Origin of the sequence: Aminobacter sp. SR38 (assembly GCF_014843375.1) — a bacterium.
GTDB classification, from domain to species: Bacteria; Pseudomonadota; Alphaproteobacteria; order Rhizobiales; family Rhizobiaceae; genus Aminobacter; species Aminobacter ciceronei.
Genome location: NZ_CP062117.1, coordinates 57,672 through 115,342, shown reverse-complemented (window position 1 = coordinate 115,342; position 57,671 = coordinate 57,672). Strand labels below are relative to the sequence as shown.

The 57,671-nt window shown below is 59.5% G+C and carries 49 protein-coding genes and 5 pseudogenes (2 of these 54 cut by a window edge); 27 read left to right on the top strand and 27 right to left on the bottom strand.

The features are described 5' to 3' along the window. A pseudogene (locus IG197_RS32775) lies at window positions 1-157 on the top strand (IS5/IS1182 family transposase) (its annotated part extends 29 nt beyond the left edge of the window); the annotation flags it as partial. 136 nt (window positions 158-293) lie between these two features. Here the strand turns inward: IG197_RS32775 and hemE are convergent. The 4 genes from hemE to IG197_RS32755 all read right to left on the bottom strand — a co-directional run bounded on the left by hemE (window position 294) and on the right by IG197_RS32755 (window position 5,711). After that, a complete protein-coding gene (hemE, locus tag IG197_RS32770) occupies window positions 294-1,355 on the bottom strand; it encodes a uroporphyrinogen decarboxylase (RefSeq protein ID WP_192321251.1) in 1,062 nt (353 codons plus the stop codon). A gap of 27 nt (window positions 1,356-1,382) precedes the next feature. Then, window positions 1,383-2,819, bottom strand: a complete 1,437-nt coding sequence (locus tag IG197_RS32765; protein WP_192321250.1) for a methyl-accepting chemotaxis protein — start codon at window positions 2,817-2,819, stop codon at window positions 1,383-1,385. Window positions 2,820-3,137: 318 nt separating this feature from the next. Continuing rightward, the gene (locus IG197_RS32760) at window positions 3,138-4,490 is read right to left on the bottom strand and encodes an aspartate aminotransferase family protein (RefSeq protein ID WP_192321248.1); all 1,353 of its coding nucleotides are present in this window, start codon (window positions 4,488-4,490) and stop codon (window positions 3,138-3,140) included. Between the two features lie 180 nt (window positions 4,491-4,670). Then, a complete protein-coding gene (locus IG197_RS32755) occupies window positions 4,671-5,711 on the bottom strand; it encodes a zinc-dependent alcohol dehydrogenase family protein (protein WP_192321246.1) in 1,041 nt (346 codons plus the stop codon). 741 nt (window positions 5,712-6,452) lie between these two features. Between IG197_RS32755 and IG197_RS32750 the strand changes: the two genes are divergently transcribed. Further along, window positions 6,453-6,998: a helix-turn-helix domain-containing protein gene (locus tag IG197_RS32750; protein WP_192321244.1), complete on the top strand. Its 546-nt coding sequence runs from the start codon at window positions 6,453-6,455 to the stop codon at window positions 6,996-6,998. A 106-nt stretch (window positions 6,999-7,104) separates the two neighbouring features. Here the strand turns inward: IG197_RS32750 and IG197_RS32745 are convergent, their stop codons facing one another. Both IG197_RS32745 and IG197_RS32740 read right to left on the bottom strand, forming a co-directional pair. Next, window positions 7,105-7,887 (bottom strand): N-formylglutamate amidohydrolase, encoded by a 783-nt coding sequence (locus tag IG197_RS32745; protein WP_192321242.1) that lies wholly within the window; start codon window positions 7,885-7,887, stop codon window positions 7,105-7,107. Then, a complete protein-coding gene (locus IG197_RS32740) occupies window positions 7,884-9,266 on the bottom strand; it encodes an aldehyde dehydrogenase family protein (protein ID WP_192321240.1) in 1,383 nt (460 codons plus the stop codon). The genes IG197_RS32745 and IG197_RS32740 overlap by 4 nt, the downstream gene beginning before the upstream one ends. Before the next feature lie 155 nt (window positions 9,267-9,421). Here IG197_RS32740 and IG197_RS32735 point away from each other — a divergent pair, with 155 nt between their 5' ends. The 4 genes from IG197_RS32735 (at window position 9,422) to pyc (ending at window position 16,508) form a co-directional block, all read left to right on the top strand. Then, window positions 9,422-10,174 (top strand): SDR family NAD(P)-dependent oxidoreductase, encoded by a 753-nt coding sequence (locus IG197_RS32735; RefSeq protein WP_192321238.1) that lies wholly within the window; start codon window positions 9,422-9,424, stop codon window positions 10,172-10,174. A 103-nt stretch (window positions 10,175-10,277) separates the two neighbouring features. Continuing rightward, a complete protein-coding gene (locus tag IG197_RS32730; RefSeq protein ID WP_192321236.1) occupies window positions 10,278-11,783 on the top strand; it encodes an aldehyde dehydrogenase in 1,506 nt (501 codons plus the stop codon). 38 nt (window positions 11,784-11,821) lie between these two features. Continuing rightward, window positions 11,822-12,661, top strand: coding sequence for a type 1 glutamine amidotransferase (locus IG197_RS32725; RefSeq protein ID WP_192321234.1), 840 nt, complete (start codon window positions 11,822-11,824; stop codon window positions 12,659-12,661). 388 nt (window positions 12,662-13,049) lie between these two features. After that, on the top strand, window positions 13,050-16,508 hold the full coding sequence (gene pyc, locus IG197_RS32720) for a pyruvate carboxylase (protein WP_192321232.1): 3,459 nt from the start codon (window positions 13,050-13,052) through the stop codon (window positions 16,506-16,508). Between the two features lie 418 nt (window positions 16,509-16,926). Here pyc and IG197_RS32715 read toward each other — a convergent pair whose 3' ends face one another. Beyond that, window positions 16,927-17,391 (bottom strand): Lrp/AsnC family transcriptional regulator, encoded by a 465-nt coding sequence (locus IG197_RS32715; RefSeq protein ID WP_192321230.1) that lies wholly within the window; start codon window positions 17,389-17,391, stop codon window positions 16,927-16,929. A 122-nt stretch (window positions 17,392-17,513) separates the two neighbouring features. Here IG197_RS32715 and alr point away from each other — a divergent pair, with 122 nt between their 5' ends. The 3 genes from alr to IG197_RS32700 are packed head-to-tail and all read left to right on the top strand — an operon-like array spanning window position 17,514 to window position 20,345. After that, window positions 17,514-18,647 (top strand): alanine racemase, encoded by a 1,134-nt coding sequence (gene alr / locus IG197_RS32710; protein ID WP_192321228.1) that lies wholly within the window; start codon window positions 17,514-17,516, stop codon window positions 18,645-18,647. 27 nt (window positions 18,648-18,674) lie between these two features. Further along, complete coding sequence (locus IG197_RS32705; protein WP_192321226.1) at window positions 18,675-19,925, top strand: D-amino acid dehydrogenase; 1,251 nt, start codon at window positions 18,675-18,677, stop codon at window positions 19,923-19,925. Between the two features lie 39 nt (window positions 19,926-19,964). Next, a complete protein-coding gene (locus IG197_RS32700) occupies window positions 19,965-20,345 on the top strand; it encodes a RidA family protein (RefSeq protein WP_192321225.1) in 381 nt (126 codons plus the stop codon). A 153-nt stretch (window positions 20,346-20,498) separates the two neighbouring features. Here IG197_RS32700 and IG197_RS36440 read toward each other — a convergent pair. Both IG197_RS36440 and IG197_RS32685 read right to left on the bottom strand, forming a co-directional pair. Continuing rightward, window positions 20,499-20,974, bottom strand: a pseudogene (locus IG197_RS36440) (FAD-linked oxidase C-terminal domain-containing protein). A 5-nt stretch (window positions 20,975-20,979) separates the two neighbouring features. Then, on the bottom strand, window positions 20,980-21,276 hold the full coding sequence (locus IG197_RS32685; protein WP_192321219.1) for a hypothetical protein: 297 nt from the start codon (window positions 21,274-21,276) through the stop codon (window positions 20,980-20,982). Here IG197_RS32685 and IG197_RS37005 point away from each other — a divergent pair. Further along, window positions 21,275-21,364: pseudogene (locus tag IG197_RS37005) on the top strand (IS3 family transposase); the annotation flags it as partial. The gene IG197_RS32685 and the pseudogene IG197_RS37005 sit on opposite strands and share 2 nt — an antisense overlap. Here the strand turns inward: IG197_RS37005 and IG197_RS32680 are convergent. From IG197_RS32680 to traI, 12 genes are read right to left on the bottom strand one after another with little or no spacing between them, the layout of a single operon-like run. Continuing rightward, window positions 21,356-21,655: a transposase gene (locus IG197_RS32680; protein WP_246765511.1), complete on the bottom strand. Its 300-nt coding sequence runs from the start codon at window positions 21,653-21,655 to the stop codon at window positions 21,356-21,358. The pseudogene IG197_RS37005 and the gene IG197_RS32680 overlap by 9 nt on opposite strands. A 49-nt stretch (window positions 21,656-21,704) precedes the next feature. Then, complete coding sequence (gene trbI, locus IG197_RS32675) at window positions 21,705-23,015, bottom strand: IncP-type conjugal transfer protein TrbI (RefSeq protein WP_192321215.1); 1,311 nt, start codon at window positions 23,013-23,015, stop codon at window positions 21,705-21,707. Between the two features lie 12 nt (window positions 23,016-23,027). Further along, complete coding sequence (gene trbH, locus IG197_RS32670; protein WP_192321213.1) at window positions 23,028-23,489, bottom strand: conjugal transfer protein TrbH; 462 nt, start codon at window positions 23,487-23,489, stop codon at window positions 23,028-23,030. After that, entirely contained in the window at window positions 23,489-24,328 is an 840-nt protein-coding gene (gene trbG, locus IG197_RS32665) for a P-type conjugative transfer protein TrbG (protein WP_192321290.1), read from the bottom strand. Before trbG ends, trbH begins: the two co-directional genes overlap by 1 nt. 19 nt (window positions 24,329-24,347) lie before the next feature. Continuing rightward, window positions 24,348-25,010 carry a conjugal transfer protein TrbF gene (locus IG197_RS32660; RefSeq protein ID WP_192321211.1) on the bottom strand — a complete coding sequence of 221 codons (663 nt, stop codon included), beginning with the start codon at window positions 25,008-25,010 and terminating at the stop codon, window positions 24,348-24,350. 18 nt (window positions 25,011-25,028) lie between these two features. Then, a complete protein-coding gene (gene trbL, locus IG197_RS32655; RefSeq protein ID WP_192321209.1) occupies window positions 25,029-26,219 on the bottom strand; it encodes a P-type conjugative transfer protein TrbL in 1,191 nt (396 codons plus the stop codon). Continuing rightward, entirely contained in the window at window positions 26,213-26,449 is a 237-nt protein-coding gene (gene trbK / locus IG197_RS32650) for an entry exclusion protein TrbK (RefSeq protein ID WP_192321207.1), read from the bottom strand. The genes trbL and trbK overlap by 7 nt, the downstream gene beginning before the upstream one ends. After that, the gene (trbJ, locus tag IG197_RS36435; protein ID WP_246765510.1) at window positions 26,446-28,560 is read right to left on the bottom strand and encodes a P-type conjugative transfer protein TrbJ; all 2,115 of its coding nucleotides are present in this window, start codon (window positions 28,558-28,560) and stop codon (window positions 26,446-26,448) included. The genes trbK and trbJ overlap by 4 nt, the downstream gene beginning before the upstream one ends. A gap of 10 nt (window positions 28,561-28,570) precedes the next feature. Further along, window positions 28,571-28,870 carry a conjugal transfer protein TrbD gene (locus IG197_RS32635; protein ID WP_192321205.1) on the bottom strand — a complete coding sequence of 100 codons (300 nt, stop codon included), beginning with the start codon at window positions 28,868-28,870 and terminating at the stop codon, window positions 28,571-28,573. Then, window positions 28,863-29,270 carry a conjugal transfer pilin TrbC gene (gene trbC, locus IG197_RS32630; RefSeq protein ID WP_192321203.1) on the bottom strand — a complete coding sequence of 136 codons (408 nt, stop codon included), beginning with the start codon at window positions 29,268-29,270 and terminating at the stop codon, window positions 28,863-28,865. The genes IG197_RS32635 and trbC overlap by 8 nt, the downstream gene beginning before the upstream one ends. Beyond that, window positions 29,260-30,231: a P-type conjugative transfer ATPase TrbB gene (gene trbB, locus IG197_RS32625; RefSeq protein WP_192321201.1), complete on the bottom strand. Its 972-nt coding sequence runs from the start codon at window positions 30,229-30,231 to the stop codon at window positions 29,260-29,262. Before trbB ends, trbC begins: the two co-directional genes overlap by 11 nt. After that, complete coding sequence (gene traI, locus IG197_RS32620) at window positions 30,228-30,860, bottom strand: acyl-homoserine-lactone synthase TraI (RefSeq protein ID WP_192321199.1); 633 nt, start codon at window positions 30,858-30,860, stop codon at window positions 30,228-30,230. The genes trbB and traI overlap by 4 nt, the downstream gene beginning before the upstream one ends. A 360-nt stretch (window positions 30,861-31,220) precedes the next feature. On the opposite strand from traI, the gene repA reads away from it, so the two are divergent. From repA to repC, 3 genes are all read left to right on the top strand, one after another. Beyond that, window positions 31,221-32,432, top strand: a complete 1,212-nt coding sequence (gene repA / locus IG197_RS32615) for a plasmid partitioning protein RepA (protein WP_192321198.1) — start codon at window positions 31,221-31,223, stop codon at window positions 32,430-32,432. Continuing rightward, window positions 32,429-33,430: a plasmid partitioning protein RepB gene (repB, locus tag IG197_RS32610; protein WP_192321196.1), complete on the top strand. Its 1,002-nt coding sequence runs from the start codon at window positions 32,429-32,431 to the stop codon at window positions 33,428-33,430. The genes repA and repB overlap by 4 nt, the downstream gene beginning before the upstream one ends. Window positions 33,431-33,661: 231 nt before the next feature. Further along, complete coding sequence (repC, locus tag IG197_RS32605) at window positions 33,662-34,996, top strand: plasmid replication protein RepC (protein ID WP_192321194.1); 1,335 nt, start codon at window positions 33,662-33,664, stop codon at window positions 34,994-34,996. A gap of 11 nt (window positions 34,997-35,007) precedes the next feature. Here the strand turns inward: repC and IG197_RS32600 are convergent, their stop codons facing one another. Further along, window positions 35,008-35,934 (bottom strand): recombinase family protein, encoded by a 927-nt coding sequence (locus IG197_RS32600; protein WP_192321193.1) that lies wholly within the window; start codon window positions 35,932-35,934, stop codon window positions 35,008-35,010. Between the two features lie 152 nt (window positions 35,935-36,086). Between IG197_RS32600 and IG197_RS32595 the strand changes: the two genes are divergently transcribed. Together IG197_RS32595 and IG197_RS32590 are read left to right on the top strand one after the other, a co-directional pair. Next, window positions 36,087-36,452 (top strand): type II toxin-antitoxin system RelE/ParE family toxin, encoded by a 366-nt coding sequence (locus tag IG197_RS32595; RefSeq protein WP_192321191.1) that lies wholly within the window; start codon window positions 36,087-36,089, stop codon window positions 36,450-36,452. Then, window positions 36,445-36,771 (top strand): helix-turn-helix transcriptional regulator, encoded by a 327-nt coding sequence (locus IG197_RS32590; RefSeq protein ID WP_192321189.1) that lies wholly within the window; start codon window positions 36,445-36,447, stop codon window positions 36,769-36,771. The genes IG197_RS32595 and IG197_RS32590 overlap by 8 nt, the downstream gene beginning before the upstream one ends. A 27-nt stretch (window positions 36,772-36,798) precedes the next feature. Here the strand turns inward: IG197_RS32590 and IG197_RS32585 are convergent, their stop codons facing one another. Continuing rightward, window positions 36,799-37,824 carry a site-specific integrase gene (locus IG197_RS32585; protein ID WP_371746617.1) on the bottom strand — a complete coding sequence of 342 codons (1,026 nt, stop codon included), beginning with the start codon at window positions 37,822-37,824 and terminating at the stop codon, window positions 36,799-36,801. Between the two features lie 237 nt (window positions 37,825-38,061). Here IG197_RS32585 and IG197_RS32580 point away from each other — a divergent pair, with 237 nt between their 5' ends. The 5 genes from IG197_RS32580 (at window position 38,062) to IG197_RS32560 (ending at window position 43,641) form a co-directional block, all read left to right on the top strand. Next, window positions 38,062-39,660: a Mu transposase C-terminal domain-containing protein gene (locus tag IG197_RS32580; protein ID WP_192321185.1), complete on the top strand. Its 1,599-nt coding sequence runs from the start codon at window positions 38,062-38,064 to the stop codon at window positions 39,658-39,660. Beyond that, a complete protein-coding gene (locus IG197_RS32575; protein WP_192321184.1) occupies window positions 39,657-40,535 on the top strand; it encodes a TniB family NTP-binding protein in 879 nt (292 codons plus the stop codon). Before IG197_RS32580 ends, IG197_RS32575 begins: the two co-directional genes overlap by 4 nt. A 3-nt stretch (window positions 40,536-40,538) precedes the next feature. Next, window positions 40,539-41,441 (top strand): TniQ family protein, encoded by a 903-nt coding sequence (locus IG197_RS32570; protein WP_192321183.1) that lies wholly within the window; start codon window positions 40,539-40,541, stop codon window positions 41,439-41,441. Window positions 41,442-41,998: 557 nt separating this feature from the next. After that, window positions 41,999-42,952, top strand: coding sequence for a DUF1403 family protein (locus tag IG197_RS32565; RefSeq protein ID WP_192321181.1), 954 nt, complete (start codon window positions 41,999-42,001; stop codon window positions 42,950-42,952). A 2-nt stretch (window positions 42,953-42,954) separates the two neighbouring features. Then, a complete protein-coding gene (locus tag IG197_RS32560; protein ID WP_192321179.1) occupies window positions 42,955-43,641 on the top strand; it encodes an SMC-Scp complex subunit ScpB in 687 nt (228 codons plus the stop codon). 96 nt (window positions 43,642-43,737) lie between these two features. Here the strand turns inward: IG197_RS32560 and IG197_RS32555 are convergent, their stop codons facing one another. Continuing rightward, complete coding sequence (locus tag IG197_RS32555) at window positions 43,738-43,995, bottom strand: hypothetical protein (protein ID WP_192321177.1); 258 nt, start codon at window positions 43,993-43,995, stop codon at window positions 43,738-43,740. Window positions 43,996-44,217: 222 nt separating this feature from the next. Here IG197_RS32555 and IG197_RS32550 point away from each other — a divergent pair. After that, window positions 44,218-47,097, top strand: a pseudogene (locus tag IG197_RS32550) (Tn3 family transposase); the annotation flags it as partial. 254 nt (window positions 47,098-47,351) lie between these two features. Here IG197_RS32550 and IG197_RS32545 read toward each other — a convergent pair. From IG197_RS32545 to IG197_RS32535, 3 genes and pseudogenes are all read right to left on the bottom strand, one after another. After that, a complete protein-coding gene (locus IG197_RS32545) occupies window positions 47,352-48,374 on the bottom strand; it encodes an IS110 family transposase (protein ID WP_192321175.1) in 1,023 nt (340 codons plus the stop codon). 242 nt (window positions 48,375-48,616) lie between these two features. Beyond that, window positions 48,617-49,078: pseudogene (locus IG197_RS32540) on the bottom strand (phage exclusion protein Lit family protein); the annotation flags it as partial. Between the two features lie 95 nt (window positions 49,079-49,173). Then, entirely contained in the window at window positions 49,174-50,034 is an 861-nt protein-coding gene (locus tag IG197_RS32535; RefSeq protein ID WP_192321171.1) for a hypothetical protein, read from the bottom strand. A gap of 142 nt (window positions 50,035-50,176) precedes the next feature. Between IG197_RS32535 and IG197_RS32530 the strand changes: the two genes are divergently transcribed. From IG197_RS32530 to IG197_RS36430, 6 genes are all read left to right on the top strand, one after another. Further along, on the top strand, window positions 50,177-50,767 hold the full coding sequence (locus IG197_RS32530) for a DUF6088 family protein (RefSeq protein ID WP_192321169.1): 591 nt from the start codon (window positions 50,177-50,179) through the stop codon (window positions 50,765-50,767). After that, the gene (locus IG197_RS32525) at window positions 50,760-51,797 is read left to right on the top strand and encodes a nucleotidyl transferase AbiEii/AbiGii toxin family protein (RefSeq protein WP_192321167.1); all 1,038 of its coding nucleotides are present in this window, start codon (window positions 50,760-50,762) and stop codon (window positions 51,795-51,797) included. The genes IG197_RS32530 and IG197_RS32525 overlap by 8 nt, the downstream gene beginning before the upstream one ends. A gap of 59 nt (window positions 51,798-51,856) precedes the next feature. After that, a complete protein-coding gene (locus IG197_RS32520) occupies window positions 51,857-52,702 on the top strand; it encodes a restriction endonuclease (protein WP_246765508.1) in 846 nt (281 codons plus the stop codon). Window positions 52,703-52,720: 18 nt separating this feature from the next. Next, window positions 52,721-53,500: a Hachiman antiphage defense system protein HamA gene (locus tag IG197_RS32515; RefSeq protein WP_192321166.1), complete on the top strand. Its 780-nt coding sequence runs from the start codon at window positions 52,721-52,723 to the stop codon at window positions 53,498-53,500. Further along, a complete protein-coding gene (locus IG197_RS32510; RefSeq protein ID WP_192321164.1) occupies window positions 53,484-57,002 on the top strand; it encodes a DEAD/DEAH box helicase in 3,519 nt (1,172 codons plus the stop codon). The genes IG197_RS32515 and IG197_RS32510 overlap by 17 nt, the downstream gene beginning before the upstream one ends. 608 nt (window positions 57,003-57,610) lie before the next feature. Continuing rightward, window positions 57,611-57,671: the beginning of a hypothetical protein gene (locus tag IG197_RS36430; protein ID WP_246765507.1), read on the top strand. 476 nt of this gene lie beyond the right edge of the window; 61 of the gene's 537 nt are visible here — the first part of the coding sequence; the start codon lies at window positions 57,611-57,613; its stop codon lies off the right edge, out of view.

Sequence of the window (57,671 nt, the reverse complement as noted above, 5' to 3'; positions counted from 1 at the left end):
GGCCGAACGAGGGGCTTGGGCCAACATCCCGCCGAAAGCCAACCGCAAGGGAAGCGTCTCATTCTCAGACTGGGTCTACAGGCAACGCAATCTCGTGGAACGGTTCTTCAACAGGATCAAACACTTCCGAGGCATCGCCACCCGTCACGACAAAAACCAACACTCAATCCCATCGAGATGGCGTTTTCCAAGCTCAAGACACTCCTGCGAAAACAGAAGGCAAGAACCTATAATGACCTCTGGAAAGCCGTCGGAAAAGTCTGCGATCTCTTCACACAAGAGGAATGCTGGAACTATTTCAAACACGTAGGATGCGCTGCAGGGTAAGGGCCCGACGCTCTAATTATATGAATCAACTCGGTAACATGATCCGGCGACGTCTCCGGATGAATTCCGTGGCCAAGGTTGAAGATGAAGGGCCCATTTCCCAGTCCTTCGAGCAGATGTTGCGCGGCATCCCTAAGCGCGTAACCGCCTACCAAAAGGCGCAGGGGGTCTAAATTGCCCTGAACAGGGCCTTGCTTCTGCAACTCAGCGATGAAGGATAGCGGCTGGGTCCAATCTACCCCGAGACAATCCGCACCAGTGCGATCCCGGACATCTCGAAGCTTCACGCCTGCACCTCTTATGAACACTATGATCCTCGCTTGTGGCCTTTGTGACTTCACCAAGTAAATCATCCGTGCGATCGGCGCGATGGAAAACTGATCGAAATCCTCTTCACCGAGAACATCGGCCCACGATTCAAAAATCTGCAGTACGTCGGCACCTGCGTCAAACTGCCGAATCAGATAATCGGCAGAGACATCCGCGAGCAGGGACAAAAGCCGATTGAACGACTTGCGGTGTGCGTGCGCAAACTTTCGCGCGGGCAAATGATCGGCAGTCCCCTGACCCGCCACCATGTAAGTTGCGACGGTCCAAGGTGCACCACAGAAGCCAATCAAAGTCTTATCGTCGCCAAGATCTCTTCGGGCTAACCGGATTGCCTCGAATACTGGCATCAAGTGTTCGCTTATGCCTCCCACATTAAGCGCGGCTATCCGATCGCAATCGACAGGTGTCAGTGTGGGTCCACGGCTCTCAGAAAATTTCACCCCGCAACCCAAAGAGTCAGGAATCACTAGAATGTCCGAGAACAAGATTGCAGCATCGAGATTATATCTGCGCACAGGCTGAAGCGTGACCTCAGCAGCCAGTCTGGGCGTATAACAGAGGTCAAGAAATGACCCCACTGAGGCTCGTATTTCCCGATATTCAGGAAGATGCCGGCCTGCTTGGCGCATAAGCCACACAGGAGGCGGCCATTTCCGATTACCGTCGACAACACTTAAGACTTTCTTTTCCGAATCCATTTCCGGGTACTTCCTGATAAGCGAACGCTATGCCACGCGAGCGCGACCACGGTACGCCTGAGCAAGCCTGAACTTTGCGATGAGTTCGGAGAGTGCGTCTGCGCGCTCCCGAAGACCAAAGGCAGCAGCTGAAGTCTGCTCCACCATCGCCGCATTCTGCTGCGTAAAATGATCGATCTGAAGCACCGCGGAATTGACTTCGCTCAGGCCGTTTGATTGCTCGCGTCCGGACGTGACAATTTCGTTGATCAGCTGGTTGATCGCAGTAACTTCTGCAACGATCTGGCTGAGCACCTCGCTGGTGCTGTTCATCAATTGAACTCCATGGTCAACACGAGTAGAGCTCACATTGATGAGAGCTCGGATTTCTTTGGCGGCAGACGCGGAACGCTGTGCCAAGGCGCGCACTTCCGACGCAACCACAGCGAAACCCTTTCCGGCATCTCCCGCCCGGGCAGCCTCGACACCTGCGTTCAATGCCAGCAGATTCGTTTGAAACGCAATTTCATCAATGACGGTGACGATTTGGGTGATCTGCTGTGAGCTTTGAGCGATGTCGTCAATCGCACTCTCGGCTTGCTGCACGATACTCTCGGAGCGTTCGGCGTCCGCGTTCGCCTGAGCAGCGACATCCTTGACCTTCAGCGCGTTGTCCAGCGAGCGCCGGGCTCCCGCAGTTATGGCGTCCAGCGCGGCGGAAGCTTCTTTCAACGACGCCGCCTCGCTTTCCGTCCTTCGCGCCAGATCTTGCACAGCAGCAGCGATATCATCGGTTCCCGACAGAATATCATTCGATGTCGCGCTGATATGCGTCATGGCTTGCAGCAGGGTTGCCACCGCCGCGTTGAAGTCACGTTTCGCATCCTCGGTCTTGGTAGGAACGTCATCAGCAATCTGGTAGGCTAGGTTCCTCTCTGCCAATTCCTTCAATGCAGTGCGGAGTATTTGCATCGAGATGCGATCATTCTCTGTATCCTCAGCACGTTTCTGATCAAACACGGCTCGCTCCGCATCAGCTTGCTGCACAAGCTCGGCAAAGAAATGGTACATTGCGACCGAGACATCCACGAACACTGATCGCATAAGGCTGTGAATGAATTCGTTTCGTTTCGCTCGGGGCTTCCAGCGACATTCATCCACCAGCGCTATCATCAACTCGGCCGCGTATGTGGAGTAGGTTGGCGACAGAAATTGCGGATAGTCGATTTCACGGGCGACAGCCGAGGCTATCTCGGCCTGGGCCTGGAAATACTCCGGCGAAAAAGTGCCGGAGACTATGTTCCTGAAGACGAGTTGTTCCTTTCTGAGCACCTCGTCGTCGAGACCTTGAAAATTCGGCATGGTAACAGCGTATGTGGCCGTCAACACGTCTCTGAGGCGCGGCTCAAGCAGTGAAAGAACGATAGTCCCGGTTTTTTGCTGTTCCGCGGTCCATGGTGTGATCTGATCCTCGATCTTTTTCAACGTCTGCCCCCCGGTCAAACACCGCTCAAACTGCGGCCACTTTTGTCGTGGAAAAATAATCTCTATGCCTTCTTAATATAACGTGTATCAAATTTAGAAACGTTTCGCACCATACGAAACATGGCGCATAACCAAAAATCTTACAGACGACCTGGTGACGCATGCAGGCTGGCAAATGCCGAGCACTCAGCCCGAACGGAAGTCGATTGCGAAGGCCAATTTCTGCTGCCGATTGCAGCCGGGGAAGGTAAGCGCGACATCCCCTCCCCGCTGCCGTGAGAACAGCAAACTTCACCAAACGGTCGTTCCACTCGGCTGCTAGCCCCGAGCTTCCGACACGCGCTTTTGCTCGCCATCCAGCACCTTCTCCATCTCGATCAGAGCTTTCTCGAGCCGAACGAGAATTTCCTTCACTTCGTCCGCCGCGATCGTCAAAGGCGGAGTAAGGAGGATAGAGTTATTGAGAGGTGCCACGCCGGCCGGATAGACGATGAGGCCCAATGTGCGGCATAACTCCGTGAACCTCGCGGATACCATAAAATCCGTGCTCGGAGGCTCGAGAGTGTCGCGATCCAGTACGAACTCGAAACCCCACAGAAGGCCCCGTCCTCTGACATCGATCATATGCCTGAATCTCTGCGACAAAGTTCGAAGGCCTGCGCTGAGTTCGTCCCCCCTTTGTCGAACATTGTCGAGAACGTCATTCGATTGCATGTAGTCGAGAACCGCAAGGCAGGTCGCCGCGCTCAAAGGGTTTCCGGAGAAGGTGTGCCCAAAAGGTGCATGACCGCTCCCCTGGCGAATGGATTCCACGAGCCCCTCCCTCATCAGCACGGCGGCCATCGGAGTGTAGCCAGCGCTCAATCCCTTGCCGACGAGGAGTATGTCGGGAACCACGTCGAGCCATTGAGATGCGAACCAGTCTCCCGTCCGTCCCATCCCGGAGATCACTTCATCGAGAATGAGGAGAACATCGTACTTGTCGCAGATTTCGCGGACACGCCTGAAATAGCCCTCTGGTGGCATAAGAGCACCGCCAGCAGCCCCCACGATCGGCTCTGCTATGACGGCCGCGACAGTGTCAGGATCAGCCTCCAAAATGGCGTTTTCCCAGGCATCGGCGCATTGGCGATGATATTGCTCGATGCTAAGTCCCTTCGGCCGGCGCAATGTGTAAACTGGCGGCACAACTGGGAAGGGATGAAGGAGAGGTCCGTAATCCTTTCGGCGAACATCATGGCCGGACATCGACAAGGCCCCCATCGTCATACCGTGATAGCTGCGCTGGCGGCCGAGAATCTTGGTTTTCGAAGGCCTCCCCCGCTCCTTCCATATATGCAGTGCGACACGTATGGCATGCTCCGACGACTCCGATCCACTGTTGAGGAAGAATGCATAGTTCAGGTCTCCCGGTGCAAGCTCGGTGAGGCGCGTGGCAAGCTCCTCAGCGGGCAAGCTGGTAAACTGTGTGCGGTAGGTGAACGCGACCTTTCGGAGCTGGGCGTCGATAGCGGATGCGATTTCCGGAACGCCATGCCCTATGTTGGCTGTCATTGCACCGGATGCGGCATCCAGATAGCTGCGTCCTTCGGTGTCGAACAGCCAGACACCCTTCCCGTGGTCCACGACAGGATATACAGCACCAAGGCTCTGCTTTATCAACGCCGACATCAAGTTTCTCCTCATCCATTTTACGCGCCCGACCCGGCCAGAGCCGTCGAGATTGTTCCTTGAGCGAGATCGGCCTGCTCACCGATCGCGATCCAATTGCATAGCCACTCATATCCTTCGTGAGATCGAGGCGAGGCGCCCGTTGCCGAGGTAAGTGGATGATTCCCGACCAGCGTGGCGCTAGAACCTGTCGATGATCACCGCGCCAACGTCCTGGGAGCTATCGAGGCGCGGAAGAGCATTCGCAGCCTCTTCCAGGCTGATCGTTCGACCGATCAGTTTGTCCGGGTGCAGCTTGCCGGTCGTGATCATTGCCAGCATGTCGGCGTACCTGAACGGCTGCAGACCGTAGCTACCAATGATCTCAAGCTCACGCAAAACCACACGTCCCATTGGGATTGGAGGTAGCGCCTGATCACCTGCAAGCAGCCCTATCTGAACGTGCTTGCCGCGCTTGGTCAGGCATGCGATCGAGTTTCGGCAGGTCGTCATGCTTCCGAGCGCATCAACCGAGACATTCGCACCGCCTCCCGTCACATCTACAATTGCGCCGGGAACGTCAGGGGTTGTCCGGCCATTTATGACGACTTCCGCTCCGAGTGCGGTGGCAAGCTGCAGCTTTTCATCGGTGATATCGACTGCGATGACACGGGCGCCAAGGGCGTTTGCAATCATGATCGCCGAAAGGCCGACTCCACCACATCCGTGAATGGCGACCCACTGCCCGGGCGCCACGCGAGCCTGATGGGCAATCGCCCGAAAAGCCGTCGCAAAGCGGCAGCCGAGACCCGCCGCAGTCGCAAAGTCGATCGATTCCGGCAAAGCAACCAGATTGGCGTCAGCGTGATCGATGGCAACACATTCAGCAAACGAACCCCAATGCCTGAAGCCTGGCTGGAATTGATCGTCACAGAGTTGATGATTGCCCGAGGAGCATTGCGCGCAGGTGCCGCAGACTCCCATGAACGGCATCGTGACGCGATCCCCCGCCTTCCAATTCCGCACCCCTCGCCCGACTTCCCTGATCACGCCTGCGAATTCGTGGCCCGGCACGTGTGGCAGGTTGATATCGTCGTCATGTCCAACCCACCCATGCCAATCGCTCCGACACAGGCCAGTCGCCTTGACATCGATGACAACGCCCAGCTCGGCTGGGATAGGATCCGGAACCGTTTTGACAACGATTTCACCTTTGAACTTCTCATATACCGCAGCACGCATCTCTCACTCCCAGCAGTTCCAACTCAGGTTCATTCATCGCACCAGCCCGCTTTCCGAACGGCTGCGGTCCGCAACAAGTATGGCGCCTCACCGACGCTATGTTTTGGTCGCCACCATTACGAGCCATTTGAGCTTCCGTAACACGGCGTTTCTTATAAGGAAACATGTGTTACAAACAATCACATGACGAAATCAACGAGATGGGGGCCCTAGACACTAGCTTTCGAAGCAAAGGTTCGGCCTAACGCCGATAAGCGGAAAGGTTGGCGACCACGACCGGTTGGCCACTCCTCCACAGTTCCAGGCGCAAGGAATACGGCTCGTATCCGCTACACTCCTGGCGCGTGGTGTGTCTCTGGTTGTTTCAGGTGGCGCGGAGAGCTTATCTATCAAAAAAAGCACACAAAATTGCGAGAGCTTAGCGAGTTGTTGCGCGACTGTTTCCAATGATGTAAACATGTTTCGGAGGAAGCAAAAGGATAACGCCATCAGCAACACGGAGGCCGCAAAACAAAATCGGCTCCGAGAGATGTTGAAAGGATATCGAGGAAACGGAGGACGAGTGCTTTGGGATGGGGCTCTTGTCCAGAACCCGCAAGGATTACAATGACTCTCCTTCAATCGAGAAACAGATCGCTGTCTTCAGCCCAATCCGCACCTGGCTTGGCAAAACTTGCACCGCCTCCGGTTCCCGCAGGTACCGCGCAGTCGAAAATCGTGGCGACTTGGGGAGGCGACAAAATGAATGTCGAGAACGCCATCAGAACTCAGCGTAGCCAAAAGGGCATAAGTCTGAGGACGCTGGCCAATCATTTGGGAATCTCAGCGTCACAACTCTCAAAAATTGAGACTGGGAAATCCAAGCTTTCGGTCGATCTGGCGCTAAAAATCGCCGAGTTGCTTGAGGTTCCGGCTGCGAACTTCCTGTCGAGAGGCCGACCCGTAGCAAGCGGGCGGCGGACGATCACCCGCGGCACGGCAAGTGAGGGCCAGACGACTCCTGGAATGCGTTTCACTCCGCTTTGCTCCGAATTCAAGGACCACAACAGTCTCTATTGGGTTGTGACGCTGTCCGCAACCAGCCTGGAGGAGAATGGAGGCTGGAGGCAACATCCGGGGCAGGAGTTCTTCTATGTGCTCTCCGGCCAGGCACAACTTTTGAGCCAGATTTATGAGCCTGCGACGCTTGATGCAGGGGACAGTATATTGTTCGACTCGGATCAGCCGCACGCCTATCTGGCCATTGGCGGACCTGCCAACGTCCTCATGATAAACAGCCTTCCCTGAGATTCTTGTCAGCACAGACGCTGTTCGCCGTGACGATCGCCAAAACATGAAGCCCGGTCGGGGCCGGCCTTCGCTGGCCCCGATCGGTAAAGTTCGGATGCATGCGTCACCGACCGAGGGATGTTGCGGCTTTTTCAATCCCGACGGCAATCACTTCCGCCATTTCCGAGACGGCGGATGAGTCATGGATCAGATCGTTTCGGACCTCGATGTAGGCGTTCGGAACGGCGATTGACAGACCATGCCGATCCAATGTGAACCAGTCGCTATCGGCAAAACTGTAGGGTTGGTTTTCCTCTACCGTAAACCGACGCTGAACGTCCATCGCCTGAATCAGAGGCAATGCAAGGCGGCTGTCACACTTCCACATGACACCGATTTGACATGATCTGTAGACCGCCTCCCACACCGGCGAGAAGGAATGGATAGAGACGATCAATTTGCCGATGGGCCGTTCGCCTTCCAATAGATCTTCCAGGACACGCTCGACCGGAGATCTTGCGATCCTCTCCCGCCGGCACCTTTCCTCATCCGAAATATGCACGTTAGCCGGCACCGGAATGCCCCCCATATCGGGGCGAATGCAGCTAGGATCAGTGGCCTTGCGATTGTAATCGAGAAACAGCCTCGAATAGTTGGCAAGTACCGCTGTGGCTCCGAGGCGGTCCGCTACGGCGACCGTTAACTCCCTTGAGCCGATATCATGTGCGTAGTGAGTCTCGAAAAAGGCATCGTGCAAACCGAGGCCCCTCCAAGCAGCCGGGACTTGACTGCCCCCATGTTCACATAGCACCACGATGTCCGGGCGCCTCGCACCTTCAAGTACCGAAACCGCATCACTTGCGTAGGATGCGATCTCGGCTTCGCTCAACGTGACGGGCTGGCTCATTGCGGATTCCGGATATGAAACGACTTAACGTCCGTAACGCCGTAAAGACCTTCCTTGCCGTTTCCGCGGCCGAGTCCGGACATCTTCTGTCCACCCCACGGAAGATAGAGGTCAGCATGATCGCAACGATTGACGAAGACCGTACCGGCGTCCAGTTGATCCACAATCTGGAGGCCGGCATCGACGTCACGGGTCCACACGCTGGCCGTGAGCCCATATTGGTTGTCGTTCATCAGACGCACGGCTTCGTCATCGCTCTTTACGGTCTGCACGCAGGCAACGGGGCCGAAAGTCTCCTCCTGCATCACTGTCATCGTCCCGTCGACGTCGGTTAGAAGCGTCGGGGCAATGTAGCAATAAGCGTCTTTGACACCTGAGAGATTGAGTGGTTCCTCGGAATAGGCGGTTGCTCCCTTCATCACCGCGTCGGAAATTTGGCTGCGGATCAGTTCCGCTGCCGACTTCTTCACGACTGGCCCGACGGTTGCGTTGGGGTCGAGCGGGTTGCCAACCTTGTACTTCTTCATTTCCTGCTTGAAGCGAGCGAGGAACTGGTCGCGGATCGCCTCGTGAACATAGATGCGCTCGACGGAGCAACAGGACTGACCGGCATTTGAGAAGCAACCATCCGCGATATCCGTGACCGCCTGTTCGATATCCGCGTCGGCGCGCACATATGCTGGGTCTTTTCCGCCGAGCTCCAGATGGACGTGGGTGAGTGTCCCTGCGGCCGAGCGGTGGATGGAAAGTCCACCTGCGACAGAGCCGATGAAGTTGACCCCCTTCATCCTGCCGGAGCGGATGATGCGATCGACCTGATCATGGCTCAGTTCCAGAACCTGAAACACACCTTCAGGTCCGCCGATTGTCTCATAGGCTTCCCGGATGATCCGACCGACGTCGACGGTCTGCGCCGCATGCTTCAGGATTACGGGATTACCGCCGAGAAGAGGGGTCACGATCAGCCACGGAAGCAGTCCCACAGGATAATTCCACGGCGCGATGGAAAGATGGACACCCTGGGGACTGCGGCGCGTGAACCGTTTGATCGAGGCATCGGAAGGATAAGGGTCGTCGCCGATCGCGTTGAGCGCCTCGATCTGGGTCACAGTGACGGCCTTGAAGCGCTGGGTTTCGTCGGCTTGCGCCACCGGACGGCCAATCGACAAGGTCAACGCGCGAGAAAGCTCATCCTTCCGACGGATGAGTTCATCGGCGAGAGCGATGACCAGCCTAGCACGCTCGTCCTTGGAGGAATTCCGCCAAGTTTCAAATGCCGACTCCGCTTTTGCAAGCGCCGTGTCAACGGCCAAGTCGCTGGCGGTGTCGACTGAAAGAATCTTCGATCCATCAATCGGGGAAACAACCTCGATGGGCATTGTGCTCTCTCCTATCACAAATGTGTTGATATGGTCAGTTATGTTTCGTATAAAGCAACACGTTTCCAACAGCAACACGATTCTGCAACGAAATTGTTGTTTCGCAACGGGGCTCTTGGTGGCGACTTCTCAAACGCGAAAAAGAGGGAGTTTACATGATCAAGTTTGATTTCAGCGGCCGCGTCGCCATCGTGACCGGCGCTGGCGGGGGGATGGGGCTGTCGCTCGCCGAGGGGCTGCTTGCGGCCGGTGCGTCGGTCCTGGCGATCGACGTCAAGGAACAGCCGGAAGCACTCAAAGATGGCGCCAAATGCGTCTACGCCAAAGGCGATCTAACCGACGCAAAGTTCGTCAATGATGCCGTCGATGCGGCATACAAGAAGTTTGGCCGCATCGACTATCTCGCCAACATCGCCGGCGTGCTCTGGTTTGGCAAGGACGTCTCCCTTCTCAATATAGACCTCGATATCTGGGACAAGGTGATGGATATCAACCTGAAGTCCATGGTGCATACCATCAAGGCCGCTGTGCCCTACATGCGAAAGTCGGGCGGTGGCTCCATGGTCCACTTTGCAACGGTGCAGTGCCTCCGTGGCGATACTGCGCCGCAAGATGCCTACGTGGCATCGAAAGCTGGTGTCGTCGCGATCTCCAATTCCATCGCGATGCAGCTCTCCGCTGAGGGCATTCGATCCAATGTCATTCATCCGGGAATCACACACACGCCGATGCAGGCTCGCTGGGATTCCCCTGAGAAGCTGAAGAACGCATCCGACTATGTGCCGATGAAGAAGGTCGGCCAGCCGGAGGACATGGCCAACGCGGCGATGTTCCTGCTTTCCGACGCTGCCGGATATATCACCGGCACCAGCCTCATCGTCGATGGCGGCCTCATGCTCAAGTACTGAGCATGATCTGTGGTCCGAGGCGACCCGATTTGGTCGCCTCGGCGGTCGAATGTCGTTTTTAGCGTGGGCGATTGCCGACGGCCTACAAGAGGGAAATGCTTCCATGGATCAAAAAAGTGCATCTGCAGGCGCCGAAATCTGGCGTTCTCGCGCAGCGGACTTGAAGATAGAAGGTCGTGCGCTCATCGATGGCGAGATGACCAGAGCGACGGACGGAGCCAGTTTCGATTGTCTTTCTCCGATTGACGGGCGGTTGCTTGCCCAAGTTTCATCGGGTGGCGCTGCTGATATTGACCGGGCCGTCCGGGCTGCACGCGCGGCCTTCGAGGATCGCCGGTGGGCGGGGCAAGCGCCGGCTGCGCGCAAGCGTATCCTCCAGCGTTTTGCCGCGCTGCTGCGGGAAAACCTCGAGGAGCTTGCCCTTCTTGAATCACTCGACATGGGCAAGCCGATCTCAGCGGCTCTATCTGTCGACGTAAACGCGACGGCCCGTTGCTACGATTGGTATGCAGAGGCAATCGACAAGGTTTACGATCAGATCGCTCCCACCGCGGATCAGGATCTCGCCCTCATTACCCGCGAACCACTCGGTGTTGTCGGCGCAATCGTTCCATGGAATTTCCCGATGCTGACCGCCGCGTGGAAGACCGCGCCGGCGCTGGCCACCGGCAATTCGGTCGTCCTGAAGCCGGCGGAACAGTCGCCATTGACGGCAATCCGAATGGGGCAGATCGCACTGGAAGCAGGCATTCCGCCTGGGGTATTCAACGTGGTGCCCGGATTCGGGCATACAGCGGGTAAAGCTCTCGCCAGCCACATGGACGTCGACGGTATTTTCTTCACGGGTTCGACCTCGACCGGCCGGCTGCTCATGGAATATGCTGGCAAGTCCAACCTGAAGAAGGTTGGTCTGGAACTTGGCGGGAAAAGCCCGAACATCATCCTGTCGTCCTATGCAGATATCGAGAAGGCGGCCATCACAGCGGCTGAAAGCATGTTCGCCAATCAGGGTGAAGTCTGCATCGCTCCTTCGCGACTGATTGTGGAGCGACCGATTCACGACAAGGTCGTGGAGATAATCGCCGAGTTTGCAAAGAACAGGCAACCGTCTGACCCGCTCGATCCAGCAACGAATATGGGCGCGCTGGTGGATCTGCGCCACGCAGATCGCGTCATGAGCTACATCGAAACCGCGAAGGCCGAGGGGGCCAGAGTGGCTGCTGGCGGAACCCGCGCCCTGGTGGAGAGCGGCGGGGCATATGTAGCTCCTACGATCTTCGACAATGTCACAAACAACATGAAGGTCGCTCGGGAAGAGATATTCGGTCCGGTTCTCTCGGTCATCCCTGTCGATAGCGCCGACGAGGCCGTAGCGGTCGCGAACGACAGCCCTTACGGGCTTGCCGCCGCTGTCTGGACGGATCGCCTCTCAGACGCTCACAAGGTCGCCAGGGCGCTTCGAAGCGGGATCGTCTATGTCAACTGCTACGACGCTTGCGACATGACGACACCGTTCGGTGGATACAAGCAGTCCGGCAACGGCCGGGACAAGTCGCTGCATGCCCTCGACGAGTACACCGAGTTGAAGACGACCTGGGTGAGGCTCTGACCTGTGAATGCCCTTAACCCCATGTCGGACCAATGACGATGAGAATACTTATTGCAGAAGGAAACGTGCATGCCTCCAGACAGAGATCCAGGGAGATCGGAGGCTCTACACCCGGCGAAGGCTATGGAGATGTCATCACGGCGCTTTGTCCGTCGATTGAGATCGACATCTACAATCTGCCGGATGCCGGCGAGAAACCGCCGAAACCGATCGATGTATATGATGGCATCGTGTTAACCGGTTCGTCGCTGACGATCTATGAGGATCGTCCGGAGGTCCGCCGCCAGATAGAGTTTGCGCAAGAGGTGTTCGCATGTGGCGTCCCCTTCTTCGGATCATGCTGGGGACTTCAGGTTGCGACTGTTGCCGCTGGCGGTGAGGTTCTTCGAAATCAGCGTGGCCGGGAGGTGGGCTTCGCCAGAGCTATTCGCCTGACCTCCGAGGGGATTAGCCATCCGCTGCACGATGGAAGACCCGTCACCTTCGATGCGCCGGCAGTGCATGCGGATCATGTGACGCGCCCGGCCGATGGCACTATCGTTACGGCGTCAAATAGCGTCAGTGATGTTCAGGCGGCTGAGATATCCTACAAGAACGGCACTTTCTGGGGAGTGCAATACCACCCTGAATTTTCGCTGAAGGATATCGCAGACGTTCTCGTCCGATACGCTCCGGTGATCGTTGATGAGGAAAAGTTCTTCGAGGATCCGCAGCAACTCGCCGCCTATGCAGGCAACTTGCGACTGCTTCATGACGATCGGGAACGGCGTTCGATTTCTTGGCAATACGCAATCGGCAAGGACCTGCTTGATGACCGCGTGCGGTTAACGGAGATCGCCAACTGGTTAAGGGTCAAAGTTGGGGCCGCCGTTCATTAAGTCAATCGCACACTCTCGGTTTCGAACATAGGCTACTACGCGGTGTTACGATGCGAGATGTCCACGAGTACACACAAGTTCTGTCACGGAAGAATCTGATGAACAATAACTTCTTGCAGGCGGTGATGTGCCGCGCGGCACCAACTTTCCTGTTTCTCAACGGATTAAGTTCCCCGCCCCCTGGGCCAACTTGCCTGTCGTCTGAACGGCGACAGGCGCTTTCTTCCGCGGGCAGTCGCAGACCGGTGGGATGCGGGCGCATTTTTGCCCGCTGGCTACGAAGCTTTGCGACGTAGGCTAGATAATAGCTGAGAATGCCAGTGGCAACCGCTGTAAGTCCCTACGGTCTCCGAGACCACATGTTCATCAAGTCATTGAGGAGTCCGACTTGCCCATATCCAAGATCCTAGTCGCCAATCGATCCGAAATTGCCATTCGCGTGTTCCGCGCGGCCAATGAACTTGGCTTGAAGACGGTTGCGATATGGGCGGAGGAGGACAAACTGTCCCTCCATCGATTCAAGGCAGACGAGAGTTATCAGGTTGGACGTGGCCCTCACCTGGCCCGTGAACTCGGACCGATCGAAAGCTACCTGTCGATCGATGAGGTGATCCGTGTGGCCAAGCTTTCGGGCGCGGACGCCATTCATCCGGGCTATGGCCTCCTTTCCGAAAGTCCCGAGTTTGTCGATGCCTGCAACGATGCAGGCATTACTTTTATCGGACCGCGCGGGGAGACCATGCGGCAGCTCGGAAACAAGGTGGCGGCGCGCAATCTTGCGATCTCTGTCGGCGTCCCTGTGGTTCCGGCGACCGATCCGCTGCCCGATGATATGGCGGAAGTCGCCCGCATGGCCGAGGAGATCGGCTATCCGGTGATGCTCAAGGCATCCTGGGGCGGTGGCGGCCGAGGCATGCGTGCGATCCGTGACCCGAAGGACCTGGCTCGCGAAGTCACCGAGGCGAAGCGCGAAGCGATGGCAGCGTTCGGCAAGGACGAAGTCTATCTTGAAAAGCTGGTCGAGAAGGCCCGTCACGTCGAGAGCCAGATTCTCGGCGACATGCACGGCAACGTGGTCCATCTGTTCGAGCGCGACTGCTCAATCCAGCGCCGCAACCAGAAGGTCGTCGAACGCGCTCCCGCTCCCTATCTTAGCGAGGCACAGCGGCAGGAGCTTGCCTCCTACTCGCTGAAGATCGCCCAGGCCACGAACTATGTGGGCGCCGGCACCGTCGAATACCTGATGGATGCCGACAGCGGTAAGTTCTACTTCATCGAGGTCAACCCGCGCATCCAGGTCGAGCACACGGTCACCGAAGTCGTGACCGGCATCGACATCGTCAAGGCGCAGATCCACATCCTCGACGGACACGCGATCGGAACGGCGGAATCCGGCGTTCCGGCCCAGTCGGACATCCGGCTGAACGGCCATGCGCTGCAGTGCCGCATCACCACCGAGGACCCCGAGCACAACTTCATCCCGGACTACGGCCGCATCACCGCCTATCGTGGTGCGACAGGCTTCGGCATCCGCCTCGACGGCGGCACGGCCTATTCGGGCGCAGTCATCACCCGTTACTACGATCCGCTGCTCGAAAAGGTCACGGCCTGGGCGCCGACGCCGCAGGAGGCGATCCAGCGCATGGACCGTGCGCTGCGCGAATTCCGTATCCGCGGCGTGGCGACCAACCTCACCTTCCTCGAGGCGATCATCGGTCACGCGAAATTCCGCGACAACAGCTACACCACCCGGTTCATCGACTCGACGCCTGAGCTTTTCGCCCAGGTGAAGCGCCAGGACCGTGCAACGAAGCTCCTGACCTATCTTGCCGACGTGACCGTCAACGGGCATCCGGAAGCCAAGGGTCGCCCGCGTCCGCCCGAGGACGCGGCCGAGCCCGTCGTACCCTACATCGACGCGCCGATCCCGGACGGTACCAAGCAGCTGCTCGACACGCTCGGCCCGGTCAAATTCGCCGAATGGATGCGCAATGAGACCCGCGTGCTCGTTACCGACACGACGATGCGCGATGGCCATCAGTCGCTGCTGGCGACCCGCATGCGCACCTATGACATCGCGCGTGCCGCAGGTGCCTACGCGCGGGCCCTGCCGAACCTCCTTTCGCTCGAATGCTGGGGCGGTGCGACCTTCGACGTATCCATGCGCTTCCTGACGGAGGACCCGTGGGAGCGTCTCGCGCTCGTGCGCGAGGGTGCGCCGAACCTGCTGCTGCAAATGCTGCTGCGCGGGGCGAACGGCGTCGGTTACAAGAACTATTCCGACAACGTCGTGAAGTATTTCGTGCGCCAGGCCGCAGCCGGCGGCATCGATCTTTTCCGCGTGTTCGACTGCCTGAACTGGGTCGAGAACATGCGCGTCTCGATGGATGCCGTGGCGGAGGAGAACAAGCTCTGCGAGGCAGCCATCTGCTATACGGGTGACATCCTCAATTCCGCCCGGCCGAAATACGATCTCAAGTACTACACCGCGCTGGCGGCCGAACTGGAAAAGGCCGGTGCGCATATCATCGCGGTCAAGGACATGGCCGGCCTCCTGAAGCCCGCTGCGGCGCGGATCCTGTTCAAGGCGCTCCGCGAAGCGACCAGCCTGCCGATCCATTTCCACACGCACGACACCTCGGGCATTTCGGCCGCGACTGTTCTTGCCGCCGTCGAGGCGGGCGTCGATGCGGTCGATGCGGCGATGGACAGCCTGTCGGGCAATACCTCGCAGCCGTGTCTTGGCTCGATCGTCGAGGCGCTGCGCGGTTCGGAACGCGATCCGGGTCTCGACCCCTACTGGATCCGTCGCCTGTCGTTCTACTGGGAGGCCGTGCGCAACCAGTATGCCGCCTTCGAAAGTGACCTCAAGGGGCCGGCTTCCGAAGTCTACCTGCACGAAATGCCGGGCGGCCAGTTCACCAATCTCAAGGAGCAGGCCCGTTCGCTCGGCCTCGAGACCCGCTGGCACGAAGTGGCCCAGGCCTATGCCGATGCGAACCAGATGTTCGGCGACATCGTCAAGGTGACACCGTCCTCCAAGGTGGTCGGCGACATGGCGCTGATGATGGTCAGCCAGGATCTCACGGTTGAAGACGTCGTCGATCCGGCGAAGGACGTGTCCTTCCCGGAGTCAGTCGTCTCTATGCTGCGCGGCGATCTCGGCCAGCCGCCGATCGGATGGCCGGAGGGTCTGCAGAAGAAGGCGTTGAAGGGCGAACAGCCCTACACCGTGCGTCCGGGCTCGCTGCTCGAAGACACCGACCTCGAAGCCGAGCGCAAGGCGATCGAGGAGAAGCTCGACCGCAAGATCAGCGACATCGAGCTCGCTTCCTTCCTGATGTATCCGAAGGTCTTCACCGACTATGCGCTGGCCGCCGACACCTACGGTCCGGTCTCCGTGCTGCCGACGCCCTACTACTTCTACGGTCTGCCGGCCGGCGAGGAACTGTTCGTCGATCTCGAAAAGGGCAAGACGCTTGTCGTCGTCAACCAGGCCATGGGTGCCACCGACGACAAGGGCATGGTGACGGTGTTCTTCGAACTCAACGGCCAGCCGCGCCGCATCAAGGTCCCGGATCGCGCCCATGGTGCGGCCGGCAGCGCGGCACGCCGCAAGGCCGATCCGGCGAATGCCGGTCATGTCGGCGCGCCGATGCCGGGCGTCATCTCGACCGTGGCCGTGGCTGCGGGCCAGTCGGTCAAGGCCGGTGACGTGCTGCTGTCGATCGAGGCGATGAAGATGGAGACGGCGCTGCACGCCGACCGCGACGGTACGATCTCGGAAGTGCTGGTCAAGGCCGGCGACCAGATCGACGCGAAGGACCTGCTTGTTTCTTGGAGTTGAGGCGATCGGAGACAGACGGCATACCCGTGCTTCTGCGACTCGTATCCCTTCAGCGCGGAATCACGCTCTACGGTGCGGCTATCCAAGACGTGTTTCCTCCAGACATTGTCGCGGTTCCGATCTCCGATCCTCACGCGAGTTTTGAGATCAGCGTTGCGTGGGACGCTCGCCGCCATGTACCGATGATTAGGCAGTTCGTGAGCGCTGTAGTCGAATTCTGCTCAAATGGCGGACGCCGTACTCCAACTGATACGTCGGGCAGATAGACCGGGTTGTGACCAGCTCTGTCAGCGAGCTCTGACATCACGCATTTTCTGCTTGTCATAGTCAGCAGCATCCAATGGTGACCTGCCCGCACTACGCTTTTGTCGTGCCAAAGGAGGCCCTTCGAGAAGTTGCCTGGGCGGGTCTCCAGAATTCAACGTCGGTTTCGATCTTGGTTTGCCAATACATTGCGGATTGAGAAACTGGAATGAATCCGCTGGACGCCGGGCAACTTCGATAGGATTTCTTTATGAATGCCTTCAAACTCGCCCGCATTCGCGACGTCCACCCGAAGAAAGTAGTCCGAGCCGCCAGTCATCAAATAACATTCGCGGACCTCTGGGTGCTTTCGGACGGCAGCTTCGAAGCGATCCAAATAGTCTTCGGTCTGCTTTTCTAGAGTGATGTTGATGATGACGGCGATTGTAGCCTCTGCGTTCGACGCATCGACTAGTGTCGTGTAGCCGCGGATGATCCCGGCATGTTCCAAGTTTTTTATTCGTCTCAAGCACGCGGAGGGGGAAAGCCCCACTTCGGCAGCGAGATCGACATTGCTCATGCGAGCGTTCAGTCGAAGGAACCGCAAAATGTTTCGGTCGATCGCGTCGATTGAGGACATTGCAGAATATTCCAAAAACTCGCTGATAATTGCGGAGTATGGACAAATAGGCAATAATAAACTGCACAGTGGCAGGAAATTTGTCAATCGTTTCAATAGACTTCTGGAAACGAGGGCAAGGCATGAACAGTGTGATTCCGCACTTCTGCATTCGCGAGATGACGAGTGCAGTTGGAGCATCCGGCTATCTTACCATCGATCTCGGCGGCCTCCGCCGTAACTACGAGAAGCTTTCCGCCTCGGTTTCCCCGGCGAAGGCGGCCGCAGTGATCAAGGCCGACGCCTACGGACTAGGCGCCACGAAAGTCGCAGCCACGCTTTTTGCCGCCGGCTGCCGGCATTTCTTCGTCGCTCACTTCTGCGAGGCGACCGAGATCAAGCCACACCTTTCCGAGGAAGCCCGCATCTTTGTCCTCAACGGTCTTCAGCCGGGCAACGAACCACCAGCTGCGGAGGCCGGCATCATTCCGGTGCTGAACTCGATGGAACAGCTGCACCGATGGACCGCGACCGCACGCGCGCTCAGTCATCGTCTGCCCGCCGTACTGCAATTCGACACCGGCATGTCGCGGCTGGGCTTTCCGCCGGAAGAACGCGCCCTTCTGGCCGAAGAACTGCGTAACAATCAGGACATCGAAATCCTGTTTATCATGAGCCATCTGGCCTCGGCCGACGACGCAGATAGCCAGCAGAACGGCGACCAGCTCTCGGAAATGCGCCAGATCGCTGAAGAGTTTCCTGCATTCAGCGTCTGCTTTGCCAATTCAGGCGGTGTCTTCCTCGGCAGCGAATATCACGGCACGCTCGTTCGCCCTGGTATCGTCCTTTATGGCGGCGCGCCGAACAACGGCGGAACCAATTCGATGGAACCAGTTGTCCGCCTCGACGTGGCGGTGATCCAGACCCGGACCGTTCCCGCCGAGGCTCGGGTCGGCTATGGCGCAACACATGTTACCAAGACCGAGGCACGGCTTGCGACGCTTGCTGCCGGCTATGCCGACGGGCTGCCGCGCAGCCTCAGCGATCGCGGCGCCGTCTACTACAATGGCGTGCGCCTGCCGATCGTCGGCCGCGTATCGATGGACAGCATAACGATCGATATTTCCGCCCTGCCCGCCGGCACGCTTTCACTGGGCAGCCTGGTCGAAGTCATCGGCCCGAGCCAGACGCTGGAGATGCTGGCGGCAGACGCCGGAACGATCTCCTACGAAATGCTGACCAGTCTCGGCCATCGCTACCGTCGCCAATACCGCTAACAATTCTCTTCCGTCATTGAGGCATTCATGAAAGTCATCGTACTTGGCGCCGGCGTAGTCGGCGTGACGTCCGCCTATCAGCTCGCGAAGGCCGGACATGAGGTCATCGTCGTTGACCGCCAGCTCGGCCCGGCACTCGAAACAAGCTTCGCCAATGCCGGCGAAGTATCGTTCGGCTATTGCTCCCCCTGGGCCGCACCCGGTATTCCGCTGAAAGCCATGAAGTGGCTGTTCATGGAACACGCGCCGCTGATCCTGCGTCCGAAACTCGACATGGCCATGCTGTCGTGGATGTTCAAGATGCTGGCGAACTGCACCACGGAGCGCTACGCGATCAACAAGAGCCGCATGCTCCGCCTCGCCGACTACAGCCGGACGGCTCTTGCCGCCGTGCGCGAGGAAACGGGCCTTGCCTATGACGAGCGCATGCAGGGAACGCTGCAGCTTTTCCGCACGCAGGACCAGCTCGACGCTTCCGCCAAGGACGTGAAGGCGCTTGCCGCAGACGGCATCCCATATGAAGTTCTGGATCCGGATGGCTGCATTCGGGTTGAACCGGCTCTCCGGCACGTCCGCGAAAAGATCGTCGGGGGTCTGCTGACGCCAAAGGACGAAACAGGAGACTGCTTCAAGTTCACCAATGCGCTGGCCGAAAAGGCCGCGGCACTTGGCGTCTGGTTCCGGTATGGCACCACCGTCAAGGGCTTCGACATCGAAAGCGGCCGCGTACGTGGCATCGTGACGGACGGAGCGCCGGTGCACGGCGATGCCGTGGTCGTGGCGCTCGGGAGCTATTCGCCGTTGCTGCTCAAGCAGGTCGGCATCAAGCTACCGGTCTATCCGGTCAAGGGTTACTCCCTGACGATCCCGATCACGGATGCCACCCGCGCACCGGAATCGACCGTCATGGACGAAACCTATAAGATCGCCATCACCCGCCTCGGCGACCGCATCCGCGTCGGCGGTATGGCCGAAATCTCAGGCTATACCAACGACCTCGGTGCTACCCGCCGCCGCACGCTCGAGCATTCCGTAACCGATCTCTTCCCCGGTGGGGACGTGTCCCAGGCGCTCTTCTGGTCCGGTCTTCGTCCAATGACGCCGGATGGCACACCCGTTATCGGTCCGACAAAAGTCCAGGGACTGTTCCTCAACACTGGCCACGGCACGCTCGGCTGGACGATGAGCTGCGGCTCCGCCCGCGTCATCAGCGATCTGGTCAGCGGCCGCAAGGCTGAAATCGATGCAACCGACCTCGCGATCAGCCGCTACGCCTGATTCATCGTCATTCAAACCTTACAAACGCAGGAGACGCAAATGCTGACTGAAATCTCTACAACTGATGCTCCCGGTGCCGTTGGCCCATTCTCGCAGGCAATCAGGGTTGGAAATCTCCTGTTTGTCTCGGGTCAGCTTCCAATCGATCCTTCGACCGGTGAATTCAAATCCGATGACCCAGTTGTTCAGGCAGAGCAGTGCCTTCGCAATATCGAAGCGATTGCAAAGGCCGCCGGAACGGATCTGGCAGCGACAGTAAAGACGACAGTTCTCCTTACCGACATAGGACAATTCGCAGACGTGAATCGTGTCTATTCCACCTTCTTCAGGAAGCCGTATCCCGCTAGAGCATGCTATGAAGTCGCAGCCCTGCCGAAGGGTGCTAAGGTTGAGATCGAAGCAGTCCTTGCTCTGCCGTAAGGCACTAGCCAAGATTTGCCAAATCACGATCGGCAACGTTCCAATTCACGCTTGTGTCACCTGTATAATAAGTTGACGCAAGCGATGCGCAATCCGGTTTGAAGCTTCCCCTGTATCTGTCCTGCGTCGCGTGCCTTCTGGCCTGCCAGACTTTCACTGTTCCATCGGAATAGTACGACCGGGATTCATGATTCCGTTGGGATCGATCAGTTCTCGAATGGACTGCATCAGTTTGATTTCGGATCCGTTTCGGCTGTACCGGAGCCACGGCAGCTTGTCGGACCCGATCCCATGTTCTGCAGAAACCGAGCCCCCCAGCTCTCGAACGGCTCCATAGACGGCAATCTCGATCTCTTGATCGAGGTCAGATTCAGCGCTGCTCACGGACAAGTGCAGTTTCCATCTCCCAAATGACCGAACCACAAGGTTTCGCGCTTTGGCCCGAGTACGCTGCTGATCGTTCTCAGCAACGTCTCCGTCTCGCTCACGCCAATGCTGATATCGAAACCGTGAAGTGTTGGAAAGTAACGGAAGAGTTCCGTATTGGCCTCGCGCAGAGCCCAGAAGTCGTTCGCTTGAGATTCGGATTGGGCGACCACCCTATCAAGAATCACTCCTCGCTCTGCCATTGCCTTCAGACCGGCAAGAAGTGCGTTGGACAGCGCAGTCCCCTCCCATCCGCGGGTTTTACCAGAAGGACGAGTTGGTCGTTGACCGGGATCTTTTGCAAGGGATCAAGACCTGTCACTTGCTTAGCGAATCTCCAATAGTCTGGCCACATCCCCTCGATAGCGGCGAGACCTTTCTTGCGCTCCAAAGATCGGAACACTTGGCGCGCAGCAGCAACATCTTGAACCAACAGCAAGGCGACAGCTCTTGCCGGTTCCAATTCGACCAGGCGGAGAACCGCTCGGGTAATGATGCCGAGCATCGAGCGCTTCTACAATCCGAAGCGACGCCATTCGACACTGGGCTATCTCAGCCCGATGGAATTTGAAAACAAGGTCGGATTAGCTTAACTCGGTGTCCGAAAACCCGGCAGTAGGCCAAAACGCCGATGCCGAGGGCCGACGTTTACGACCAGCCTCTCTTGCTTGCTTGATCCATTTCCTCAAAAGGTTGGCATTGATACCGTGGTCCAGTGCAATCCGCGAAACCGACGCAGCCGGCTCGAGGCTCGCCGCAACAAGGCGTGCCTCCGACGCTGCGTCATGCCGCTGTCCGCCGTTTCGCAAAATCCGCCGGATAACCAGCCGACCTTCATCACTCTCAATCACTTGGTGTCCATCTCCGTTAGGTGGACACTTCATGCAGCACGGCACTCAAGGACAAAAGGTGCACGGAAATTCGCGCTTATGATCAATTCCTGTATGAGCTAGGAAACACCATGTCCTGATCGACCACGACGTTGAACTTGTATCCGGGCCGGATCTCCAGCGTGGGCTGAACATTGAGGTTCCGGCTGATCGTCTGCTCGGCGACGCGCCCGAAGCTTTCCGCAAAATTCCGCCTTGCGGCATCCGAGGCCGTCTCTTGTGTCGCCAGGGTCGAGCTTTCAGGCATCGAGGCATCGATGCCTGTCCCGATCAGCGCGATTAGCACCGCCGAACCGAAAGTTCGGAAGTAATGGTTGTTCACCTTGTCATGGAAGCCGCCATATCCCTCGGCATCCGTGCCGGCCATGCCGCCGATTTGCAGTGTTGAGCCGTTCGGGAAGATCAGGTCAGTCCAGACAACCAGAACGCGGCTTTGCCCGAACGAAACCTTGCTGTCATATCGGCCGAACAGTTTGGCGCCTTGCGGGATCAGCAGCCGGTGGCCGGTGGCGCTGTCATAGACGTTCTGGCTGACCTGCGCCGTGATGCGGCCCGGAAGGTCCGAATTGACGCCCGTGATCAGCGTCGCCGGGATCACCGAACCGCGCTTCAGCTCAAAGAGCGATTGTTGCGGCACGACGCGATTGGGCAGATAGCCGAGCTCCTTGAGATCGCTGTTGAAGAAATCCTCTTTCGAGCGTTGGCCATTCTGATCGGCGTCCTGGCCGGTCAGGCCGTTCTGGAGTGCTGTGGCATAAAGGTCGGGCAAGGCGGCGCTGGTGTTCGACGCCACTGTGCTCTTGTCGGCCGATGCCTGATCGCTTGATTTCGCATTCGTCTGCAGCTTGCCGCGGTCGATCGCGATCGGGGCGTCATAGGCGGCATCGCTCGCCTGCAGCCGTGCCATACGCTGCCGTTGTCGCTCGCGTAGATATTGCTCCTGTTGCTCACGCTGCAGACGCGCCCGCCAGACCGCCTGCGGTTCGAGTTCCTGCGTCTTTGGTGTCTCTTCCTTGCTCGCCGGTTGCGCCACAAAGGGATTGGCGGATTTGTCATCGCTTTTCTCGACCGGCGTCGGCTGGAACGTCATCTGCTGTTCGGGATCGCCAATGATGCCGTCTGTGACACCGCGCTTTATCTGATCGGCGAAGGTCGAGGCGGGCGTTCCGCTGCTGGTCTCCAGGCCCGCATCCTTGTTGAAGAACAGTCCGCGCGTGGAAAGCCCGTAGAAGATGATGCCGAGGAAGGCGGTCACCAGCACGATCACGATGACGATCGGCAGACGATTGATCCGGCGCATGCCCGTTTGCGCCTGCTCGTTGGCGGCGGCGCCAAGTTTGAGGGACTGTACCATGGTATCCTCCCCTCAACCGCGTTTCAGGAGCGAAAGCGCGCTTGCCGGCGCAGCACCGTTGGCCGTTATCGCATAGGCGCGTCCGAGTTCGACCGTATCGGTCGAGAGCCGGGCGAGCACCTGTCCCTCGAAGGGCACGACCACATAGGCGAGCGGAATGACGTTTGTGCCTTGATCCGTCTTCTGGTCGGTGACGACGGCATAGCCCCAGCCTTTCAGCGCCGCTTCCAGCGCCTGTCCGAAGGGCGAGCCATCGGGTTTCAGTACAATCGTCGCCTTGCCCGGTCCGATCTGTTCGGCGAGCTGGCTCACCATGTCGCCGGCGATCGCACTTGCCGCCGGACCGGAGATGTACGGCCGCGCGTCGCTCTCCAAAAGCCCGCCGACCCCCGACGACTGGCATCCGGAAAGGAGGAGGACGAGGGTGCAAGCCGAGGCTAAGCTGCGGAGGAGGCGGGGAAGGAGGATGCGCATCACCGCCCTCCTCGTCTGATCGTGACCTTCTGCTGTCTCCAGCCGACACCCGAGACGAGCACAGCGCGGTCGACATTGTAGTCGACGATCATCATGTCGTTCTTCATCCGGTAATTGACGATCCGGTTCTGCCCACCGGAAACGACGAACAGAACCGGCGCATCCTCGCCAGAGATCCTGCGCGGAAACTGGATGTAGGTCTTCTCGCCGTCGCTATAGACGCGCGTCGGCCGCCAGCCGGCGCTGCCCGAGACGGAATAGGCAAAACTCAGCCGCTCCGGGGGGATGCCGGCGCCAGGAATGGTGCTCGCCTCCAGTCTCGCATTGATGTCTGCGAGTTTGGCCGACACGTCCTCGGGATATTCGAAGCCTACGCGTGCCATATATTGGGTCGGATGGGATTTGAGCTGGATATGGTAGGTGCGCCGAGAGGTCGTCACCACCATGGAGGTGACAAGGCCTGGCTCTGACGGCTTGACGATCAGATGGATCGCCTGGCCGCCGGCAGCCCCCGATGTCGCAGGTTCGACCTTCCAGCGCACCGTGTCGCCGACGAGCACGTCTCGCACTACCTCTCCCGGCTGCAGCTCGATATCGCAGACCTGCAAGGGTGAGCAGACGACCGAGGGCTGGACCTCGCCATAGAGAAAGACGACCTTGCCGTCATCGCCCCTCGTCACCAGGCCGCGGTGTCCCCGCCACTTGCCGGAAATGTCGATCCCCTTCGCTTCGTTGGCGGAGACGTCAGCGGCAAGCGCAACCGGGGATATGGCGGCGGCGAGGATCAGGCCGCTTGCCAGCGCAAGCATCGGTCCGGCGCGGCGGATGGTCGTTGTCATATTCATGTGGGCCGGCCTTTCAAAGCTGTGCTGTCCAGTCGAAGTCGCGGAGATAGAGACCGATCGGGTTGAGACGAATGACCGCCTCGTCCTGGGGCGGGGTGAGCGTCACCGTGGCGATGCCGCGAAAGCGGCGCTGGGCTGTTTCCTTGCCCTTGCGGTCGCGTTCGAACTCGGTCCAGTCGATCTGATAGGACTGGTTCGAGAGCGCCACCACATTGTTGACCTCGATGGCGACCGTTGCGCTCTTCGCCTTTTCGAAGGGCGAGTTCGATCGGAACCAGGCATTGATCTTCTCGGTCGCCGGATCGGAGGTTCGAAGCAGCGCATAGGTCCGGTCGATATAGCGCTTCTGGACGACGGCGTCGGGGGTCACGGACCGGAAGTTCGACGCGAAGCCGGCCAGGGTGGCGCGTACCACGCGCGGGTCGGCATACTCGATCTGTTGCGGCAAACCGGCGGTGACCGCCGAGCCGAGCTTGTCGACCTCGACGATATAGGGGACGAGCTTGACCTCGGTGCTCTGATAAAGCGCATAGGAAAAGCCGATCACTGCCATGACCATGCCGGTGATGCCGACGATGCGCCATGAAGACGCCGCCTTCACATAGGAGCCGTAGCGCTCGTTCCATTCGTTGCGGGCGGCAAGATAGGGGTTATCGGGCGGAATGCGGTGAGACATGCGGGCGTCGGCTTTCGATCAGGTGTTTTCATGGAGGGGCGGCGGCGATGTCACCGGCTTGCCGGGTTTCTTCGCATTATCGAGCTTGGCGTTGGCAAGACCGAGCAATGAGCCGGCGTAAGCGCCGGGTGACGCGATCGTCTTTTCCTTCGCCGCCGATCCGACGGCGCCAGCTGCCCCGCCGAGACCGGCTTCCATTCCCTTCAGCGCCGCACCCGCAAGCGAGGCTCCACCGGCCCTTGCCGCACCCGCTGCCTGGTAACCCCGGTTTGCGGCGCCGACGGTGAGGAAGGCAGCACCCGCGGCAAACGAGGCCGCCTGCCCGCCGTGGCGGATCGCCTCCATGCCGCCGGAGACCGACGCGCCCTGTACCACGCCCTGGATGATCGGCGGCACGTACATGGCGATGACGAACACCACCACGGAAATCCCGGCGATCGCGAGCGTCGTGATGAACTGGTCGGAGGTCGCGGTCGGGGCTTCGGCCAGGCCCAGCAGGATGTCGGAACCGATCTTGGCGATCATCACCAGCGCCATCAGCTTCATGCCGACGCTGAAAGCATAGACGAGATAGCGGATCGCGAAATCCTTCGTGTATGAGGAACCGCCAAGCCCGAGCATGATCATGCCGGCAAGCAGGCCGATATACATCTCCACCATGACGGCGACGAAGATCGCGGCAACCAGCGAGAAGGAGACGACCACCACGATCATGGCGAAGACGGCGGCGATCGCCAGCGCATTGTCCTCGAAGACACCGAACTTCGCCTGCTCCGACATTTTCGAGGCGACGCGAATGCCAGCGTCGAAGATATTGGCAGGTGAGGCCGACCCGCCGCCGGCGCCGATCTGGTAGAGGCTGTCGACGATCGCCCTGCCGAGTGCCGGACCCTGATCGAGAACGAAGGCGAAAAGCCCGATGAAGAGGATGCGGCGGACGAGTTCCGCGAACCAGGCGTCGAGCGAGGCGGCATTGATGGCAAGCCAGACAGCGGCAATCCCGACCTCGATGCCGGCGAGAATCCAGAACAGCGATCTCGCCGCGTTCATGATGGTCGTTTCCCACCCCTTGGCCGCCGCGGAAACCTGGTTCTCAAGGGTGGTGAGGACCGCACCCTGCTGCGCAAGGGCCGGCGCGCTCGCCAGCAGCACAAGGCCGATGGCGACGAAGACGAGTTCGAGTTTGCGGCAGGGGCGGACGATCACCATCGGGGTTTCATTTCCTGTCCGCCGCGCACGTCGCGCTTCGGGTCGCCGCTGAAGAATTTTTCCCGATATTGTCGCCGCTCGGCGTCGGAGACGGGATGCGTGGCCGATGCGCTGGCGCCGGCACCGACGCCAGAGTGGGCGACGGCCTGAGGCTGGATCAGTATCCAGCTCAATCCGGCGCCAAGCACAATGGCCGCGAAGGCAAGGGCGATGATCAGACGCGGGCTCACCAGCGCGGCTCCATCGTCTGGCCGCCGCGCATGTCGATCTCGGGCGCGTTGAAGAACTGTTCGCGCCGCGCCTGGGCCAAGTCCTTTTGCGCCTGTTCCGACTGATACCAGGTCCCCATCATGGTCATCTGTTGCGAGACGAGGCCGCGCAGCTTCTGCATCTGCGCCACCTGTTGAGTGGCGATCTCGTGGCCCACCTGGAGCGCCTTCATCTGGCCGTCGGCGCTTTCGGACATCGTGCGCAGCGACGACATCGTGCTCTCTTCGCTGGAAAATTGCTCGGCCGTGAGATTGGCGGCCTTCAGCGTGCCGGCGATCGTGTCCCGGTTGGTGTCGGACCAGGACTGATAGGTCGTCGAAAAATTCGCCTGGTCGGGCAGGCTGCTCTTCATCTCGGCATAGCTCTGGAACCGCTGCTTGAGCGTATCGTCGATATTGCCCATCGAGAACGCGATGCCCTGCCCCTGCCCGACGATGCTCTGAAGCCGGTTGAGATCGCTTTCGACCTGACCCCAGACATGGGCCGGCAGCTGCGCCGTGTTCTGCAGCATGTTCTCGTAGATCCTCAACTGGTTCTGGATCTGCTCGGCCAGCTGATTGATCTGGGTGATCTGGTTGTTCACCTGCTCGGCCGATTTGCCGACCAGCGAGATCAGCTCGGCATTGTTGGCGAGCTGGGTGAACTCCGTCGCCTCGCCGGTGACGCCACCCGCCCGGACTGGGACGGGGATCGAAACTGACGCGACCGCCGCAATGGCCAAAGCGGCAACGGCGGTGCGCCGATCAGGCGCTGTGAAGATATGTTTGCGCATGGGCAATCCCCCTTTGCTGCAGCCAGTGAAGAGGCCAGTCGGCCCCGTGTTCGAGGCGAAGCGCATCGCGATCCGCTTGATCAGCGCGGTTGCGCGGAATTCGGCGAGATAGGCACGGCACCAGGGAAGACTGCCGAGAAAGGCGTCGGTCGCATTGAGCGTCTCGATCCGGGCGCCGAACCCTTCCGCCTGGATCAGGCGGCGGACGGCCTCGCACTTTTCCTGCAGACGCGTCTGTTCGTCGTCGAAGAGGACGATGACGGGCGTGTAGTAGCCATAGGCGGTGAGTTGAGAGGCCGCTTCCGCGATCGCGTCCTCCGTTTCGGCCACCATCAGCATGGCGTCCTGGTCGAGCGAGCGGCTTTGCGTCTGAAAGAGCTGATCGAAGAAGGGCCGAACCTTCTGCTGCCACTTCTGGCGGGTGCGCTCCAGCCGGGCGCGCGCTTCTTGTTCGTCCAGGAAGACGAAGCGGGACGACCAGCGATAGGTGAGAGGCATTAGATCGAGGGCGTTGAGGATCCCCGGCCAGCTTTCCGCCGGCAGGCCGTCGATCGCCACGACGCCGAGAAACCGGTTCTCGACGGTCGGCGTCAGCCCGTGCTGCAACTCGGCCGTCACCAGCCAGTCGAGATACATCGGAATGTCGGGCAGGCGGACGGGATGGTTTTCGCCGGTTACACAGAAACGGATGAACTGGAAGAGGTCGTCGTAACGCGCGGTCCGCAAACCGCCGCGCTCCTCGACCTCCTGCGTGAGCATGCGGCGGATGGAAATGACATTGGCGAGATACTGTTCGACCTCGCGGATCGAGCTCGAAAACGCGTCGAGCGCTCCGTCAGCATAGGTGGTGGAGCGGCTGGCGGCATCCGAATAGACGTAGCGGGTCAGTCCGGAGCGTCGCGGTTCGGGTGGCCGCCAGGTCAGGATCAGCGCATGCCGGCTTTCGAAATGCCCCTTCTCTCGTTCGAAATGCGCCCGCCGCTCCGCGTCGATCGCGCGCGTCACCGCATCGGGGAAATGGCAATCCTCCTCGGCCGGATAATCGGTCGTCGGCACGCGCACCGCCTCCACCTGGATCATCCAGCCGGAGCCGAGACGGGCAAGGATCGCGTTGATCTGGCGGCTGACCTCGTTTCGCTCGGCCTCCGTCGAGCTTTCGCTGTCCGGTCCCGCGAAATACCAGCCCGCCATTAGGCTGCCGTCCTTCAAGAGCATGACGCCATTGTCGACGAGCCCGGCATAGGGAACGAGGTCGGAAAACGAGGGTCCGGACGGACGGAAAGGCTTCAAAGCTACCATGGTCGCGGCCTCAATAGCGCCGCCACGGCGTCGACGTGGCGCGGTAGCAGGACCTGTAGGATATGTGCTGGAGATAGACCCGGCGCATCAGCGGATCGGCTTTCGCCATGATGCGAAGTCCGCCGATCGCCACGAGCCACAGCGCCATCCCGAAGATCGCCGCATACCAGGTGAGCACGACGAAGATCAGGATCACGGCCGCAAGACCCGAGAGCAGCACGAGTTCACGATCGGCGCCCATCAGGAGATTGGGGCGCGACAGGGCGCGGTGGATGCGCGAGCGGACGAGGTTGGAGCCGGTCTCAGCCATGAGCCCCCTCCCCTTCCCGGCCGAGGACGGCGGTCTGCGTGGTTGGGGTTTCCGACGTCACCGGCTCGAGGCTTCCGATCGAAGCGCCGGTCGCTCCGAATAGGGCGACGATCTGGGTGGCCCCAAGCAGCACGCCGCCGACGAGCGCGATGTAGCAAAGGCGCCGCGCAAAATCGTTGAGTTCGCCGCCGAAGATCAGCATGCCGCCGGCGATCGCGACGGCGGCCAGCGCAATGAAGCCCGCGACCGGGCCGGTGATCGATTGCTGGATCTGCTGGAGCGGACCTTCCCAAGGCAGTCCGCCGCCGCCCGATGAGGCAAGCGCGGGCGAAACCAGCATCAGCGACAACAGGAAAACGGTAAAGCATGTGGTCAATGCATGATGACGCTTAGGCGGCATGGATATCCTCATCGATCTGGGCGTAATGTTCAGTCTGATAGGTCGTGCCCCGGAACCCCTCAACATGGATGACGTCGCGGACGCGTCGGCTTCGTCCGCTCCGCTCGATCGAGACAACGACATCGACCGCCTCGCCGATCACCTCGCGCATCGGCTGCTGGCTCACCTCGGCCGTGAGCTGCTCCAGACGCCGCAGAGCTGACATCGCCGTATTGGAGTGAACGGTGGTGACGCCGCCGGGATGGCCGGTGTTCCAGGCCTTGAGCAACGTCAGCGCCGCCCCGTCGCGCACTTCGCCGACGATGATCCGGTCGGGTCTGAGCCGCATCGTGCTTTTGAGGAGCCGCGCCATATCGACACTGTCGCTGGTGTGCAGCAGGACCGCATTCTCGGCTTTGCATTGGATTTCGGCGGTGTCCTCGAGAATCACCATGCGATCGTCAGGCGCGGTTTTGACGATCTCAGCGATGACGGCGTTGGCAAGCGTCGTCTTGCCGGAGCCTGTTCCGCCGGAGATCACGATGTTCAAGCGCGATGCGATTGCGTTTCTGAGCACCGAGGCCTGCGCCTCGGTCATGATCTCGCTCTTCACATAGTCGTCGAGCGGGATCAGCCGTGACGCGCGGCGGCGGATCGTGAACATTGGTGCGGAAACCACAGGCGGCAACAGGCCTTCGAAACGATGGCCGCCGATCGGCAACTCGCCGGAGATGATCGGCTGCTCGTGATCGGCCTCCGACTGCAGCGCATGCGCCACGCTGCCGATGACCACCTCGGCGGCCGCGGGCGTCATCTCGCCGGCCGGCGCGACACCGTGGCCGAGCCGTTCGATGAACAGGCGCCCATCCGGGTTCAGCATGATCTCGACGACGGTCGCGTCGTCGAGGGCCACGCAAAGCTGGTCGCCAAGCGCGTCCTGGAGTTTGCGGACAAGCCGGGAATGAGAACGAAGCTGGGTCATGCCGCGCTCCTGGCCGAGGCGGCACCGATTCCGGAGAAGGAGGATCGGTAACCGGCCGGTCGGACGCGCTCGAAGCTTGCGTAGTCGGCCCGCAGGCTGCCTGCGACCGCCATCGTGTTGCCGATCGCCACAGGTTTGCCCAGTCGCGTCATCGGCCAGCCGGCGCGTTTCAGGATGCGCTCGAAGCGAAGGTCGGTCGCGGTGACGATCTCGCTGTAGCCGTTTACCATCGACCACTCGATGATGCCGGCAAACATGGTTAGCGTCGCAAGGTGAAGGTGCCCTTCCCTCCCCGCCTCAAGCGAGGTGTCGACGCAAAAGCGCGAGCTTTCGATCATCCCGGCACGGGCCTTCAAATCTCCCTCCTCCAGCAACTGGGGAAACGTGTCCTGCAGCATGGTGGGGCCGGTTGCGGGAAGGAGACGTGCCGAGCCGCAGACCGTGCCGGATTTGGTGGCGAGGATATAGGTGGGCCTAAGATCGTCGTACTCGTCCCGTTCACCGTGGCCGGTGGTCGTCACCTCCCAGCCGAGGCGCGATCCGAAGACATTTGCCCGAAGGCAATGCATCTCTTTGAGCAGGCCGGAATACTGCCCGTGGAGGTCCGGCGTAACGGCAATCAAGCGCATGATCCCCTCCGTGAGAATCGATTTGCGCCGATAGAAATCACCACGGTTCGGCTGTGGCTATGTGCAGATCTGCATATCGGTGATTCTGCCGAATCGCGGTTTAGTGACGCTGATGAGGCCCTCGCACATGTGGATGAGACATGCAGATCTGCAGATCGAGAAAATTGGTGCTAACCCCTGTGGTTTAGCTAACCTACGGGAATCGTTACGTGAATCGCTGTTTCAAACGGGTAAGAGCCAAATGTGTTAAGGTTTCGTTAACCTTAAACTGCTGGACGCGCGGCTGGAATCATGCGCTATCTTTGACGGCAAAAGGGCATTAGATCGGCCTTTGCCCGTCAGAAAGGTCCAGTAGCAACAATGTCGAACTTAGCGAGAGCACAAATCGGCGAGGATCCCGCCGACAAAATCATTCGTCACGCGAGAACTCTCTCGTCCGAGTTGCAGGCCCGGCGCGAACAAATGTATCCGCCAAACGCCCAGAAGCAGCTCCGCTACTTCCTGACAAATGAAGTTTCCAAGCTCACGAACATCCCGGAATCGACTCTGAGAACGATGTCAATCGAGGGCAAGGGTCCAGTCCCGGCGCGGCTTGAAAACAATCACCGAGCATACACCTTGGAGCAGATCAACGAGTTGCGCGAGATATTCGCGCATTCTCGTCCGTCCGACGCCCGCCGCTTCTTGCCCCGCAGGCGCACTGGTGAACATTTGCAGGTGCTGGCGGTTGCAAACTTCAAAGGCGGTAGCGCGAAGACGACAACCAGCGCCCACTTGGCGCACTATCTCGCGCTACACGGGTTCAGGGTCCTCGCCATCGACCTGGATCCTCAAGCATCACTGTCCGCGATGTTTGGGGCCCAGCCGGAGATGGACGTCGATGACAATGAGACGATCTATGGAGCGCTGCGCTACGACGAGCATCGGCGCGCAATGCGTGACATCATTCGGCCGACATATTTTGCGGGAATTGATCTGATTCCGGGCAACATCGAGGTGATGGAGTATGAGCATGAGACCCCTCGGGCTCTCGCTGACCGTCGTATCGGCACTGGTGAAATCTTCTTTGAACGGCTCCGGCTTGCCATCGAGGAAGTGGAGAGCGACTACGACGTAGTGGTACTGGATACCCCCCCTTCCCTCGGGTTCCTCACCCTCGGCGCCATTTATGCCGCGACAGGGCTCATCGTGACCGTCCACCCCGCCATGCTCGACGTCATGTCGATGAGCCAGTTCCTGTTGATGATGGGTGACCTGATTGGCGTCATTCGCGACGCCGGTGCGAAAATGCAGCAGGACTTCCTTCGCTATCTCATCACTCGTCATGATCCTAACGACCAGTCACAGGTGCATGTCGTCGGTATGATGCGCAGCTTGTTTGGAGACGATGTTTTGACACCAACCGCTGTGGAGAGCAGTGCTGTCGAGACCGCGGGATTGGCCAAACGGACACTCTATGAACTGGAGCCAGGGAACATTGGCGCGAACACGGTCAAGCGCGCAAGAGAATCGATCGACTCCGTCAATCAGCGAATTGTCGATTTGATTGAACGAAGCTGGGGCAGGCCATGAGCAAGCAACCCGGACGGAAATCAATTCTCGCAAACTTCGCCTCCTACACTCCACAGCAGAGGGAGTTAGAGCAAGAAAATGCTCCGAGTGAGCCGACAACGTCGAGTTCGCGTGTTGCTGGGGTGATAGGTGCGACACAGCGCACGCTCGCAGAATTGCGGGAGGAGAGGGAAGAGTTGAAGGCCCAGCTCGAGGCGAGCGGCGAGCTGGAACTCGATCCGGAATTGGTCGACCCTTCCCCATTCCCTGACCGGCTGATTGACGACGATGAAGAGGCGTTCGAAGCCTTCAAGTTGCTTATCGCTTCAGAGGGACAAATGATGCCTATTTTGGTGCGGCGGCATCCTGCGGACCCGGCTCGATATCAGGTGAGTTATGGACACCGACGACTGCGCGCCGCACGCGAGCTTGGATTGAAGGTCAAGGCCAAGGTTGGAAGTCTTGATGATCGGCAGCTTGTCATCGCGCAAGGCATGGAGAATTCGGCGCGCCAGGATCTCACCTGGGCAGAGAAAGCATTGTTCGCGGCTGGGATGGAAACGGCAGGCGTCAAAGCTCGCGATATCCGTGCGGCTTTGGCCGTTGATGACCCTGAACTGGCAAGGTTCAGAACGGTTTGCCGGATAGTACCGGAAGATGTGATGAGAGCGATCGGCCGGGCGCCGAAGGCGGGACGGACACGATGGACTGCATTGGCAAAGGCCTGCTCTGACGACGACGCTGTCGACCGAGTGCGCAAAACCTTGGCAGATGCCAAGGGTTCTAAATCCGATGACCGATTTGTGCTGGCATTAAACGCAGCTGCCGCGAAAACGCGGAAAAAGTTGGAAACTGTGAACGTTGTGGATGCGAGCGGCAGTAAACTCGGGACCGCGAATTTCACGTCATCCGAAGTGCGGATAACGGTGGATCCCACTCATGCGCCGGGATTCGCTGAGTTTGTTCGGAGTGAATTACCCGCTCTTGTAGAGCGCTACAAAGCGAGTCGAGATTCATAAAATCTTGGCAGCTGCCAAGGTTCGTGCATGCGTGCCGATCCGCTCGATCGGGATAAAAGAGGAAAGGAAGCGAAGAACGACAAAAGCGAAAGGCCCCCGAGCGGCAAACCAACTCGAGAGCCCTTGTTCCTTGTAGCGAAGAAACAATAGCCCTCTCTGATTCGGCTGTCAAATCCGAACATCGTAGCTCGCGGTCCAAACCGACTTTGTCCGTCGCTTAAAGGCGAAGGCATGAGAGAGACTGTTGTAACGACGCCTTTTGGGCGGCGGCCGATGACGCTTGGCCAAATTTCAAGGCAAATCGCAGTAAGAGCGGTCAAGCCGGAAGCAGCTGTCCAAAAGTGGCAAGTGTTCCAAAGCATCCGAGAGGCCAAGGAGCCTCTCGGGGCGACTGACCGATCGCTCACGATCCTCAACGCCCTGCTGTCATTCCATCCGGAAACCACACTCGCCGTTGACGCAGAACTTGTCGTCTGGCCGTCGAATGAGCAACTAGCTGCCCGGGCGAATGGCATGCCCCCAACGACGCTTCGCAGGCACATCGCCGTCCTAGTAGATTGCGGTCTGATCATTCGTCGCGACAGCCCCAACGGCAAGCGCTTCGCCCGCAAGGGCAGGGGGGGAGAAATCGAGCAGGCTTTTGGTTTCGATCTTTCGCCGATCGTCGCCCGTGCGCAAGAATTTCGCGAAATTGCTGACGCCGTCCTTGCTGAGAAGAAGGCTTTCCGGGTTGCCAAGGAGCAGCTAACACTGCTTCGCCGGGACATCGTAAAGCTCATCGAAGTTGGCGTCGAGGAGCGAGTTCCAGGTAATTGGAGTAGGATACAGCTAGCCTACCAGGCGATTGTCAGCCGACTGCCGCGGTCAGCGCCCAGACAGGTCGTCGAGGATATTTGCGTTGAACTTCACGCCCTATGCTCAGAAATTCGTGACGTGTTGGAATCTTTCGCAAAAGTTCAGAATGCGGACGCCAATGAGTCCCATTGCGGTCGCCACATACAGAATTCAAAACCAGACTCTACTTTTGAATCTGAATACTGCTTTGGAGAAAGAGCAGAAGCGGGCGGCACCGTTGCAGAAATCGACAATGTGCGGAGCCTGCCGAAACGGGAGTTGCCATTAGGGATCGTGCTGGACGCCTGCCCGGAAATTAGGGAGCTGGCACAAGGAGGGGCAATCCGGCACTGGCGCGACCTGCTGGCGGCGGCGGATATCGCACGGCCGATGCTGGGGATCAGCCCGAGCGCTTGGCGGGAAGCCCGCGAAGCCATGGGCGAGCAGCATGCGGCGATCACCCTTGCCGCGATCTACCAGAAGGCCGGCCAGATCAACAACGCCGGCGGCTATTTGCGCAGCCTGACGGATCGAGCCAAAGAGGGGCAGTTCTCGACCTGGCCGATGGTCATGGCCTTGCTGCGGGCAAAGCTCGATGCGCAGAACTCCAGCGATGATCGCAGTTTGGAAAGGGACCGATCGAATGATGCGGCCGAAGCCAGAGATCGGCTGCAGGTGTCGGATTCGCTGTTGAAGAGCTTAAAGGGCCTGCAGAGGCCAAAATCGCGATGAAGGCCGCGCTGCTACCCGGCGCTGGAGATCAGTCCCGATCGGCGTGCACGATCGATGAGGTTCTTCACGGACGAGGGCGACCATTTCGAGCCGCCGCGTGGGGTGCGCTCGTGCAATCGTTCGAGTTGGGTCGCGATTTCGCGAAGTGTCAGGTTCGGGTTCGACGAATGGATACCGGCGACCAGCGTCATCAACCGATCCTCGGGCAGGCGGGGAGGGGATTTGCGGAGCAATGCGGCATCGGCCATCCGCTCCGCGACCATCCATTTCACGGCGCGGCGAAGACGCTCCGGCGTCCAGTCGAGGCCGCGTTGGTTCAAAACGCGGGCGATGTCGTCCCAGGTGTGATCCGGCCGCATGCGCCGAACGGTAGGAAGCCATTGATTGGCCGTTGCCTGTACGCGTTCTCCGTACGCCGCTCTTTGCGCCGCAGTCATCTTGGCCAGCGCCTTGGGACGCCGTTCCCGGATGCCGGGATTGCCGGGCAGCCTTCCCTTGGATTTTGCCGCCTTGATTCCTGCCTTCGTTCGCTCGGAAATCAGGGCACGTTCGAGCTGCGCCACGGCGCCGAGCACCTGGAGCGAAAACATTCCTTGCGGGGTCGATGTGTCGATCGGATCGCAGAGCGACCGAAAATGCGCGTTCTTCGCAGTCAGATCCTCGATCACCTCGAGCAGATGGCTAACGGATCGTACCAGACGATCGAGCCGAACCACCACGAGCGTGTCGCCGGCGACGATCTCGCGCAGCAGCTTTGCAAGAGCTGGTCTGGCTCGCGAAGCGCCCGAACCGTGCTCCTGGATGATCTCGCTGCAGCCGGCCGATCGCAGTTCCATTTCTTGCGCGTGCGTTGCCTGCTCCTCCGTCGAGACGCGTGCGTAGCCGATCAGGCGGCCCTGTGGTCGACGAGAAATGCGATTTTGCGTGTCAGCGGTCATTTGGAGCGTCTGAGAGGTCGTTAGTTGAGCGGGTTTCCAAATGAAGAGGATACGGATAACCGATCGGTTGCTGGCGCTTCTGAAGCCGCTATTGCCTTGAGCGGAGACGTGGATTATATATCCCAAAGTATCTATATCATTCAGGATATGAAATGACGGAATGGAAGGTCGAGTTTCATGACCGCTTCAAAGGCGAGATCACAGACCTTCCAGCCGATGTTCGGGTCGAGTTGCTCGCGCATTTGGTGCTGCTTCGCGAGAAGGGCTTTCGACTGGGACGACCTGAGGTCGATACGCTCGAAGGCTCCAAACACGCGAACATGAAAGAGCTGCGCGTCAAGGTCTTGAAGGTGCAATGGCGGTTCGCCTTTGCCTTCGATCCGGAGCGGAAGGCTGTGGTTCTCTGCGGTGGCGCGAAGAGCAGTGTGAGTCAGAAACTCTTCTACAAACGCCTGATCGATCTGGCGGACAAACGGTACGACGAGCATTTGAGCGAGTTGGAGAAGAAACATGGATGATCTCGATAAGCTGATACAGACGCTTCCTGAGGACGAACAGCGCGCCATTGCAAAGCGTGCCGACGAGCTTGTCACGGCGCACAATCTGCGTGAATTGCGGGCACTCGCCGGGCGGACGCAGGAAGACGTGTCTGCCGGGACCGGTTTCAAGCAGACCAACGTCTCGAGGCTGGAGAAGCGCGCCGACATGAAGCTGTCGACGCTTCGCGATTATGTCGAATCCCTCGGCGGCACGTTGAAGATCGTCGCGGATGTGGCGGGCAAGAAAGTCGATCTTTCCAGCATCGCAGAGCGCTCCCGACACGGTTCAAAGGTCTGACCGTGCCACCGGTAGGGGAGGGGTGTTTTAGAGCCCGGCCGCTTTAGTGAGATTCACCCTGAAACGGTCGCGCCGACGCTGGTAGCGGCGGGTCATTTCGGCGCTGGCGTGGCCGAGCTGCTTCTGGACATGGCGCTCGTCGACCTCGGCCGACGAGGCGAGGCCGGCACGCAGTGAGTGACCAGAAAACTTCAGCCCCCGCTCGATCTCCGGAAGATCGCCGCGCACGCCGGCCGCCAGCGCCGCCTTCTTGACGAGGCGAGCCACTTCCTGGTCATTGAGCCGATCGGGCCCAACATTTTTCCCCTGGCCGGTCACGCGCCGAAACAGCGGGCCTCGAGCGAGCTTGGCAAACTTGATCCAAGTCTCAACGGCGACAACCGGACAGGTGGCGTCGGACGAACCGCGGCCGATCTCTACCTCCCGCCAGCCGGTCTTGCCGCGCAGCGTCACCAGCATGCCCTTGTCTGATATCTCGATCCAGCCGCGTCCATCCTCGGTCTGGTCGCGGCCGAGGTCGAGGCCGACGATCTCGGAGCGGCGCAGGCCGCCGGCAAAGCCGATCAGCAGCATCGCGCGGTCGCGCAGGCCGCGCAGGGAGCCGCGGTCGAGCGTCTCGAGCATGGCGATCAGATCTTCCGGCAGAAGAGCCTCTTTCTGTCGGGGCGGGGCGGCGTGCCTGTTGCGGATGCCGGCCATCACGGTGGCGATGGCGCGATCCTTGCGATTGAGCGACATGCCGCGCTGGGCGCAGTTCCAGCCGATGGCGGCGAGGCGCCGCTCGATGGTCGAGACACTGTTCGGCGTGCTGCCGCGTGCTGACGTGCCAACAGCACTGCCGGAGGCGCAGGCGGTGACGTAGAGGCCAACGACCTGCGGATCGGGGGGCAGGGGAGAAAGGTTCTGGCGCCGGCACCAGGCCGTAAAATGCTTCCAGTCGGCGGCATAGGCGCGGCGGGTATTCGCCGAGCTCGCGGCCTCGACATAACCGCGGGCGCGATCGGTGAGATCCTGCAGATGAGCGGGCAGGGCAGGGGAAGCCGGCCCAGCCATCGCGCCGTTAGAAATCTCGCCCTCCGCAGCCCTGCTCTCAGACGGAGCAGCGTTCTGCTCGAGACCAGTTTCAGTGTTCTGTGTCAGTTGACCGTTTTTCGCGAGACTGGAGTTCATTTGTTTCCAAAGGATTAGCCGATTCAGATTTCGTGAGACCGTTTCGGTTTCGTTGAGACTGAACTGTCACGCGATTCAGATATGGTGAGATTACCTCCATATGCCAGGCGCGGGAAAGCTATGCGGCGTGATCAGCTTAACGAAGACGAATGGCGGAACGTGCTCCGGCATGCGGACGTTCTGCGGCGGTTGCCGCCGCGCCCCACGGCTGGCGACGTCGCCGACGCAATGGCGGAGCTCGCAGTAAGCCGCGCAACGCTATTCCGCTGGCTAAAGCGGTTCAGGACTGAGGAGTGTGCCGCAGCACTCATTCACCGGAAGCCGGGGCGGCGCGGGGGCATCGACGCTTTTGATCCCGCTCTGAAGACAATCGTCGATCGCAACATTACGGCGTTCTATGCTACCCCGGAGCGCCCGACATTGAGCCGACTGAGGAAGCGCATTGCCGCCGACTGCCGCGCAGAACACTTTCCACCACCGTCGATCAGACGCCTGAAGGGCTACCTTGCGACCCTGGATGTGGAAGCCATGACGCGCCGGCGTGAGGGAAAAGCGCGGGCTGATGCGCAGTTCCTTGCCTTGCCTGGCGAGTTATCAGCGCAGCGTCCGTTGCAACTGGTTCAGATCGATCACACGAAGGTCGACGTGACGGTGGTCGATCCGATTGAACGGCAACCGATTGGCCGGCCGATCCTGACGATTGCCATCGATGTCTGCACCCGGATGGTTTTGGGGTTCCATCTGTCCCTGGAGGCGCCTTCGGTGACGTCGGTGGCACTGTGCCTGACGCATGCGATTATCGACAAGACGCGGTGGCTGGAGGATCGCGGAATATTCCTGGAATGGCCGGCAAATGGTTTGCCAGAATGCATTCATGTCGACAACGGGGCCGAATTCCATGCGCGCGCGTTCAAGCGGGGCTGCGACGACCATAACATCGTTGTCTCCTACCGACCGCCAGGAACGCCCCGGTTTGGCGGACATATCGAACGCCTGATCGGCACGATGATGGGCGCGGTACATCTGCTTCCCGGCACGCATTTCTCCAATGTGCTGGAGCGCGGCGATTACGATCCCGAGGCGCGCGCCGTGATGACGATGCGGGAGCTCGAGGCGTGGTTGGCGTTGGAGATCATCGCCTACCATTCCGACCTGCATCGCGGTATTGGCCGGCCACCGGTGGCGGCCTGGAACGAAGCCAAATCTATGTATCCTCAGCGGCAGGTCTTTGACCCGCTCGCCTTCCTGATCGATTTCCTGCCGTTTGAAGCGCGTGTGCTGCGGCGAACCGGCATCCACCTCAACAACATCTGCTACTGGTCTGACGGCTTTGCACCTTGGATCGGCCGGTGCGAGGACAAGGTTCTGGTTAAATATGACCCGCGGGATCTCCATCGGGTCTTCGTCAAGCTGGGCGACAACTATCTGATTGTCCCAACACGTAATCCTGGACGCCCCGCCATCACGCTGTGGGAGCAGAAGGCGGCGAGTCGCGCGCAGCGAGCCCGCGGCCGGCAGGAGGTCGATGAAGAGACGATCTTCCAGACTATCGCTGCGCAACGTGCACTTGTCGATCAGGCGACCCGCGAGACCACACAAACACGCAGATGGCGTGCGCGGCGTGCTCATCTGCAGCCAAGGCCGGCACTCCCGGCAAGCGTGCCAATGGACGAACCGGTGATCACCTTACCCCACTTTCCAGTCGAGGTGTGGGAATGACGGTCTATCTACATCTCGATCACGCTGTTCAGGCCCACGCCACCATGCCGGATCGCGAACGCATCGAGCATATGAGGGTAGACCGGTGGATCGATTATCCGCGCGCCCGTCAGGCGCTCGAGAAGCTTGAGGAACTGCTTCTTTTTCCTAAGCGCGCCCGCATGCCCAACCTGCTCATTTTCGGGGCATCGGGCATGGGCAAGACAATGATCATTGAGAAGTTCGTCCGCGCCCATCCACCGAGTTTCGATGAAAGTAGCGGCATCCATCACCGGCCCATCATTGCGGTACAGATGGTTGCCTCGCCGGACGAGGGCCGCTTCTATCACCGCCTGCTTTCGGTGATCGGCGCACCGCCGCCGACACGCGCCACGATCGGACAGCTCGAAACGCAAGCGCTCCGACTGCTGCAGGAAACGGCTCCGCGCATGCTGGTCATCGACGAGGTCCAGAACCTGATTGCCGGTACCTATCGCGAGCAACGCCGGATGCTCAATCTGCTGCGCTTCCTCGGCAACGAGTTGCGCATTCCGCTCATCTGCCTCGGCTCTCACGAAGCACGAGATGCGATCCGGGGCGACGCCCATCTCAACAGCCGTTTCGAGCCGTACGGCCTGCCGCCTTGGCGGCACGACGCCGACTTCCATGGATTGGTAGGAGGCCTTCTGCGGTCGTTACCACTGCGCTCGCCGTCCGAACTCACGGACAGCGCACTCAAACGCCTGGTCGAGGTCAATGGCGGCGTCACGGCGTCGATATTCCGGATGGTTATCGACCTCGCCACGGAGGCCATCCTCAGCGGAACTGAGCGGATCACGCCGGCCGCGATCCTCGATCACCGCGTTGCCGCGCCGCCGCCGTTTGCTGCGGCCTGAACCATGAGAGGGGAGAAGGGGAGGGCGCCGCTTCCGATCGTGCCACCGCCTTTTGCGGATGAGCGGCTGAGCTCCTGGCTGACGCGGATCGCCGATGTCTATCTTGTGTCCCTGGACGAACTGCAAGCGCATGTCGGGTGGGCTCGACCCGCGCTGGAGCTCGAGAGGGAACCCGTGCTACCGGACCTGGAGCGCATCGCCGCCGCAACAAGCAATTCGGTCGAGCGCCTACTCGCCATGACTTTTCACGGTTTGCCGTCGCGCTTTCGCGACCTGCTTCGGTCGGAAATCAGGGAGACCTGCCTTGTTTGCTCGCGCGGCATGCAACGACCGCCACGGCTCAGAATGTGGTCGTTCGCCTTCTCCTTCTGGTGCGAGCGACACGGCCAGCCGCTGTTCAACTGCGACACCCGCGGCGTCAGCGCCCTCGGCGATCCTTGGACAGCGCGCAGGGGCGGGGAGATACTCACTCGATGGGCAATGGAGAAGGATACCGCAGCGATGCCCGTCGGGTCGGTTTTGTCGCTGTTGCTCTCGCCGATCCGCAAAGCTTCACCTGCCGCGCCGTGGGAACTGGCCAGATTGCCGTCCTCGCGTCAGCAAGAGTTTTCGGCCCAATCGAAGCGCTTCCGACGTCCTGCCTTGACGATCGTGGTGCCGGAATTCGGGGTTGCAGTGCCGATCTATGATCAGCGACTGCCTTCGCGCATAACCGATGTGCCGGCTACACCATGGGCGGAACGGTACGCGCTTGCCGTCGGCGTCGCCCGCGTGATGAAGAACCCGGCCGACGCGATCGCTCACATCCTCAAGGCCTCGGATGAACATTGCCGGAAGAAGATCACGGTACGAACGCGCAACGCAGTCGGCCCCCTTGCTCATCAACCAACGGAAGAGACCGCCTGACCACTCAGAAGGTCGGAAAGCGAAATATTTCGACCTTCATAAATGGCCGTACAGCGGTTTTCCGGGGCAAGGATGACCCAAGGGATGGAAAAGTGCCGAAGCGCGCCCTGAGTCATCTGTGGCTGAAAGCGAGCCAGCCGCATCTTTGCTGCCGGGGAGGCGTAGGGGAGGGGCGTCACAAACGAACTCGGCAACTCCATTTGGCGGTCTTTGATCTGACCCGGCATGGAATTGTTGAGACTACCGCACTCGAGACGGAAATCGTGAGACTAAGTGACATAACGCTTCTCGGCGCCAGTGCGTCGAAGAAGTGAATTAGATCAACGGCCTAGCGCAGAGGAGGGTGCCTGCAGAAAATGGTACGTCAGGAAGCCACTGCAGAATCTCATCAATTCCGGTCAGCTGACAGTCTTCGTCGATGATTTGGGGCATTTCCTATACAAAGAGCATAATGAACGATAAGGCAATCTTATCGGTCATTACTCGTGCAAGACAAGGTGTGCGGTTAAACGTGAATTGACTGGATAAAAGTGCACAAGCGATGTAGCCTTGCCGGCATGGATTCGCTCGCCCGCACCGTCGTTTCAGCCTCTATGCCGCCGGCCCACCTCCCCGCCTGGGCGCTTCCGCGCGGGCGCGAGCTGACAGAGGCGGATGCTGCGTTTACCGCCGGCATCGCCTTGAAAACGCTTGATGATCTTATTCGAGCCAGTCCTGTCTGGTCGGGCTGCTGGCGCGCGCGACAAGCCCTGAAATGCGCGGTATCTGCTATCCGTCTGACGGGGCGAAACGACGACGAGGCGGCACTCCGTGACGCGGTTCTGCTCACCTCGGCCGACGGTGATCCCGGCCCCGCCGGAAGGGTGTTTATCGCCTACAGAAGGCTCGCCAATCGAAAACCCGGCTTTTTCTCGAAGACCATTGCCGAACTGGCTGAGCTGCTGGGTCTTGCGTGGGATGATCGATTGAAGGCAACCATCGGCCATGCCGAAGACGCATTGCAGTCGGACCGGCCGGCGCCCTTTGCCGCGGCGGATCTCGTTTCGAGGATCTATCGCGACCGTCCGGATGCCGAGCCGCTCGCCTGGGCGCTCGCCGACATGCTGATGGCGGCCCTGCTGAAATGGGAGCGGCCCGTGCCGCTGCTGATGGCCGAGCGTTACGGTCCTGCCTTCCGGACGCTCGGCGGCAGGGGACGGGTGCGCCCGGGCGAGCCCGGCTTTCCGCGCGCGGTCTGCCTGGCGCTGGTCGAAGGAACGGGGGCCGCCTTGCGCTCGGCGAATGAGATTGCCCGGCGAGCCGATCCGCTTCTGGCCGTGGCGCCGAAGGTGCGGACCAAGGGCGCCAGCGCGGTCATCGCAAGACTGCTTGAGGAGGATGCCGTGCCGGCCTCGGCGCCCGGCAGCAATCTGTCGCGCTGGGCCGCGACCCGGCTGTTCGAACGGCTCGAAGGATTTGGCGTCGTGCGCGAGCTCTCCGGACGATCGTCGTTTCGAGTTTATGGGTTGTAACGATGGCCGGAACGAGCGCAACCAAGAGACTTCGTGGAAGCAAATCGAGATCGGAGGATGAAATCCTCTATGACCGGGAACTGGAGGATCTGCCGCCGGACCTGCGCTGGCGGGAATGGATGTTGCGCGTCGAGGCCGTGATTTTCGCCTCGGCCGAACCGGTCAGCCGCGAAACGCTGGCGCGGGTGGTCGGAAAGAGCTGCATCATCGATCTCATCATCGATGATTTGCGCGAGGAACTGCGGTCGCGTCCCTATGACATCGTCGCTGTCGCCGGCGGCTGGCAACATCGTAGCCGTTCGGCTTATGCGTCCGCGATCCGCGCCGCGCAGGCGCCGACGCGGTCCTCTTCGGTGTCGCTGTCGGAGCATGAAGCCGCGGTGCTGGCGGCCATCGCCTATCAGCAGCCGGTAACGCGCGGCGAGCTGTCGAAAATCTTCGGCAAGGAGGTGAGCCGCGACACGATCGCCAGCTTGCGCGACGCCGGCTTCCTCGGCTCCGGTCCGCGCAGCCCGACACCCGGTGCGCCCTACACCTATGTGACCAGCCGGCATTTCTTGTCGGCGTTCGGTCTCGAGACGCTACGCGATCTGCCCGACCTCGAACTGTTGGAGGACGCGGGACTGCTCAGCCGGCAGGCGCTGGAACAAGGCGTCACCGATGAACCTGGTGACGTTTCGGAGGATTGAGTTTTGCGTGCCAATCAGCGTTTGCTGTTTTCCGGCACCCATAGCCGCTCGTGATTGTCTGTCGTTGGCAACTCTCGTCATTCGGCTCTGTGCTTTTCACCGACTCCGAGAATGATCTATTAGCTGATCGATGAAACCATTCTTCGCGCAGTCAGGCTGTGAAAGTTCGGTGGTCGGGTCAAAAAACGCCTTCAGCACATAATAGCTGATCTCCAGTGCCGGGCTCTCCATCGGGACATTTTCAAAACTGTCGAAAGCGTCGGCAAATCGTTGGGCGGCAGGCGGGTGCGTTGACGTGGCTTGCCGAACTTCATCGACGAGCCCGATCCAGATGAACGCGACGCAGATCGCCAAGGTCCGGAACTCACGGTGCATATCGCTCGGAACTTTATGGGGTCAGAACAAGAGCAGGCCGAAATCGTACGCTAAGGTCGAACAAATCCGGAACGATGCCGTAGATTGGATGTGCAACATCCGATCTCTGTGGATTGCCATCGACATGCGCCAATTTTGATTTCTCTGTCCGGCCCGACTCGACAACGCTTCACGCAGATTGGTCATGAATGGGGTCGGGCGATGGCAAAGCGCAAGCTTCTCAAAGATCAAGATCGCCGGAAGCTTGTCGATATCCCGGTCGACGAGGACAGCCTAATCCGCCACTATTCGTTGTCATTGGCGGATCGCCTGGAGATCGAACTGCGGAGACGTAATCACAATCGGCTCGGCTTTGCCATCCAGCTATGTCTGATGCGATACCCAGGTCGAGTGCTTGGAGCAGAAGAAACTCCGCCTCGCGCCATGCTGAAGTATGTTGCTGATCAGATCGGCGCCGCTCCAGACGAATTTGCTCTCTATGCACGTCGTGAAGAAACTCGTCGGGATCATATGGCGCGGCTAATGGTCTATCTGGATACGAGAAGCGCGACGCCGCCAGATCGCCGCGCCGCGCTATTAGCGGCAATTCAAGCGGCGACCATGTCAGACGACGGTGCTGCGATAGCCAGTTCGGCTGTCGCCGCATTTCGCGAACGCGGAGTTCTTCTGCCGGCGATCGACACGATCGAACGCATTGGCCTTGCCGGCCGTGCCATAGCCCGTCGCCGGGCAGAAAAAACTCTGATTGAAGAAATCCCGCTCGATAGGCTTCAATCACTGGATAGGCTGTTAGAGGTTGACCCGTCGATCGGCAAGACGCGCTTCCACTGGCTGCGCTCGGCGCCAGAAGCGCCGGCTGCGTCGAACCTCGTCGGGCTGACCGAGCGAATAGCTTTTCTGCGGCGGCTGGAGATCCATCCGGAACTGCAGGCGCGGGTATCATCCGGACGGTGGGACCAGATGATCCGGGAGGGCAACGCAACGCCGGCCTGGCTTGCCAACGAATTCAACGCCAGCCGTCGCCACGCTCTGATCGTGGCTCAAGTCATCAAGCTTTGCCAGAAGATCACGGACGATGCTGTGACGATGTTCATCAAGCTGATGGGCAAGTTGTTCTCGCAAGCCAATAATCGGAAGAAGCAGCGGCAGATGGACTGCAGAGCGAACACCGCCAAAGCGCTGCGCATGTTTCTGGATACGATCACGGCCCTGCAGTCTGCCAACGACTATGGTCGGAACGCATTAGATGTTCTCGACCAAAGAGTCGGCTGGGACCGGCTGCTTCGGATAAAGCCCGAGCTCGAGTCGATGGTCGACGACAACGAGGCGCCGTCGTTGATCGTAGCAGCCGAGCAATATTCGACCGTCCACAAGTACGTTGGTGCATTCCTTCAGGCCTTCACGTTCCGCTCGGCGCATCGCCACGACCCGCTTCTGGCGGCAATTGCGCTACTGAAACGGCTTTATACCGAGAAGCGGCGGACACTCCCGGATCGCTTGCCGATCACCCACCTCAGCCAAACTGATCGACGGCTTATCTTCGAACAGGGTAAACCCGATCGCCGTCTCTACGAGATCGCCACGCTCGCGGCTTTGCGAGACCGGCTTAGATCTGCGGAGATCTGGGTCGATGGCAGCCGATCTTTCCGGCCCATTGATGAGCATCTGATGCCGCGGTCGACATTCATCTCGATGAAGGAAGACGATCGTCTCGGTTTGGGGGTCCAGAGCGACGGCGCGCAGTGGCTTGCCGAAGCGCGTCAGATGCTCGACTTCAACCTGACGCGTCTGGCGCACAGAGCACGATCTGGAAAGCTCGAGGGAGTTCGTCTCGAGGCAGGAACCTTGATTGTCACACCAACCGCCAGCGAAGTCCCCGCAGCCGCCGAGGAGCTGAATGCCGAGATCAGCGACATGTATCCGTTGGTGGAGGTTCCCGACTTGCTGAGGGAGGTGCATGAATGGACCGGCTTTGCAGATACATTCACGCATGTTCGCACCGGCGACGTTCCGAAAAATGTCTCTGCCATGCTGGCGGGCGTCCTGGCGGATGCGACCAATCTCGGGCCGAAGCGAATGGCTGGCGCATCCAAGGGGATCAGCGCTCATCAGATTGGGTGGATGCGCACATTCCATGCTCGATCGGAGACTTACCGCGCGGCGCAAGCATGCATCACCGATGCCCACACCCAGCATCCACATTCCCGCCTTTGGGGCAATGGCACAACGTCATCGTCCGATGGCCAATTCTTCCGTGCGAGCGATCGAGCTGCAAAGCGCGGCGACATCAACTTGCATTACGGCAGCGTGCCCGGATCGAAATTCTATAGCCATCTGTCAGACCAGTACGGCTACTTCAGTATTTTGCCCATCAGTCCAACCGAGAGCGAGGCGGCCTATGTGCTCGATGGGCTCTTCGATCAGGACACGGTCCCAGACATCCAGGAGCACTTTACCGACACGGGCGGTGCCAGTGATCATATCTTCGGGCTGTTCGCCTTGATCGGAAAGCGGTTCTCACCGCGACTGCGTAATCTCAAAGACCGGAAGTTCCACACGTTCGACAAGGGCGATGCACATCCGGCGCTGTCGAACCACATCGGGGCGCCGATCAATGCCAATCTGATCATCGATCATTGGGACGATCTGCTCCATCTCGCGGCGTCGATCACGACGCGGTCCGTGGTCCCGTCTACGATACTCAAGAAACTGTCCGCATCTCCGAAGCAAAGCCATCTTGCGAGGGCGCTCCGCGAACTCGGCCGTATCGAGAGGTCGCTCTTCATGATCGAATGGTACTCAAGTCCGGCACTACGGCGGAGATGCCAAGCGGGTCTCAACAAAGGTGAGGCCGCCCATAAGCTCAAACGCGCTGTCTTCTTCCACGAGCGAGGCGAGATTCGCGACAGGTCGTTCGAGAGCCAAGCGTTCCGCGCCTCTGGTCTCAACCTCGTCGTCAGTGCGATCGTCCATTGGAATACCGTCTATCTCGACCGTGCAATCACACAGCTGAAGCGAGCGGGTCGAGACATTCCTGATACTCTGTCGAAGCACATCTCGCCGCTCAGTTGGGAACATGTGTGGACGGCTCCTGCGGCACAGGGGTGATTCATGTGATATCTCGCGGTCGATTGCAATCATGTGTCCGGCCTACTCGCGCGACCGCACTGGTCGCTGGCCATGATGAAGTCCGCAGACAAGGTCCCAAACACATCATCGAGCTTTGAAGCTCAATGCTCCCAGGGGCTTTCCTCGTCTCCGGTTCGACCGGCTCGATCATCACATTTCAGCACCTCTCCGCCATCTCGGACGTAATGATACGCCCGAAATCTCACTTAAGCCGTGACGGCTTTCATATACCGCTGTTCTCGTATCAACAGCGCCCAGATGATCCTCGCTGTTTTGTTTGCAAGTGCGACCGTTACGACGCGTGCCGGCTTTCGATCCATCAGGCTCACAGCCCAATCGTGACTGGCGCTGCTCCCATTTTTGGCGAAACGAATTATTGCGGTTGCACCGACAACCAATAGCTTTCGAATGTATCCGTCACCCTGCTTACTGATGCCGCTTGTGCGTTCCTTTCCGCCGGAGCTGTGCGGTCTTGGTGTCAATCCCAACCAGGAAGCGAAGCGCCGTCCGGAAGAAAAGTTCTTGATGTCCGCCACGGCCGCGGTGATCGCACTCGCCGTTATGGGCCCTACGCCCGGTATTGAGAGAAGGCGCCTTGCTGCGGCGTCAGATCTCACAGCGTCGACGATCTTCTTTTCGATCTTTACGACTTCGGCGCCTAAGCGCCGCAGCTGATCGATTATCGCCCATAGGATTGTCCGAGCCACTTCAGGCAATGTGCTCTGCATCTCGTGGAAATGTTCGACAAGCTTGGGCACGTTCTTTGCTCCGCCAGCTCCGATAATGCCGAATTCGCTTAAGTGCCCACGCAATGAATTGATCAGCATCGTCCTCTGGCGGACAAGAAGCTCGCGAACCTTGTGCATCATCAGTACAGACTGTTGCTCGGCAGACTTGGCAGCAACAAAACGCATTGTTGGTCGTGTCACGGCCTCGCAGATCGCCTCTGCATCGGCGGCATCGGTTTTGCCCCTTTTGACATACGGCTTCACGTAGCCAGCCGGCATAAGCCTGACAGTATGGCCGAGTTTTTCGATTTCCCGCGCCCAGTAATGTGAGCTGCCGCACGCTTCGATGCCAACAAGGCAAGGCTGGATGCTGCTGAAAAACCGTAGCACCTCAGCTCGCCGAAGTTGCCGCCGAACCAAAACGTTTCCGGCATCATCGACACCATGCACCTGAAAAACATTCTTCGCCAGATCAAGGCCAATCGTCGCGATCGTTTTCATCAACTGCTCCTCCAGTTTTCTACCCGCACGCCACTATGGCACAGCGGTTGGAGCAGGAGCCGTCCATCTCAACACATCAACCTTACCGGCATCTACACTTGGGATGCCGAACATCAGATGCCGAACGGATTTCGATCGCTTCGTATGCCAGCCGGGCTGCGGCGGGTCGCATAAGTTCTCAATCTGTTCGCCCTTAGCGTACGATTTCGGACTGCTCTTGTTCTGGCCCCTTTATCGAGGATCCACGACACCGCCCAAGCGTCTGCCTCGTGCTCCTGTTGATGCATCAGCGCGGTATATGCATGATGCCCGAGTACAAGATGCCCGCATTCATGCAAGACTATGAAGCTTGCCGCTGCGAGGAACAGATTGTTGGTCAGGCCATCTTGGGACGAGGGATCGGCCGCTGAATCTGGCTCTAAATGAGGATGTTCCCAAGAAAATTCTTCATTTCGTATAAGCGCCAGGGCGGCATTTTTCAGTTCGATTGCAACAGAGTCCGGACCGCCCGATGTGATGACGACCTGCGAAAGGTTCATTTCGGCGGCCGTCTGCGTAAGGACGGATAGGACACGTACGGAGGCGGCTACAGCCCAAAGGCTCAGCAACGCGGCGTAAGTGCCCTCAATCTCCTTGGTAGTCGGAAATGCCTCGAAGTTTGCCGGCCCATCAACAATCTCGAGGACCCATGTCTCTCCTCCCATTTTCGCCAACAGCTCATGGACGCGCTCCGGCGCAATTCTAAATGGGCTTTCCCGGAGTGACGGGATAAAACCACGCATCAGTCGTTCAGCATCGGTCATTCATAAAAGCTCCGGTTGTCGACGCTGATATTGAGATCATCAGCCCGAATTGCCATGAGCCGAGCGACGGCGCACGTAACGGTCACGACGTAGGGGTAGGAATCATCCTGCCGGAACCCGATTTCGTTTCTGACGTCTGAATTAGACCCGTATTGCAGCTCGACCTCAACCTCGCCTTCAACACGATAGCTAATGTCCTGCGAATCCAACTTGGTTACGCTCACATTGTCTATGTTGTGTCCATCGACGGTCGTATGCGTCGAAAGCTCATCAAGTTCATCGATCGTCTCCGAGATGAGTTTCTCGAAGACGGCTTCTTGCATCGCGTCAGCTACGGCATGGGTGATAGCCTCTCGGCTTTCATTTGCGGCTTGGAGCAATTGGTCGAGGCCGCGCAAGACGTCCTGGATCATCACGCGAATCTCCCATCCTTTGGAGAGGATGGTATCGGCGCGAACATGTGTGGCCCTGTTGAGTCCATCCATTACTTCGATCAGGGGCGTTGTGAACTCGCGCACATCTATGCCGAGAGTGTCGCTGACGAAATCGTCCGGCAACCCGGCCTTTACGATGTAACTTGCGCGCTGATGGCGAGTGACGGTTTTGGTATCCTTGGCCTGCACGAACCAAACGCAGGCTCGAACGTCCTCATCAGGAGCGAGGCTGTGCAGCACATGGCCGATCGCTTCCCGCAGGCCGCTTGCCGCGAAGTTTCCTCGCAGAGGGTTATCCCGATCTCGAGCGACGCGGAAGCAGCCTTCGAGTACGGTCTCGAAGAATTTGTCCTTCGGCATTCGTCCCTGGAGTGCGCGACGCATCTTCTTGAGTTGGCTCCAGCGTGGAGGATTGTTGTTCATCAATTTCCTCTGTGTCCGAAAGTGAGTGTGGCCGGAGCTTCCGCTCCGCCGCAGGCGTTGAATGCGGAGCTTGAATGTCAGAAAAAGATGCACTATTTTCTGACATATGAAAAGCACTTCGACATCGGTACCAGACAAGATTATGAAACGCGCCCGCGCTGGCGGGCGCGGCGGCGTTTTCACGCCTAGCGATTTCCTGGGCATTGCTGGACGCGCCGCAGTCGATCAGGCGCTGTCCCGACTGGTCAAGGGTGGTAAACTCCGGCGCCTCGCGCGAGGCCTTTATGATTTCCCGAAGGTCCATCCGCAGCTTGGGCTGCTTTCGCCAGCTCCGGACGATATCGCCCAGGCGCTGGCACGGGAGACCGGTTCTCAGTTGCAGATTGCTGGCGCCCGTGCGGCGAACGCACTTGGGCTTACCACGCAGGTGCCGGCGAAGACCACCTATCTGACCGACGGTCCCTCCCGCAAGGTCGTCCTGGGAAAGCGCGTCGTCGATCTGCGACATGCCTCGCCCAAGCATTTGATCGCTCCTGGCAGTGCGGCTGGCACGGTCGTGCAAGCGCTTCGCCATGTGGGAGCGATGCGTGCCGGCGACGTTGCGCAGGTCGCAGTGCGCCGCCTGTCAGCCAACGACAAGAAGATGCTTGCGTCCTCTGCGGTTCGGGCCCCAGCCTGGATGAGGCCGACACTCGTATCGATCGCCAACGCGTCAGGTGAGATCGATGGATAGGGTGGCTCTCCTTCCGGCTGATGATCGAGCCGCCCTGTTTGGCGAAACAGGCGCCCTTCGAGGAGTTGACAACACGATCGTCGAAAAGGACTTCTGGGTCTGCTGGACTTTGAAGCGTCTTTTCGGCCTGCAGAAACAAGATGCAGCCACCCTCGTTTTCAAGGGTGGTACATCCCTTTCCAAGGCATTCGGCGCCATCCGCCGCTTTTCCGAGGACATCGACCTTTCGTTCGATCGAGCGGAGCTCGGCTACACCGGCGACCGCGATCCGGAAAAGGAAGGCATCAGCAAGAAACAAGCGAACAAACTGATTGAAGCCTTGGTGAGTGACGTCGAGCGGCATATTGCCGAGAAGCTTCTTCCGGCGCTCAGGTCCGCGATCGTCGAGCAATTGGGCGAGCCGAGCGAAGGCAAGTGGTCGCTGGAAATAGATGCCAACGACGCGCAGACAGTGAACTTCCACTATCCGCCTGCGCTTGCGAGCTCTGAATATGAAAGCATGGCCTACATCACGCCGCGGGTGAAGCTTGAGCTCGGTGCGCGCGGCGATCCATGGCCGACCGAGCAGAAGTTTATTCATCCCTACGCGGCGGAGGATTTTCCGGATTTCTTCAAAGATCCGGAATGCACCGTGACTGTTCTCTCCGCGCAACGGACCTTCTGGGAAAAGGCGACCGCGCTGCACGCCGAGGCGCACCGTCCCGCCGAGACCGCAACGCCGCAGTATTTCTCCCGCCACTATTATGATCTCGCGATGCTCCTCGACACCGAGGAAGGAAAAGCCGCGGCCGGCGATTTCGACCTTCTAGTAACAGTGGCAAAGCACAAGGCGACCTTCTTCCGGTCCAGTTGGGCCAGCTACGATACAGCGAGGCCTGGTACTTTGAGACTGATGCCGAGCGAGTCCCGTATCAAAGATTTGCGCGCTGACTATCGCGCCATGGCACCCATGATGTTTGATGAAAAGCCGCTGTCTTTCGACGACATTCTTGCCAAAATCAAAAAACTCCAAGAAACAATTAACAGCTGATCTAACGCTGCATTCCGGGGGAGCCCATTAGTTCGATACGGTCCATCGATCTGCGCCTGGTGGATGATCTCGTTGACTTTGTCCGGGGGCAGGGCTTCGTGCTGGACTTTTCTGACAAAAGCTTTTCCGAGTTCTTCGCCTCAGAGCTTAAGGTCAACATCGATGACCCCAAGTATGCCGTGAACGGAGGGTCGAAAGGAAAACGCCTCCGCTACTTCCTGCAGCACTGCGATGACGCCACCGCTGTTCGTACCCTTGCGGCCCTTTGGGAGCATCGTTCAGAATATCTCGCGCGCACCGCCGGCAAAGACCCGGTCGTCAATGCTGAAACCCGCTACCTGGGTCTGATCAATCGACTTTCGGGTAATCACGCTCCGCCACCAGCTGCGCCGAGTGCTGCGGCCACCGCCGCCGACCGGAACAAGATTGCCAAGGCCAAGTCGGATCTCCTGCAGATCACGGCGCTCGCGCCACAGGCGCGGGGCTATGCCTTCGAGGGTTTCCTCAAGGATCTGTTCAACGCTTTCGGATTAGCCGCCCAGGAACCTTTTCGCCTGCGTGGCGAGCAGATCGACGGCAGCTTCCAGCTCGGCAATGAAATCTATCTCGTCGAAGCGAAATGGCAGGGTCAACCGATTGGCGTCGCCGAGCTGCACACGTTTCACGGCAAGATCGAGCAGAAGGCGGCGTGGACTCGAGGCCTATTTGTCAGCAACAGCACATTTACCGAAGATGGTCTTGTCGCCTTCGGACGAGGCAAGCGCGTCATCTGCATGGATGGTCTCGATCTCTATGAGATGCTGGATCGCGAGCTCCCGCTCACTCAGGTTCTCGAACGCAAGGTTCGCCGCGCCGCCGAGACCGGCTCCCCGTTCGTCCGTGTTCGCGATCTTTTTCCAGGTTGACCGGCGGGGAGGGCGCGAATGGTACAGTTCAACGATTGGTGCGATTCTGCCGATGGTGAGGTAGGACCGCATTTTCGCAGAGTGATAACAGGCAGGGCGGCCGATCTCGGCACGGGAATACAAGCAACAGCGACCGTTGTTCCCCGCCATTACGCTTCTGAAGAACACGTCGCCCGAGCCCTCCGCCGACTAGGAAAGCCTGCTGCTGCGGCTCTGATCGAGGGCAAGCTTCCGACGACCAAAGCCATTCGCTCGGGCGATCTTGGTGAAATCTACGCAACCGAGTGGATCGACGCTCATAGCGGCGGCTACCACGCGCCGATCAAAAGATTGCGTTGGAAAGACCATCGTAACATGGCAATGCGTGGTGAGGATGTCATCGCGCTACTCCTGGATGCGGACACACAGCAGTTGCGGTTCCTGAAAACCGAGGCCAAGAGCCGGGCAACCCTCACCGCGCAGGTGGTCGCGCAAGCGCGCGAGAATCTGAACAAGGACAGTGGGCTACCTTCGGGCCACGCTCTCTCGTTCATTTCAGCCCGTCTCCTCGAACTCGGCAACGAGCCCTTGGCCGATGCGATCGACGACGCGCTTCTGAAACATGGAATTCCGCCCGCCAGCGTGAAGCACCTTCTTTTCACCTTCTCCGGAAACTCGCCGGAGGCCATGCTGACCGCCTCGCTGCAAGCCTACCCCGGTGAGTTTCACCAATGGGGGATCGGACTTCGCGTCGACGGCCATGCCGCCTTTATCGGCGCCGTCTATGATCAGGTGATCGTCAATGCCAACAACGCCTGAAGCGATTATCGCCGACATTAATGAAGCCGCAACCGCGGGATTTCGTGGCCGCCTGATCGCCCGCGGCCAGGCGAGAGCAATCATCTGGCGCGATGGTGTGTTGCCTCCCGATGCACCGGCCTTCGCTCCCCAACTGAGTTATGACCTTCATTCCTATGGTTACGCACTTCTCGGTCTCGGTCTTCGCCTGCGTGAACTCGGCGGGGACGCCGCACAAGCGCGCATCGCCTTCGAACAGGCGGCGACCGCCCTTGAGGCGGTTATAGGAAAGGGGAATCCCGACGAGATCGATCGCGACTTCCATTTTGTCATGGCGGCAGCGAGCTATCATCTTGCGCATCTTTCCGCCCGCGCCTATTCCCTGCTCGCGATCGTTGGTGCAGACGAAAATTTCTCATTGATCGAACGGGTGCTCGCGCAGTTGATGCAAAGGGACTTGAGCGCTCTTCGAACCGTCGTCTTCGACTACAGGGCTGCCGGCGATGGCAGCGATGCTCGGATTGCGGCCGCGATTCAGGCCGGACTTGATCAGGCGGAGGCCGCAGCAGACCTGGATGACGGCGGCAACGAATTCATCTTCGATGGTCTGGATACCGCACTGACCGACGGTTTTCTTGCAGCGATGTCCCTGTTCCTCCTCGCACTGGAGCGGGGCGAACGGCCATTGCTCGATCAGGCGCTGGAACGGCTCCGAATGAGCCTCTCGGTCTGCAGCGAACTGAATCTGCTACCGCAATGGTGGGCTCATCGCATTGCGATCCATCTCCTGTCGGACCTGTGGTCAAGCACCTTCCATGAGCGAGTGCCACTGCAGCCGGCGGGGGGTGAAGCAGCCGACTGGCCGCGTCTTCGAGAGCTGTTCATCGCGTTACTTCAACGGCGCCACAAATCGGAAATCGACCTTTGGCCGTCGCAGATCGAAGCCGCGGCGCGCGCCGTCGACCAGTCTGACGACCTGGTGGTTTCGCTACCTACAAGTGCTGGCAAGACGCGCGTCGCTGAGCTGTGCATCCTACGATGCCTTGCCGGCGGCAAGCGCGTGGTCTTTGTCACGCCTTTGCGTGCCCTGTCGGCTCAGACGGAAACGACCCTGCAGAGAAGCTTCGGCCCGCTCGGCAAGACGATTTCTGCGCTTTACGGCAGCATCGGGGTGAGCGGATTCGATGAGGACGCAATCCGGGAGCGGGACATCGTGGTGGCAACACCCGAGAAGCTTGACTTCGCGCTACGTAACGATCCCTCACTTCTCGATGACGTCGGCCTGCTAGTTTTCGATGAAGGGCACATGATCGGTCTCAACGAGCGCGAGGTTCGCTATGAAGTCCAGATCCAGCGGCTCTTACGACGTCCGGATGCACACCAGCGTCGGATTGTGTGCCTGTCAGCTATCTTACCTGATGGGGATCAGCTCGACGACTTCGCAGCCTGGCTTCGACGCGATCACCCCGGCGGACTGATTAAAAATGACTGGCGCCCGACCCGATTGCGGTTTGGCGAAGTGGTATGGACCTCGCCCAATGCCCGATTGAACATGCGCGTCGGCGACGAGCGCCCATGGGTGGCACGCTTCCTCACGGGTGCCGAGCCCCCGAGGTGGGTCCCACCAAAACGTCGCCGAACCCGTCTTTTCCCTGACAACCAACGCGAGCTCTGCCTGGCGACTGCATGGCGGCTGGCGGACGATGGACAGACTGTCTTGATCTTCTGCCCGGAGCGGCGGAGTGTTGAGCCGTTCGCAGACGTGATCGTCGATCTTCATGAGCGTGGAGCGTTGCGTTCCCTGCTTGAAGCCGATCCAGCGGTGCTCAACACCGCGATTGCGCTCGGAGAGGAGTGGCTGGGCCCGAACAGCGCGATTCTCAAGTGCCTTCGCCTGGGCGTCGCGCTGCATCACGGCGCCCTGCCGACAGCCTACCGCAAAGAGGTGGAACGGCTGCTTCGAGACAATGTGCTCAAGGTGACCATCTCCTCGCCGACCTTGGCGCAGGGGCTCAACCTATCAGCAACCGCGGTCGTGATGCACTCGCTTCACCGCAGTGGGGAGATGATTGAGATTTCCGAATTCAAGAACGTCATCGGTCGCGCCGGCCGAGCCTATGTCGATGTCGAAGGCATTGTGCTCTTCCCTATGTTCGACGATATCGTGAAGAAGCGGCGCAACTGGGAGAAGCTCATCAACGATCTCGGTGCCCGAAACATGGAAAGCGGTCTCGCGCTTTTGGTTTGGACGCTCTTGTCTCGGATGCACGCGCGTATCGGCGGCGATTTCAATCAGCTCGTGGACTATGTACTCAACAATGCGGCGGCCTGGGCCTTCCCGGAGATCGCCAATGAGAAACCGGAGGATCGGGAACGTGCGCTTGCGGACTGGGAGCGGCATGTCGCCACCCTCGACACGGCGATCCTCAGCCTGATCGGCGAAAATGACGTTCCTGACGAAAGCATCGAAGCGGCGTTGGATGACATCCTCCAGTCGTCCCTCTGGCACAGGCGCATCCTGCGCCAGAATGAACAGGTCCAGCAGGTTCTGAAGGCGGGCCTTCTGTCCAGAGGCCGACTTATTTGGAGCCAATCGACGGCGGCGCGCCGACGCGGTTATTTCCTTGCAGGCGTTGGACTGACGACCGGGCATGCTTTGGATGCGATAGCGGCAGAGGCCAACCTGCTACTGATTCAGGCCAATGGTGGGATCCTCGAAGGTGACGCAGAGGCCGCAATTGCAGCGATCACGGCGCTTGCTGAGCGGGTTTTCGCATTCTTTCCTTTCACGCCCGACCCCATGCCGGCAAACTGGCGAGATATCCTGCGGGCATGGCTTTTGGGTCAGCCGCTAGCCGGCGTGGCGGCGGGTCAGGAATCCGAAACGCTTCAATTCATCGAGGGCGGTCTGGTTTATCGCCTACCATGGGCCATGGAGGCGGTCCGCGTGCGCGCGGCCGCGAATGGTGACACGGTTGGCGTCTTTGATGCTCTTCTCGAAGACCATGAGTTGGGTCTCGCTGTTCCTGCTGTCGAAACCGGCACGCTAAATCGCTCCGCATCGATCCTCATCCAGGCCGGCTTCAATTCAAGGCTTGCCGCCATCAAGGCGGTGGTCGACACGGGCGCCGCCTTCCACACCGGCCAGGAGCTTCGGCAATGGCTAAGTTCGGAAGCCGTCTCGGCTTGGAGTGCGCAGCCCGATTGGCCGACGCCAGAGACCAAGGCAATGTGGACGGAGTTCGTGCAGAGTTTTACGCCGCCTGAAAACCGCACCTGGGCTGATCGAAGATATTGGGCAAACGTCACATGGCTCGGCGCGCCGCCAGCACCGGGCACCCCCGTGCAGGTTCACCATTGGGGAGGTCAGCCTCGGGTGTTCGCCGCCGACGGTGCAGTGCTCGGCAATTTGCAGGCAGCGCTTAACCCGGGGAGAGCGGGCCTGTTGCGCGCTCAGGTTGCTCAAGACGTCGGTCGGATCGACATCACCTATCTGGGACCGGCCGATCTGTCCGGTGCGTGAGGCCCTGTCGGACGGCGATATCTTATTTCGCGCAAAGCGCTCACCGCGCCTTATTGGTCAAATGACTCGAATCACCTACGTTGAACGCATGGCTTCTCCGGCCATGCCGTCCACAGAGGCGAAGCCTCAGGGCAGGAACGACTGCATCAACCCGCAAGAACCTCTTTCCAAGGTGCACGGGCCGAGTGGACACGCCATAGATTGCACCGCCGGAGTGGTTCCATGCGAATTCACGTTTCCGACCTTGATCGGTCAAAACAGGCCGCCAAATATCTTGTACGTGCCGCGACCAATCTACAGCTCTCCTATGTGCATGAGAGCGCTCGCACGTGTGCTGGGCTACCGCGATTGGCACGATCTTTCCTGCAGCTGCGATCATCATCGACAAACACAGCCCGGCGACGTGGGTTTCGATGATGCGCTGCATATCATTCTCTCGATAGCCTATGCTCTCGGTCTTCCTTATGCCGAGGTTCAGTACGCCGTGTCCAAGGCACGTCTTTTGCGTGAAACACCTCTGTCGCTTGACGAGCAGATGACCTTGCAAACCTCGATCTGGCGGCGACGTCTTTTTGGTCGCCCGGGGCGGGGGGAAGGCGGGGACTGTCGTGAAAGACAAGGCTTATGGTACCAACACGCCGGCGTATCTTCGCCGCGCTGGCCGACCGA

Coding starts and splice junctions, on each gene's coding strand:
- IG197_RS32705 (WP_192321226.1), top strand. CDS start 18,675: ATGAAAGTCATCGTACTTGGCGCCGGCGTAGTCGGCGTGACGTCCGCC.
- repC (WP_192321194.1), top strand. CDS start 33,662: ATGAGAGAGACTGTTGTAACGACGCCTTTTGGGCGGCGGCCGATGACG.
- IG197_RS32700 (WP_192321225.1), top strand. CDS start 19,965: ATGCTGACTGAAATCTCTACAACTGATGCTCCCGGTGCCGTTGGCCCA.
- IG197_RS32535 (WP_192321171.1), bottom strand. CDS start 50,034: ATGAACAACAATCCTCCACGCTGGAGCCAACTCAAGAAGATGCGTCGC.
- IG197_RS32560 (WP_192321179.1), top strand. CDS start 42,955: ATGGCCGGAACGAGCGCAACCAAGAGACTTCGTGGAAGCAAATCGAGA.
- trbB (WP_192321201.1), bottom strand. CDS start 30,231: ATGACCCAGCTTCGTTCTCATTCCCGGCTTGTCCGCAAACTCCAGGAC.
- repB (WP_192321196.1), top strand. CDS start 32,429: ATGAGCAAGCAACCCGGACGGAAATCAATTCTCGCAAACTTCGCCTCC.
- alr (WP_192321228.1), top strand. CDS start 17,514: ATGAACAGTGTGATTCCGCACTTCTGCATTCGCGAGATGACGAGTGCA.
- IG197_RS32575 (WP_192321184.1), top strand. CDS start 39,657: ATGACGGTCTATCTACATCTCGATCACGCTGTTCAGGCCCACGCCACC.
- IG197_RS32590 (WP_192321189.1), top strand. CDS start 36,445: ATGGATGATCTCGATAAGCTGATACAGACGCTTCCTGAGGACGAACAG.
- repA (WP_192321198.1), top strand. CDS start 31,221: ATGTCGAACTTAGCGAGAGCACAAATCGGCGAGGATCCCGCCGACAAA.
- IG197_RS32725 (WP_192321234.1), top strand. CDS start 11,822: ATGAGAATACTTATTGCAGAAGGAAACGTGCATGCCTCCAGACAGAGA.
- IG197_RS32565 (WP_192321181.1), top strand. CDS start 41,999: ATGGATTCGCTCGCCCGCACCGTCGTTTCAGCCTCTATGCCGCCGGCC.
- trbC (WP_192321203.1), bottom strand. CDS start 29,270: ATGCCGCCTAAGCGTCATCATGCATTGACCACATGCTTTACCGTTTTC.
- IG197_RS32730 (WP_192321236.1), top strand. CDS start 10,278: ATGGATCAAAAAAGTGCATCTGCAGGCGCCGAAATCTGGCGTTCTCGC.
- IG197_RS32570 (WP_192321183.1), top strand. CDS start 40,539: ATGAGAGGGGAGAAGGGGAGGGCGCCGCTTCCGATCGTGCCACCGCCT.
- IG197_RS32685 (WP_192321219.1), bottom strand. CDS start 21,276: ATGCTCGGCATCATTACCCGAGCGGTTCTCCGCCTGGTCGAATTGGAA.
- IG197_RS32755 (WP_192321246.1), bottom strand. CDS start 5,711: ATGCGTGCTGCGGTATATGAGAAGTTCAAAGGTGAAATCGTTGTCAAA.
- IG197_RS32525 (WP_192321167.1), top strand. CDS start 50,760: ATGGATAGGGTGGCTCTCCTTCCGGCTGATGATCGAGCCGCCCTGTTT.
- hemE (WP_192321251.1), bottom strand. CDS start 1,355: ATGGATTCGGAAAAGAAAGTCTTAAGTGTTGTCGACGGTAATCGGAAA.
- IG197_RS32510 (WP_192321164.1), top strand. CDS start 53,484: ATGCCAACAACGCCTGAAGCGATTATCGCCGACATTAATGAAGCCGCA.
- IG197_RS32715 (WP_192321230.1), bottom strand. CDS start 17,391: ATGTCCTCAATCGACGCGATCGACCGAAACATTTTGCGGTTCCTTCGA.
- IG197_RS32585 (WP_371746617.1), bottom strand. CDS start 37,824: ATGGCTGGGCCGGCTTCCCCTGCCCTGCCCGCTCATCTGCAGGATCTC.
- IG197_RS32635 (WP_192321205.1), bottom strand. CDS start 28,870: ATGGCTGAGACCGGCTCCAACCTCGTCCGCTCGCGCATCCACCGCGCC.
- IG197_RS32740 (WP_192321240.1), bottom strand. CDS start 9,266: ATGCCCATCGAGGTTGTTTCCCCGATTGATGGATCGAAGATTCTTTCA.
- IG197_RS32595 (WP_192321191.1), top strand. CDS start 36,087: ATGACGGAATGGAAGGTCGAGTTTCATGACCGCTTCAAAGGCGAGATC.
- trbL (WP_192321209.1), bottom strand. CDS start 26,219: ATGGTGATCGTCCGCCCCTGCCGCAAACTCGAACTCGTCTTCGTCGCC.
- IG197_RS32680 (WP_246765511.1), bottom strand. CDS start 21,655: ATGAAGTGTCCACCTAACGGAGATGGACACCAAGTGATTGAGAGTGAT.
- trbI (WP_192321215.1), bottom strand. CDS start 23,015: ATGGTACAGTCCCTCAAACTTGGCGCCGCCGCCAACGAGCAGGCGCAA.
- IG197_RS32545 (WP_192321175.1), bottom strand. CDS start 48,374: ATGAAAACGATCGCGACGATTGGCCTTGATCTGGCGAAGAATGTTTTT.
- trbG (WP_192321290.1), bottom strand. CDS start 24,328: ATGACAACGACCATCCGCCGCGCCGGACCGATGCTTGCGCTGGCAAGC.
- trbJ (WP_246765510.1), bottom strand. CDS start 28,560: ATGGTAGCTTTGAAGCCTTTCCGTCCGTCCGGACCCTCGTTTTCCGAC.
- IG197_RS32735 (WP_192321238.1), top strand. CDS start 9,422: ATGATCAAGTTTGATTTCAGCGGCCGCGTCGCCATCGTGACCGGCGCT.
- trbH (WP_192321213.1), bottom strand. CDS start 23,489: ATGCGCATCCTCCTTCCCCGCCTCCTCCGCAGCTTAGCCTCGGCTTGC.
- IG197_RS32580 (WP_192321185.1), top strand. CDS start 38,062: ATGCGGCGTGATCAGCTTAACGAAGACGAATGGCGGAACGTGCTCCGG.
- IG197_RS32600 (WP_192321193.1), bottom strand. CDS start 35,934: ATGACCGCTGACACGCAAAATCGCATTTCTCGTCGACCACAGGGCCGC.
- traI (WP_192321199.1), bottom strand. CDS start 30,860: ATGCGCTTGATTGCCGTTACGCCGGACCTCCACGGGCAGTATTCCGGC.
- IG197_RS32745 (WP_192321242.1), bottom strand. CDS start 7,887: ATGAGCCAGCCCGTCACGTTGAGCGAAGCCGAGATCGCATCCTACGCA.
- IG197_RS32515 (WP_192321166.1), top strand. CDS start 52,721: ATGGTACAGTTCAACGATTGGTGCGATTCTGCCGATGGTGAGGTAGGA.
- IG197_RS32660 (WP_192321211.1), bottom strand. CDS start 25,010: ATGTCTCACCGCATTCCGCCCGATAACCCCTATCTTGCCGCCCGCAAC.
- IG197_RS32530 (WP_192321169.1), top strand. CDS start 50,177: ATGAAACGCGCCCGCGCTGGCGGGCGCGGCGGCGTTTTCACGCCTAGC.
- IG197_RS32750 (WP_192321244.1), top strand. CDS start 6,453: ATGAATGTCGAGAACGCCATCAGAACTCAGCGTAGCCAAAAGGGCATA.
- IG197_RS32760 (WP_192321248.1), bottom strand. CDS start 4,490: ATGTCGGCGTTGATAAAGCAGAGCCTTGGTGCTGTATATCCTGTCGTG.